Origin of the sequence: Curtobacterium sp. MCLR17_043, from assembly GCF_003224215.1 — a bacterium.
Taxonomy (GTDB): domain Bacteria; phylum Actinomycetota; class Actinomycetes; order Actinomycetales; family Microbacteriaceae; genus Curtobacterium; species Curtobacterium flaccumfaciens.
Map to the genome: position 1 here is coordinate 115,344 of NZ_QKLH01000009.1, position 57,671 is coordinate 173,014.

The 57,671-nt window shown below is 71.6% G+C and carries 54 protein-coding genes (2 of these 54 cut by a window edge); 7 read left to right on the forward strand and 47 right to left on the reverse strand.

The window, feature by feature from the left end:
* The 4 genes from DEJ03_RS10540 to fmt form a co-directional block, all read right to left on the reverse strand.
* A protein-coding gene (locus DEJ03_RS10540; protein ID WP_027465728.1) for a phosphoribosyl-ATP diphosphatase crosses the window boundary here: on the reverse strand, positions 1–75 show its 5' end (the start). The gene continues 189 nt to the left of window position 1, outside the view; only the first 75 of its 264 coding nucleotides appear in the window; the start codon lies at positions 73–75; its stop codon lies off the left edge, out of view.
* A 101-nt stretch (positions 76–176) separates the two neighbouring features.
* Positions 177–836 (reverse strand): ribulose-phosphate 3-epimerase, encoded by a 660-nt coding sequence (rpe, locus tag DEJ03_RS10545; protein ID WP_110864565.1) that lies wholly within the window; start codon positions 834–836, stop codon positions 177–179.
* A 35-nt stretch (positions 837–871) separates the two neighbouring features.
* On the reverse strand, positions 872–2,440 hold the full coding sequence (locus DEJ03_RS10550) for an RsmB/NOP family class I SAM-dependent RNA methyltransferase (RefSeq protein WP_258370742.1): 1,569 nt from the start codon (positions 2,438–2,440) through the stop codon (positions 872–874).
* A complete protein-coding gene (gene fmt / locus DEJ03_RS10555; protein WP_110864566.1) occupies positions 2,437–3,372 on the reverse strand; it encodes a methionyl-tRNA formyltransferase in 936 nt (311 codons plus the stop codon). The genes DEJ03_RS10550 and fmt overlap by 4 nt, the downstream gene beginning before the upstream one ends.
* 134 nt (positions 3,373–3,506) lie before the next feature.
* On the opposite strand from fmt, the gene DEJ03_RS10560 reads away from it, so the two are divergent.
* Together DEJ03_RS10560 and DEJ03_RS10565 are read left to right on the forward strand one after the other, a co-directional pair.
* Entirely contained in the window at positions 3,507–3,836 is a 330-nt protein-coding gene (locus DEJ03_RS10560; RefSeq protein WP_110864567.1) for a hypothetical protein, read from the forward strand.
* Positions 3,837–3,850: 14 nt separating this feature from the next.
* Positions 3,851–4,306 (forward strand): DUF4383 domain-containing protein, encoded by a 456-nt coding sequence (locus DEJ03_RS10565; RefSeq protein ID WP_110864568.1) that lies wholly within the window; start codon positions 3,851–3,853, stop codon positions 4,304–4,306.
* Between the two features lie 123 nt (positions 4,307–4,429).
* On the opposite strand, the gene DEJ03_RS10570 is transcribed toward DEJ03_RS10565, so the two are convergent.
* From DEJ03_RS10570 to DEJ03_RS10635, 14 genes are all read right to left on the reverse strand, one after another.
* Positions 4,430–6,412: a primosomal protein N' gene (locus DEJ03_RS10570; protein WP_110864569.1), complete on the reverse strand. Its 1,983-nt coding sequence runs from the start codon at positions 6,410–6,412 to the stop codon at positions 4,430–4,432.
* Between the two features lie 8 nt (positions 6,413–6,420).
* Positions 6,421–7,632, reverse strand: a complete 1,212-nt coding sequence (metK, locus tag DEJ03_RS10575) for a methionine adenosyltransferase (protein ID WP_110864570.1) — start codon at positions 7,630–7,632, stop codon at positions 6,421–6,423.
* A 5-nt stretch (positions 7,633–7,637) separates the two neighbouring features.
* Positions 7,638–7,901, reverse strand: coding sequence for a DNA-directed RNA polymerase subunit omega (rpoZ, locus tag DEJ03_RS10580; RefSeq protein WP_017887186.1), 264 nt, complete (start codon positions 7,899–7,901; stop codon positions 7,638–7,640).
* A 27-nt stretch (positions 7,902–7,928) separates the two neighbouring features.
* Entirely contained in the window at positions 7,929–8,852 is a 924-nt protein-coding gene (gene gmk, locus DEJ03_RS10585; RefSeq protein WP_239001435.1) for a guanylate kinase, read from the reverse strand.
* Positions 8,849–9,733, reverse strand: a complete 885-nt coding sequence (gene pyrF, locus DEJ03_RS10590; protein ID WP_110864571.1) for an orotidine-5'-phosphate decarboxylase — start codon at positions 9,731–9,733, stop codon at positions 8,849–8,851. The genes gmk and pyrF overlap by 4 nt, the downstream gene beginning before the upstream one ends.
* A gap of 11 nt (positions 9,734–9,744) precedes the next feature.
* Positions 9,745–13,038 carry a carbamoyl-phosphate synthase large subunit gene (carB, locus tag DEJ03_RS10595; protein ID WP_110864572.1) on the reverse strand — a complete coding sequence of 1,098 codons (3,294 nt, stop codon included), beginning with the start codon at positions 13,036–13,038 and terminating at the stop codon, positions 9,745–9,747.
* The gene (gene carA, locus DEJ03_RS10600) at positions 13,038–14,237 is read right to left on the reverse strand and encodes a glutamine-hydrolyzing carbamoyl-phosphate synthase small subunit (RefSeq protein WP_071403717.1); all 1,200 of its coding nucleotides are present in this window, start codon (positions 14,235–14,237) and stop codon (positions 13,038–13,040) included. The genes carB and carA overlap by 1 nt, the downstream gene beginning before the upstream one ends.
* Positions 14,234–14,797, reverse strand: coding sequence for a hypothetical protein (locus tag DEJ03_RS10605; protein ID WP_051596738.1), 564 nt, complete (start codon positions 14,795–14,797; stop codon positions 14,234–14,236). Before DEJ03_RS10605 ends, carA begins: the two co-directional genes overlap by 4 nt.
* The gene (locus DEJ03_RS10610) at positions 14,794–16,152 is read right to left on the reverse strand and encodes a dihydroorotase (protein WP_110864573.1); all 1,359 of its coding nucleotides are present in this window, start codon (positions 16,150–16,152) and stop codon (positions 14,794–14,796) included. The genes DEJ03_RS10605 and DEJ03_RS10610 overlap by 4 nt, the downstream gene beginning before the upstream one ends.
* Complete coding sequence (locus DEJ03_RS10615; protein ID WP_110864574.1) at positions 16,149–17,123, reverse strand: aspartate carbamoyltransferase catalytic subunit; 975 nt, start codon at positions 17,121–17,123, stop codon at positions 16,149–16,151. The genes DEJ03_RS10610 and DEJ03_RS10615 overlap by 4 nt, the downstream gene beginning before the upstream one ends.
* A complete protein-coding gene (gene pyrR, locus DEJ03_RS10620) occupies positions 17,123–17,722 on the reverse strand; it encodes a bifunctional pyr operon transcriptional regulator/uracil phosphoribosyltransferase PyrR (RefSeq protein ID WP_017887177.1) in 600 nt (199 codons plus the stop codon). Before pyrR ends, DEJ03_RS10615 begins: the two co-directional genes overlap by 1 nt.
* Before the next feature lie 24 nt (positions 17,723–17,746).
* Positions 17,747–18,199, reverse strand: a complete 453-nt coding sequence (nusB, locus tag DEJ03_RS10625) for a transcription antitermination factor NusB (RefSeq protein WP_027465744.1) — start codon at positions 18,197–18,199, stop codon at positions 17,747–17,749.
* 11 nt (positions 18,200–18,210) lie between these two features.
* On the reverse strand, positions 18,211–18,774 hold the full coding sequence (efp, locus tag DEJ03_RS10630; RefSeq protein WP_017887175.1) for an elongation factor P: 564 nt from the start codon (positions 18,772–18,774) through the stop codon (positions 18,211–18,213).
* A 147-nt stretch (positions 18,775–18,921) separates the two neighbouring features.
* Complete coding sequence (locus DEJ03_RS10635) at positions 18,922–20,613, reverse strand: AarF/ABC1/UbiB kinase family protein (RefSeq protein WP_110864575.1); 1,692 nt, start codon at positions 20,611–20,613, stop codon at positions 18,922–18,924.
* A 464-nt stretch (positions 20,614–21,077) separates the two neighbouring features.
* Between DEJ03_RS10635 and DEJ03_RS10645 the strand changes: the two genes are divergently transcribed.
* Complete coding sequence (locus tag DEJ03_RS10645) at positions 21,078–21,257, forward strand: hypothetical protein (RefSeq protein WP_110864577.1); 180 nt, start codon at positions 21,078–21,080, stop codon at positions 21,255–21,257.
* Between the two features lie 9 nt (positions 21,258–21,266).
* On the opposite strand, the gene aroB is transcribed toward DEJ03_RS10645, so the two are convergent.
* The 9 genes from aroB to DEJ03_RS10690 form a co-directional block, all read right to left on the reverse strand.
* The gene (gene aroB / locus DEJ03_RS10650) at positions 21,267–22,364 is read right to left on the reverse strand and encodes a 3-dehydroquinate synthase (protein WP_110864578.1); all 1,098 of its coding nucleotides are present in this window, start codon (positions 22,362–22,364) and stop codon (positions 21,267–21,269) included.
* Positions 22,361–22,942, reverse strand: a complete 582-nt coding sequence (locus DEJ03_RS10655; protein ID WP_110864579.1) for a shikimate kinase — start codon at positions 22,940–22,942, stop codon at positions 22,361–22,363. The genes aroB and DEJ03_RS10655 overlap by 4 nt, the downstream gene beginning before the upstream one ends.
* A complete protein-coding gene (gene aroC / locus DEJ03_RS10660; protein WP_110858979.1) occupies positions 22,939–24,159 on the reverse strand; it encodes a chorismate synthase in 1,221 nt (406 codons plus the stop codon). The genes DEJ03_RS10655 and aroC overlap by 4 nt, the downstream gene beginning before the upstream one ends.
* 42 nt (positions 24,160–24,201) lie before the next feature.
* Positions 24,202–25,764: an endolytic transglycosylase MltG gene (gene mltG / locus DEJ03_RS10665; RefSeq protein WP_146237702.1), complete on the reverse strand. Its 1,563-nt coding sequence runs from the start codon at positions 25,762–25,764 to the stop codon at positions 24,202–24,204.
* A gap of 93 nt (positions 25,765–25,857) precedes the next feature.
* A complete protein-coding gene (ruvX, locus tag DEJ03_RS10670; RefSeq protein WP_171907752.1) occupies positions 25,858–26,301 on the reverse strand; it encodes a Holliday junction resolvase RuvX in 444 nt (147 codons plus the stop codon).
* Between the two features lie 8 nt (positions 26,302–26,309).
* Positions 26,310–28,967, reverse strand: a complete 2,658-nt coding sequence (gene alaS / locus DEJ03_RS10675; protein ID WP_110864581.1) for an alanine--tRNA ligase — start codon at positions 28,965–28,967, stop codon at positions 26,310–26,312.
* A gap of 59 nt (positions 28,968–29,026) precedes the next feature.
* The gene (locus DEJ03_RS10680) at positions 29,027–29,209 is read right to left on the reverse strand and encodes a hypothetical protein (protein ID WP_027465751.1); all 183 of its coding nucleotides are present in this window, start codon (positions 29,207–29,209) and stop codon (positions 29,027–29,029) included.
* Positions 29,210–29,457: 248 nt separating this feature from the next.
* Positions 29,458–30,087, reverse strand: coding sequence for a 30S ribosomal protein S4 (gene rpsD, locus DEJ03_RS10685; protein WP_017887166.1), 630 nt, complete (start codon positions 30,085–30,087; stop codon positions 29,458–29,460).
* A gap of 234 nt (positions 30,088–30,321) precedes the next feature.
* Positions 30,322–31,674 (reverse strand): replication-associated recombination protein A, encoded by a 1,353-nt coding sequence (locus tag DEJ03_RS10690; protein WP_110864582.1) that lies wholly within the window; start codon positions 31,672–31,674, stop codon positions 30,322–30,324.
* Between the two features lie 132 nt (positions 31,675–31,806).
* Here DEJ03_RS10690 and DEJ03_RS10695 point away from each other — a divergent pair, with 132 nt between their 5' ends.
* Together DEJ03_RS10695 and DEJ03_RS10700 are read left to right on the forward strand one after the other, a co-directional pair.
* Positions 31,807–32,619, forward strand: a complete 813-nt coding sequence (locus DEJ03_RS10695; protein WP_110864583.1) for a peptidylprolyl isomerase — start codon at positions 31,807–31,809, stop codon at positions 32,617–32,619.
* Between the two features lie 113 nt (positions 32,620–32,732).
* The gene (locus DEJ03_RS10700) at positions 32,733–33,965 is read left to right on the forward strand and encodes a DUF349 domain-containing protein (RefSeq protein WP_110864584.1); all 1,233 of its coding nucleotides are present in this window, start codon (positions 32,733–32,735) and stop codon (positions 33,963–33,965) included.
* Positions 33,966–34,048: 83 nt separating this feature from the next.
* On the opposite strand, the gene DEJ03_RS10705 is transcribed toward DEJ03_RS10700, so the two are convergent.
* Genes DEJ03_RS10705 through DEJ03_RS10725 form a run of 5 tightly spaced genes read right to left on the reverse strand, consistent with a single transcriptional unit; the run spans position 34,049 to position 37,314 of the window.
* A complete protein-coding gene (locus DEJ03_RS10705) occupies positions 34,049–35,011 on the reverse strand; it encodes a bifunctional riboflavin kinase/FAD synthetase (RefSeq protein WP_110864585.1) in 963 nt (320 codons plus the stop codon).
* Between the two features lie 8 nt (positions 35,012–35,019).
* Entirely contained in the window at positions 35,020–35,475 is a 456-nt protein-coding gene (locus DEJ03_RS10710; protein WP_110864586.1) for a hypothetical protein, read from the reverse strand.
* A gap of 45 nt (positions 35,476–35,520) precedes the next feature.
* The gene (locus tag DEJ03_RS10715; RefSeq protein WP_071244774.1) at positions 35,521–35,886 is read right to left on the reverse strand and encodes a hypothetical protein; all 366 of its coding nucleotides are present in this window, start codon (positions 35,884–35,886) and stop codon (positions 35,521–35,523) included.
* The gene (gene truB, locus DEJ03_RS10720; RefSeq protein WP_110864587.1) at positions 35,883–36,845 is read right to left on the reverse strand and encodes a tRNA pseudouridine(55) synthase TruB; all 963 of its coding nucleotides are present in this window, start codon (positions 36,843–36,845) and stop codon (positions 35,883–35,885) included. The genes DEJ03_RS10715 and truB overlap by 4 nt, the downstream gene beginning before the upstream one ends.
* 22 nt (positions 36,846–36,867) lie before the next feature.
* Positions 36,868–37,314: a hypothetical protein gene (locus DEJ03_RS10725; RefSeq protein WP_110864588.1), complete on the reverse strand. Its 447-nt coding sequence runs from the start codon at positions 37,312–37,314 to the stop codon at positions 36,868–36,870.
* A gap of 52 nt (positions 37,315–37,366) precedes the next feature.
* On the opposite strand from DEJ03_RS10725, the gene DEJ03_RS10730 reads away from it, so the two are divergent.
* Positions 37,367–38,293: an A/G-specific adenine glycosylase gene (locus tag DEJ03_RS10730; protein ID WP_375342293.1), complete on the forward strand. Its 927-nt coding sequence runs from the start codon at positions 37,367–37,369 to the stop codon at positions 38,291–38,293.
* Here DEJ03_RS10730 and rbfA read toward each other — a convergent pair.
* The 12 genes from rbfA to DEJ03_RS10790 all read right to left on the reverse strand — a co-directional run bounded on the left by rbfA (position 38,290) and on the right by DEJ03_RS10790 (position 53,193).
* A complete protein-coding gene (rbfA, locus tag DEJ03_RS10735; protein WP_110864589.1) occupies positions 38,290–38,766 on the reverse strand; it encodes a 30S ribosome-binding factor RbfA in 477 nt (158 codons plus the stop codon). The genes DEJ03_RS10730 and rbfA overlap by 4 nt on opposite strands.
* 113 nt (positions 38,767–38,879) lie before the next feature.
* Positions 38,880–41,732: a translation initiation factor IF-2 gene (infB, locus tag DEJ03_RS10740; protein ID WP_110864590.1), complete on the reverse strand. Its 2,853-nt coding sequence runs from the start codon at positions 41,730–41,732 to the stop codon at positions 38,880–38,882.
* A 74-nt stretch (positions 41,733–41,806) separates the two neighbouring features.
* A complete protein-coding gene (locus DEJ03_RS10745) occupies positions 41,807–42,118 on the reverse strand; it encodes a YlxR family protein (RefSeq protein ID WP_031259737.1) in 312 nt (103 codons plus the stop codon).
* Positions 42,119–42,186: 68 nt separating this feature from the next.
* On the reverse strand, positions 42,187–43,182 hold the full coding sequence (nusA, locus tag DEJ03_RS10750; RefSeq protein WP_110864591.1) for a transcription termination factor NusA: 996 nt from the start codon (positions 43,180–43,182) through the stop codon (positions 42,187–42,189).
* Positions 43,183–43,385: 203 nt separating this feature from the next.
* Positions 43,386–45,137, reverse strand: a complete 1,752-nt coding sequence (locus tag DEJ03_RS10755) for a proline--tRNA ligase (RefSeq protein ID WP_027465763.1) — start codon at positions 45,135–45,137, stop codon at positions 43,386–43,388.
* A 707-nt stretch (positions 45,138–45,844) separates the two neighbouring features.
* On the reverse strand, positions 45,845–46,999 hold the full coding sequence (gene ispG, locus DEJ03_RS10760; protein WP_171907786.1) for a flavodoxin-dependent (E)-4-hydroxy-3-methylbut-2-enyl-diphosphate synthase: 1,155 nt from the start codon (positions 46,997–46,999) through the stop codon (positions 45,845–45,847).
* 56 nt (positions 47,000–47,055) lie between these two features.
* Positions 47,056–47,616, reverse strand: coding sequence for a cysteine hydrolase family protein (locus DEJ03_RS10765; protein WP_110864592.1), 561 nt, complete (start codon positions 47,614–47,616; stop codon positions 47,056–47,058).
* Positions 47,613–49,103 carry a cytosine permease gene (locus tag DEJ03_RS10770; protein WP_110864593.1) on the reverse strand — a complete coding sequence of 497 codons (1,491 nt, stop codon included), beginning with the start codon at positions 49,101–49,103 and terminating at the stop codon, positions 47,613–47,615. The genes DEJ03_RS10765 and DEJ03_RS10770 overlap by 4 nt, the downstream gene beginning before the upstream one ends.
* Positions 49,104–49,127: 24 nt before the next feature.
* Positions 49,128–50,462, reverse strand: coding sequence for an RIP metalloprotease (locus DEJ03_RS10775; RefSeq protein ID WP_181422682.1), 1,335 nt, complete (start codon positions 50,460–50,462; stop codon positions 49,128–49,130).
* 128 nt (positions 50,463–50,590) lie between these two features.
* Entirely contained in the window at positions 50,591–51,703 is a 1,113-nt protein-coding gene (dxr, locus tag DEJ03_RS10780; protein ID WP_110864595.1) for a 1-deoxy-D-xylulose-5-phosphate reductoisomerase, read from the reverse strand.
* A 2-nt stretch (positions 51,704–51,705) separates the two neighbouring features.
* On the reverse strand, positions 51,706–52,677 hold the full coding sequence (locus tag DEJ03_RS10785) for an FKBP-type peptidyl-prolyl cis-trans isomerase (protein WP_071404621.1): 972 nt from the start codon (positions 52,675–52,677) through the stop codon (positions 51,706–51,708).
* A 6-nt stretch (positions 52,678–52,683) separates the two neighbouring features.
* The gene (locus DEJ03_RS10790; RefSeq protein WP_071404620.1) at positions 52,684–53,193 is read right to left on the reverse strand and encodes an OsmC family protein; all 510 of its coding nucleotides are present in this window, start codon (positions 53,191–53,193) and stop codon (positions 52,684–52,686) included.
* 34 nt (positions 53,194–53,227) lie between these two features.
* Here DEJ03_RS10790 and DEJ03_RS10795 point away from each other — a divergent pair, with 34 nt between their 5' ends.
* Positions 53,228–54,220: an asparaginase gene (locus tag DEJ03_RS10795; RefSeq protein ID WP_110864596.1), complete on the forward strand. Its 993-nt coding sequence runs from the start codon at positions 53,228–53,230 to the stop codon at positions 54,218–54,220.
* Positions 54,221–54,305: 85 nt separating this feature from the next.
* Here the strand turns inward: DEJ03_RS10795 and DEJ03_RS10800 are convergent, their stop codons facing one another.
* From DEJ03_RS10800 to DEJ03_RS10810, 3 genes are all read right to left on the reverse strand, one after another.
* Positions 54,306–55,076, reverse strand: coding sequence for a hypothetical protein (locus DEJ03_RS10800; protein ID WP_110864597.1), 771 nt, complete (start codon positions 55,074–55,076; stop codon positions 54,306–54,308).
* Positions 55,077–55,141: 65 nt separating this feature from the next.
* Positions 55,142–57,112 (reverse strand): FHA domain-containing protein, encoded by a 1,971-nt coding sequence (locus DEJ03_RS10805; protein ID WP_110864598.1) that lies wholly within the window; start codon positions 57,110–57,112, stop codon positions 55,142–55,144.
* A gap of 23 nt (positions 57,113–57,135) precedes the next feature.
* Positions 57,136–57,671, reverse strand: the 3' end of a protein-coding gene (locus DEJ03_RS10810) for a DUF3488 domain-containing protein (RefSeq protein WP_110864599.1). It continues 1,942 nt past the right edge of the window; only the last 536 of its 2,478 coding nucleotides appear in the window; the start codon falls outside the window, past its right edge; it ends in the stop codon at positions 57,136–57,138.

The following is a 57,671-nucleotide window of genomic DNA, read 5'->3' on the forward strand; positions in this document are numbered from 1 at the left end:
GACGGTGCCGGAGCCCTCGGGGCGCGTGCGCGCCTTCTCGGTGAGCTCCTGGAACAGGTCGTCGAACGTCTTCACGGGGTCCAGGCTACCGGTCTCCGCTGACGCTGCCGACGCACCGTCCGGACGGGAGGCAGTGGTCGCCTCGGTGAAGCCGGTTCGCTCCGGCGCTCCCCCGGTCACGAGCGAGCCCGAGCGGCGGCCTCGCGCAGGTCGGCGATGCGCGCAGCGGGTTCGCCGCCGTACACCGCGGAGCCCGCGACCAGCGTGTCAGCGCCGCTCCGCACGGCCTCGGGCACGGTGTCCACGGCGATCCCGCCGTCCACCTCGAGCCACACGTCGAGCCCGGAGGCGTCGACGGCGGCGCGGGCGTCGGCGAGCTTCGGCATCACGGACGGCATGAAGGACTGGCCGCCGAACCCGGGCTCGACGGTCATGAGCAGGATCATGTCGTAGGCGTCGAGGTGGTGCAGCACCTGCGTGATCGGGGTACCGGGCTTCACGGCGACGGCGGCCCGGGCACCGTTCGACCGGATCGCGGCGGCGGTCGCCACCGGGTCGTCGGCTGCCTCGAAGTGGAACGTGACGCTCGACGCACCCGTCTCGGCGTACTTCGGCGCGTTGCGGTCGGCGTCGGTGATCATCAGGTGCACGTCGAGCGGCACCGGCGACACCTGCTGCAGGCGCTGCACGATCGGCAGCCCGAGCGTCAGGTTCGGGACGAAGTGGTTGTCCATCACGTCGACGTGCACCAGGTCAGCGGTCTCGATGCGCTGGAGTTCGCGCTCGAGGTTCGCGAAGTCGGCGGACAGGATGCTCGGCGAGATGCGGATCGTCACCGGGCAAGCCTACCGGCGTGCCGTGGGCCGGGGCCTCAGTCGACGCGACGGAACAGCGCGATGAACATCGCGTCCGTCCCGATGCGGTGCGGCCACAGCTGCGCCGTGGCGCCGTCCGCGATCTCGGGGTCGCGTGCGGCGACACCCCGGACGATCGCGGCGGTGTCGAGCTGCTCGAGCCGGTCGCCGTGCCGCCCCATCAGCGCGTCAACCTGCCCGCGGGTCTCGGCCAGGTGCGGCGAGCAGGTCACGTACGCCAGGGTCCCGCCCGGTGCGAGCACCCGGACGGCGGCGTCGAGCAGTTCGGTCTGCAGGGCAGCGAGCTCCTCGACGTCCTCGGGGAGCTTCCGCCAGCGGGCCTCCGGTCGGCGACGCAGCGCGCCGAGCCCGGTGCACGGGGCGTCGAGCAGGATGCGGTCGAAGGTCATCCCGGTGCCGTCGCGTCCGTACCGACGGGCGTCACCCTCGACGACCCGCACGTGGTCGCCGAACACACCGAGCGCGTTCCGCACGAGGCCGGCGCGGGCGGGCACGAGTTCGTTGGCGACGAGGGTCGCCCCGCCCTGCTGCGCCTCGGCGGCGAGCAGTGCGGCCTTGCCGCCGGGCCCGGCACACATGTCGAGCCACCGCTCCCCCGCACGCACGTCCGACGAGCGGCTCAGCGCCAGCGCGGCGAGCTGCGAACCCTCGTCCTGCACGCGCAGGCGTCCGGCGGCGACGCCCGGCACGCGCGCCGGGTCGCCGCTGATGCCGCGGATGCCGACGGGCGACACCGGCGCGGCGTCCGCCTGCACGACGGGCTCGTCGGCCCGGACGGGAGGCACGGTGCCGGTCGCGCCGTCGGCCTCCGGTTCGTCGTCGGCGGGCACCAGGGCCGCGGGCACGTCGTCCGCACCGGTCGCGTCGGCGAACGCGGCATCGGTGTCGTCGTCCGGAGCGGTGCGGGCGGTCGCGGTGGCGATGTCCTCGTCGGTGGCGAGGCCGGGCAGGGCCGCGAGCTGCACCCGGGGTGCGGCGTTGTCGGCGGCGAGCAGGGCGGCGAGCTCGTCGCGGGAGCGTTCGGCGGCCAGGGCGTCGCGGAGCGCCGAGACGACCCAGACCGGGTGCGACCAACGGGTGGCGAGCAGGGCGTCCCCGGCGCGGCCCTCCGTGATCAGGGCGTCCCACTCCTGGTCGGTGCGGGCGGCGATCTTGCGCATCACGGCGTTCACGAACCCGGTCGCGCGGCGGGCACCGACCTCGCGGGCGAGCTCGACCGTGGCGTCGACGGCGGCGTGCGTCGGCGTGCGCATGGCGAGCAGCTGGTGCGCACCGAGACGCATCACGTCGAGGACGTCCGCCTCGATGTTCTCGGCCCGACGACCGGATGCCAGCGCGATGATCACGTCGTAGCGGCCGAGCATCCGGATCGACCCGTAGGTGAGCTCGGTCGCGAACCCGGCGTCGCGGGCGGTGAGCCCGGCGCGGCGGATGCGCGTCGGCAGCAGCAGGTTCGCGTAGGCGTCGTCGACCTGCACGGCGCGGAGCACGTCGAACGCCACGCGGCGGGCACTCGCCGGACGCGGGCCGCGGCGGGCACCCTGGGGCTTCGTCTGGGGGCTCATGCGAGGACCTTCCCGTCCAGTTCGCCGAGGCCACGGGCCCAGGCGGCGGCGTCCATCGCCTTCTTGCCCGCCGGCTGCACCTCGAGCAGCACGAGCGGGGTGTCGGCGGTCCCGACCAGCAGCCGGCCGCCGTGGAGTGCGAGCGCACCGGGCGCGAGCGACGGGGCGGGGTCCTGCGTGCCTCCAGGCTCGATCGTGCTGCGGAGCAGCTTCACGCGGGTCTCGCCCAGGTGGGCGTACGCGCCGGGCTCGGGCGTGACCCCGCGCAGCCGCGCGTGCACGGCGGCGGCGGGCGCGGCGAAGTCGGTGCGGCCGTCGTCGATCGTGAGCTTCGGGGCGAGCGTGGGCTCGCCGGACTGCTCGGTCGCGACGGCGGTGCCGGCGGCGATGGCGTCCACGACGTCCGCCACCACGTCCGCGCCGACCTCGGCCATCGCCGCGAGGACCTCACCCGAGGTGGCCTCGGGGTCGATCTCGAAGGGCCGCGCGGCGTAGACCGGGCCGGCGTCGAGCGCCTCGACCAGCTGGAAGACCGTCGCGGCGGTCCGGGTGTCGCCGACCATCACCGCCCGCTGCACGGGAGCCGCGCCGCGGTACGCCGGCAGGTCGGAGAAGTGCAGGTTGATCCAGCCGCGCCTCGGGGCGTCGAGCGCCGGGCGGCGGAGCAGTGCGCCGTAGGCGACGATCACGCCGAGGTCGACGTCGAGGTCCGCGATCCGGGCGGTGACGGCGTCGTCGACGCGCGAGGCCTCGATGACCGGCAGTCCGAGCTCCGCGGCGACGACGGCCACCGGGGTCGGGGTGAGGACACGCTTCCGGCCCTGCGGGGTGGCCGGCCGCGTGAGCACCGCGACGATCTCGTGGTCGGACGCCGCCAGACGGCGGAGGGTGGGGACGGCCGCAGCGGGGCTGCCGGCGACGACGAGACGCATGGGTTCGATCCTCCCACGCCGACGGGCCCACCCGACCCCGACCGCCTGTCCGGAGCACGCGGTGCTCGGCACTGCCTGTGCACCAGCAGAGCGTGGGCTGCGTAGGTTCTGGCTGCATCGACGGAAGGAGCACCATGACCGACCGAGACCTGCCCATCCCGGACTTCGACCACGTCCCGCTCGGCAACCTGACGGAGCACCTGACGGCCCTCGACCGCGAACAGCTCCAGGTGCTGCTCGACCACGAGCACGCCCACGGCGCGCGGTTGCCGGTGCTGGAGCGGATCCGTCACCGGATCGAGGCCCTGGACGGCGGTGCGGAGCCGACCGGTTCCGTTCCGGAGCACCTCGCCGAGACGTCTGCGGGGGCCTCGGCACCAGCGGACGTCACGCCGGCCACCGCCGGTCCGACGATCAACCCGCCGTCCCACGGCGTGCCCACCAACCCCGCGCAACCGCGCTGAGATCAGGAGACACCATGAGCGACGTCACCACCGCCACCAACCGCTACGCCGGTTCGTCCGTCCAGAAGGCCACCCTCGTGGTCGGCATCGTGTTCCTGCTCGTCGGGATCGCCGGGTTCGTCCCCGGCATCACGACCGGTGACCTGGCCGGGGCCGGACACGAGTCGATGGGCATGCTGCTCGGCATCTTCCAGGTGTCCGTGCTGCACAACATCGTGCACCTGCTGTTCGGCGTCGTCGGACTGCTCGCCGCCAACCGCGCCTCCGGCTCGCGGATGTACCTGGTGATCGGCGGGATCGTCTACTTCGTGCTGTGGATCTACGGCCTGTTCACCGCCGGCCACAGCTCGGGTGCGAACTTCGTCCCGCTGAACAACGCCGACAACTGGCTGCACCTCGTGCTCGCCATCGGCATGGTCGCCCTCGGCGTCGTGCTGCCGCGCGAGCGTCGTCGGCCCGCCAACGCCTGACCCGCCAGCACCAGCCGGTCGCCGCACGGCGGCAGACCCCGAACGACACCGCCGACGTCCCACGACGTCGGCGGTGTCGTTCTGCGTCGTGCAGCGCCCGGGCCCACACGGACCCGGGCGCGGTCAGACCTCGGAGAACGGTTCCGCGTCGTCCAAGCGCACCCGCAGCGTCGGAGCGGCCCGTCGTCGGTTGCCGCCCTTGAGCACCCGCCGGGTCGACGAGCGCCGGATGACCTCGGCCTTGAGCGTCGCGGCGACCTCGGCCCCGTGCGCGTACGGGAACCGCACGATGGCCCGGACCGTGCCCGGCAACGTGTCGTCCTCGACCGGGACCGGGCCGAGCACCGGACCGACGACGGCGTCGCCGAGGGCCTCGACCGCAGCGGTGACGGCCTCGTCGGTGCCGGTCATCGTCGCCACCCGCACCGCCGGCGGGAAGTGGAGTTCGCGGCGGTCGGTGAGCTCGTCGTGCGCGGGACCGTCGAGCCGCCACAGGGCCATCGCGGAGGCCAGGCGCCCGCCGATCCCGACCAGGTACACCTCGGCCCCGGGGGCCGACTTCGCGGCGGCGTTCGTCCAGAAGCGCAGCACGTCCTCCTGCACCCGCAGCCCTTCGCGGGCGAGCATCTTCTCGCCGTCGAGCAGCAGCACGCAGGCGTAGCCGCCCGGCACCGACGGCTCGGCCCCACGGGTGGCGACGACGACCGATGGCTTGGCGGGAACCTCGTCGAGCGGGCGGGAGCCGTCCGCGACGATGATCCGGGTGCCGGGGAACGCCCGCCCGAGCTCCTCCGCGGTGCGCTGTGCCCCCTGGCCGACCGGCTTCACGGTGCCGTTGCCGCACGTCGGGCAGCGGAACCCGACGGCCAGGGCGCCGCAGAACCGGCACTGGGGCGTGGCGCCGCGGTGCGGGCTGCCGAGCGGCCCGCCGCAGACCCGGCAGTGCGCGCGTTCGCCGCACTCGGCGCAGACCAGCCCCGTGCCGAAGCCCGGGCTCGCGACCTGCACCAGGACGGCGCCGTGCTGGCTGGCCTCGCGCGCGGCACGCCAGGCGGAACTCGGAATGCGCGCCTGCGCGGCGAACCCCTCGGCCCCGGTCTGCTGCACGGTGGGGATGACCTTCGGCGTCTTCACGCGGTAGGGCACGACCTCCTGCAGCCAGTGCAGCTCCACCAGCCGTTGCACGTCGGTGCTGCGCGCGTGCGAGACGAACAGCAGCGCGGCACCCGACTGGGCGGCCCGCACCAGGGCGACGTCACGCGTGTGCACGTAGGGCGCCCGCTGCTCGATGAACGAGGCGTCGCCGTCGTCCCACATCGCGATCAGCCCGAGTTCGGTCGCCGGCGCGTACATCGCCGTACGGTTGCCGATCGCGACCACCGGGTGCGTGCGGGCCTGCAGCAGTGCCTTCGCGCGCTGCCCGTTCGTCTGCTTGGCGTCGAACCGCACCACCCGTTCCGGCGGCAGCACGGCGAGCAGTGCCCGCTCGAGGTCGATGACGTCGCGGAAGTCCGGCACGGCGACCACCGCGGACTGCTCGGCCGCCAGGGTGTGCGCCGCAGCCTGGGCGAGCGTCGCGGCCCATCCCGGCACCCAGACCGGTGCGTCCGCGTCACCCACCGCCACGGGCTGGGGCACGGCGGCGACCGCGGCGCGCCCGTGCTCCGTCACCACGGCCTCCAGGACGCCGTCGGCGTAGCCGGTAACGGGCGGGGCGGTCACCGGCGGCGGCGACCACGCGGTGTCCCGGGCGAGCCAGGCCTTCTCGGCGCGCACCTGCCGCGGTGGCACGGCCAGGCGCAGGACGTCCGAGGCGACACCCGCGGCGCGGTCGGCGACGGCACGCGCGAGGGTCCAGATCTCCGGCGCCAGCACGGGCACCGGGGACAGCACTGCCTCGATCTGGCTGAGCTCCCCCGGGTACTCACCCTCGGTGACGATCTCGACCACGTAGCCGTCGGACATCCGGGCACCGGTGCGCAGCGGCACCTTGACGCGGACCCCCGCGACGCAGTCGTCCTCGAGCTCGGCCGGCACCCGGTAGTCGAACAGACGGTCCAACTGCGGGAGCGGCGAGTCGAGGACGACGCGCGCGACGGTGGTCACGCGGTGCTTCAGACGGTCGCGGCGACGAGTCCTGCGGCGGCGCGGAGTTCCTCGACACGGTCGAGCTGCTCCCACGTGAACCCGGGGAGCTCGCGGCCGAAGTGGCCGTAGGTCGCGGTCTGCGCGTAGATCGGTCGGAGCAGGTCGAGGTCGCGGATGATCGCGGCCGGACGCAGGTCGAATACCTGGCGGATGGCGGCCTCGATCGTGGCGTCGTCGACGTGTCCGGTGCCGAAGGTCTCGACGTACAGCCCGACGGGCTTCGCACGGCCGATCGCGTAGGCGACCTGCACCTCGAGCCGGTCGGCGAGCCCCGCGGCAACCGCGTTCTTGGCGACCCAGCGCAGCGCGTACGCCGCCGAACGGTCGACCTTCGACGGGTCCTTGCCGCTGAACGCGCCGCCACCGTGACGGGAGGCCCCGCCGTAGGTGTCGACGATCACCTTGCGGCCGGTGAGCCCGGCGTCACCCTGGGGGCCACCGATCTCGAAACGACCGGTCGGGTTCACGATGACGTCGACGTGCGACGAGTCGAGGTCGACCAGGCCGAGAACCGGACGGATCACGTGCTCGGTGATCGCCGCGGTGAGCTCGTCGAGCGTGACGCTCGGCGAGTGCTGCGTGGAGAGCACGACGGTCTCGACGGTCTTCGGCACGACGCCGTCGTACCCGATGGTGACCTGGGTCTTGCCGTCCGGACGCAGGAACGACAGCTCGCCCGACTTGCGGACCGCGGCCAGGCGCTCGGCCAGACGGTGCGCCAGCCAGATCGCGACCGGCATGTACTCGGGGGTCTCGTTCGTCGCGAAGCCGAACATGATGCCCTGGTCGCCGGCGCCCTGACGGTCGAGCGGGTCGACCGCACCGGTGCGGGAGTCGAGCGACTCGTCCACACCCTGCGCGATGTCGGGCGACTGCGCGCCGATCGACACCTCGACACCGCAGGTGGCACCGTCGAACGAGACGTCCGACGAGTTGTAGCCGATGCCGGTGATGACGTCACGGACGAGCTTGGGGATCTCGACGTAGCCGGAGGTCGTGACCTCGCCGGCGACGTGCACGAGCCCGGTGGTCACCATCGTCTCGACGGCGACGCGCGCGTTCGGGTCGACCGTCAGCAGTGCGTCGAGGATGCTGTCCGAGATCTGGTCGCAGATCTTGTCGGGGTGCCCCTCGGTCACCGACTCGGACGTGAAGAGGCGGAGAGCAGCTGCAGTCACCGGGATCAGTCGGTGGGCTGCTGCTGCTTGGTGACGGTGAGCTTGTCCTCGTTGATCTCGTGGAGCGCGACGGACAGCGGCTTGTCGTCGATCGTCGAGTCGACGAGTGGTCCGACGTTGTCGAAGAGCGAGCCCTCGTGCAGGTCGGCGTAGTAGTCGTTGATCTGGCGGGCGCGCTTCGACGCGAAGATGACGAGCGCGTACTTCGACTCGACCTTGCTGAGCAGGTCGTCGATGGGCGGGTCGATGATGCCCTGGGGGTTGGCCATGGTGTCTCCTCGAAGTCAGTGCACCCGTCAGGGCGCAGAGAACAAGTCTACGACCTCACGTGCCGCGGTGCCGACATCGGAGTTCACGATCCGCACGTCGAACTCGTCCTGCGCGGCCAGCTCGACCTTCGCGGTCTCGAGGCGACGGGCCTGTTCCTCCGCGGATTCGGTCCCGCGGCCGATGAGCCGGCGCACCAGTTCCTCCCACGTCGGGGGCAGCAGGAACACGAGCACCGCCTCGGGCATGGCGTCGCGGACCTGCCGGGCCCCCTGCAGGTCGATCTCGAGCATGACCTTCTCGCCGGCGTCGAGCGCGCGGTCGATCGGCGGGCGCGGGGTGCCGTACCGGTACGAGTTGTGGACGGTCGCCCACTCGAGCAGCTCGCGGTCGCGGATCATGCGGTCGAACTCGTCGTCGTCCACGAAGTAGTAGTGCACGCCGTCGACCTCGCCGGGGCGCGGCTTCCGGGTGGTGGCGGAGACGCTGAGGTTGACGTCCGGGTAGTGCTGTCGGATGTGCGCGCTGACCGTGCCCTTTCCGACCGCGGTGGGTCCGGCGAGCACGACGAGCTTCGAGGCGCCACGCTTGCGACCGCGGGCGGCGAGCCAGTCCGCCAGGGCGGTCCGCTGCCGGGTCCCCAGGCCACCGAGGCGCTTCGAGGGGGCGATCCGCAGGGTCCCCATGATCGCCTCGGCTCGTGCGGGGCCGATCCCCGGCAGGCTGACGAGCAGGTCACGGACCCGGAGCGAGCGTTCCGCCGAGGTCGTCTCGACCAGCGAGTCGTCCCACGCGGCACGGGCGACGTCGAGTGCCGAGCGCTCCCCCGACGCGATCGCGGCCTTCACCGCGGCCCGGGCGCGTCGCGCGGCGACGGCGGCCTTCGCCGCGGCGACGCGGTCGACCTCTGGCGGGGTGCGGTGGGCGGGCAGGCCCTCGTGCTCGTCGGTCACGCTGCCGCCGCCAGTGCCGTGCGGATGCGGTCGGCGCGGTCGGTGACGAGCGCCGCGACGCCGTCCGGACCGTCGGTCAGCAGGCCGCGCGACTCGCTCACGAGCACCTGCTCGGCACGCGCGCCGTACAGCGCGCGGAGGTCCTCGATGCGGGCGCCCTGGGCACCGAAGCCCGGGGCGAGGACCGGCGCGGTGCCGATCGCGTCCGCGTCGATGCCGAAGTCGTCGAGGTGAAGGGTCGCGCCGAGCACGAGCCCGACGTCGCCGAGGGCCTGATCGCCCACGGACCGGTTGTCGTCTGCCACGTCCAAGACGATACCGGCCGCGACCGTCCGGCCGGTACGCGGTCCTTCCGCGACCACCGCGGTCTGCAGCACACGGGCCTCGGGGTTGCTCGTCGCCGCGAGCACGAAGACGCCGGTACCGTTCCGGCGCGCGACGTCGATCGTGCCCCGGAGCGAGCCGTACCCGAGGTACGGCGACACCGTCATCGCGTCGGCCGCGAACGGCCCGTCGCGGTCCAGCCACGCCAGCGCGTAGTCGTCACCGGTGGTCCCGATGTCGCCCCGCTTCACGTCGGCGACGACCAGGAGGCCCGCATCGCGTGCCCGGCGGATCGTCGCGTCGAGCGCACGGTAGCCCGCGACCCCCGCCGCCTCGAAGAAGGCGACCTGCGGCTTCACGATCGCCGCGCGGCCGGCGGCCGCGTCGACCAGGGTGGCGCCGAACGCCGTCAGGCCCTGCTCGTCGCGGGCGAGCCCCCACGCCGCCAGGGTGGCGGCGTGGGGGTCGATCCCGACGCAGAGCGGTGAACGCTCCCCCATGGCGGACGCGAGGCGGTCGCCGAAGGAGGCCGGGCCTCCCGACCGGGTCGTTGCCATGCTGGCAGCCGTCACCAGGTCGCGCGCTCGAGCGCGTAGTCCTGCAGGCTGCGGACGTTCAGCGGCGAACCGATCGTCTCGATCGCCGCGACGGCCGCCCCGATCTGCGCGATCGTCGTGAACAGCGGCTTGTCCGCCGCGACCGTGGCCGCACGGATCTCGTACCCGTCCGCACGACCGGCGGCACCCGACGGCGTGTTGATCACGATGTCGACCTCGCCCCTGGCGAGCAGGTCGACGACGCTCTCGCCGCCCTGGCTGTACTTGCCGACGATCCCGACCTCGATGCCGTTGCGGCGGAGGATCTCCGCCGTGCCCTCGGTCGCGATGATCGTGAAGCCGAGCTGCTGCAGGCGGTGCACCGGCAGCACGATCGCGCGCTTGTCGGTGTCGGCGACGCTCACGAAGACCGTGCCGCTGGTCGGCAGGCCGCCGTACGCGGCGTCCTGCGACTTGAGGAACGCCCGCGGGAAGTCACGGTCGATGCCCATGACCTCGCCGGTGGAGCGCATCTCGGGGCTGAGCACCGAGTCGACGACCTGGCCTTCGCGGGTGCGGAAGCGACGGAAGGGCAGCACGGCTTCCTTCACGGCGACCGGCGACTGTGCGGGGACGAACGCCCCGTCACGCTCGGGCAGCATGCCCTCGGCGACGAGCTCGGCGACCGTGGTGCCGGTCATGATGCGGGACGCGGCCTTGGCCAGCGGGATGCCGAGCGCCTTCGAGACGAAGGGCACGGTGCGGCTGGCGCGCGGGTTCGCCTCGAGGACGTAGAGCACGCCGGCGCCGATGGCGAACTGGACGTTGAGCAGGCCCTGCACGCCGATGCCGCGGGCGATCTTCTCGGTCGCGTCGACGACGCCCTGGATCTCCGCGCGGCCGAGGCCGACCGGGGGCAGGGTGCAGGCCGAGTCGCCGGAGTGGATGCCGGCCTCTTCGAGGTGCTCCATGATGCCGCCGATGTAGAGCCGCTCGCCGTCGAAGAGCGCGTCGACGTCGATCTCCACGGCGTCGTCCAGGAACCGGTCGACCAGCAGCGGGAGCTCCGGGCCGATGATCGCCTGGTCGGCCATCCGGTCGAAGTAGTCCGCGAGCGACGGGGAGTCGTAGAGGATCTCCATGCCGCGGCCGCCGAGCACGAACGACGGGCGGACGAGGACGGGGTACCCGATCTCCTCCGCCACCGTGGTCGCGCTGGCCAGGTCGTGGGCGGTGCCGTTCCGCGGTGCGAGCAGGCCGGCGGCGTCGAGGATGGCGGAGAACTGCCCGCGCTCCTCGGCCGAGTCGATCGCGGTGGGGCTGGTGCCGAGGATCGGGATGCCCGCGGCCTCGAGCGGCTTCGCCAGGCCGAGGGCGGTCTGGCCACCGAGCTGCACGACGACGCCGACGAGTTCGCCGGACGCGGCCTCGGCCTCGATGACCTCGAGGACGTCCTCGGCGGTCAGCGGTTCGAAGTACAGGCGGTCGGAGGTGTCGTAGTCGGTCGACACGGTCTCGGGGTTGCAGTTGATCATGATCGTCTCGAACCCGGCGGCGCTCAGCGCGAAGGACGCGTGCACGCACGAGTAGTCGAACTCGACGCCCTGTCCGATGCGGTTCGGGCCGGAGCCGAGGATGACGACCTTCTTGCGGTCGCTCGGCGTGATCTCGGTCTCGGTGTCGTACGACGAGTAGTGGTACGGCGTCAGGGCGGGGAACTCGCCGGCGCAGGTGTCCACGGTCTTGAAGACCGGTCGGATGCCCTGGGCGTGCCGCTCGTCACGGACCCGCTGCTCGGAGACCGGTGCCGCGTCCGTGCTGCGCAGGCTCGCGATCTGGGTGTCGCTAAAGCCGTGCTCCTTCGCCCAGCGCATCGTGTCCGCGTCGAGGGTCTCGGCGGCCCGGACCTCGTCCGCGACCTCGTTGATGAGCACGATCTGGTCGATGAACCAGGGGTCGATCTTGGTGGCCTCGAAGACCTCGTCCGCGGTGGCACCCGCGACCAGGGCCTGCTGGACCGTGACGATGCGGCCGTCGGTCGGGATCGACGACTTCGTCAGCAGGGCGTCCTTGTCGAGCTCGGCCGCCGGGGTGTCCCAGTGGAAGCTCGACCCGCGCTTCTCGAGCGAGCGCAGCGACTTCTGCAGTGCCGTCGCGTAGTTCCGGCCGATGGCCATCGCCTCGCCGACGCTCTTCATCGTCGTGGTCAGGGTGGCGTCGGCGGCCGGGAACTTCTCGAACGCGAACCGCGGGGTCTTCACGACCACGTAGTCGAGCGTCGGCTCGAAGCTCGCCGGGGTGACCTTCGTGATGTCGTTCTCGATCTCGTCGAGCCGGTATCCGATGGCGAGCTTCGCGGCGATCTTGGCGATCGGGAAGCCCGTGGCCTTCGACGCGAGGGCCGACGAGCGGGACACGCGGGGGTTCATCTCGATGACGATGACGCGGCCGTTGGACGGGTCGACGGCGAACTGGATGTTGCAGCCACCGGTGTCGACGCCGACGCGACGGATGATGTCGATGCCGATGTTCCGCATGTTCTGGTACTCGCGGTCGGTCAGGGTCAGCGCGGGGGCGACCGTGATCGAGTCACCGGTGTGGACGCCGACCGGGTCGACGTTCTCGATGGAGCAGATGACGACGGTGTTGTCGTAGTTGTCGCGCATCAGCTCGAGCTCGTACTCCTTCCAGCCGAGGATGGACTCCTCGAGCAGGACCTCGGTCGTCGGGCTGGACTGCAGCCCGTCGCCGACGAAGCGGACGAGTTCGGCCTCGTTGTAGGCGAAGCCCGAGCCGAGGCCGCCCATGGTGAACGACGGGCGGACGACCAGCGGGTACCCGAGGTCCTTCGCGAACTCCTTCGCTTCCTCCAACGTGTGCGCGATGTGGCTGCGGGCGACGTCAGCACCGGACTCGAGGACGAGCTCCTTGAAGAGCTGGCGGTCCTCGCCGCGCTGGATCGCCTCGACCTTGGCGCCGATGAGCTCGACGCCGTGCTTGTCGAGGATGCCGGCCTCGTCGAGCGCGATGGCCGCGTTCAGGGCCGTCTGGCCGCCGAGGGTCGGCAGGACGGCGTCCGGCTTCTCGATGCGGATGATCTCCTCGAGCGACGCGTTCGTGATCGGCTCGATGTAGGTCGCGTCGGCGAAGTCGGGGTCGGTCATGATCGTCGCCGGGTTCGGGTTGACCAGGATGACCCGGACGCCCTCGGCCCGGAGGACACGGCACGCCTGGGTGCCGGAGTAGTCGAACTCCGCGGCCTGACCGATGACGATCGGGCCGGAGCCGATGACGAGGACGGAGTTGATGTCTGCGCGCTTGGGCATCAGTTCGCTTCCTTGGTGATGTCTGCTGCGGGGGTCGTGGCGTCGGCGGTGGCCGCGTCGAGCGGCTCCCCGTCGCGACGCTCGCGCACCATGTCCGCGAACCGGTCGAAGAGGTACATGCTGTCGTGCGGTCCGGCGGCGGCCTCGGGGTGGTACTGCACGCTGAACGCCGGCACGTCGAGCGCGCGGAGGCCCTCGACCACGTTGTCGTTCAGCGAGTAGTGCGAGACCTCGACCCGACCGAACCCGGCCGGGGACTCGAGGACCTCGCCGAGGGGCGCGTCGACCGCGAAGCCGTGGTTCTGGCTCGTGATCTCGACCTTGCCCGTGGTCGTGTCGAGCACCGGCTGGTTGATCCCGCGGTGGCCGAAGGGCAGCTTGTAGGTGCCGAAGCCGAGCGCGCGGCCGAGCAGCTGGTTGCCGAAGCAGATGCCGAAGAACGGGCGGCCGGTGCGCAGGCTGTCCTGCAGCAGCTCCACCTGTGCGTCCGACGCGGCGGGGTCGCCGGGCCCGTTCGAGTAGAACAGGGCGTCCGGTGCGAGGGCTTCCAGCTCCGCAGCGGAGATGTCCTGCGGCACCACGTGCACCTCGAAGCCGCGGGCCGCGAGGTACCGGGTGGTCGAGGCCTTCACGCCGAGGTCGAGCACGGCCAGGGTGCCGATCTGCTCGCCCACGGCGGGGACGACGTAGGTCTCCGGGGTGGACACGACCGCCGAGAAGCTCGCGCCGGCCATCGTCGCCTGCGACACGACCGCGTCCAGCTGCGACTCGGCCGACAGTGCAGCGTCCGCACCGCTGAAGACGCCGCCCTTCATGGCGCCGGCGTCACGGATGCGGCGGGTGAGTGCGCGGGTGTCGATGCCGGAGATGCCGACGATGCCGTCGCGCACCAGGTGGTCGTCGAGCGTCGCGTTCGCGCGGTGGTTCGACACCACGCGGCTGGGGTCGCGCACCACGTACCCGGCGACCCAGATGCGACGGGACTCGGGGTCCTCGTCGTTCACCCCGGTGTTGCCGATGTGCGGCGCGGTCTGCACCACGATCTGTCCGGCGTAGGAGGGGTCGGTCAGCGTCTCCTGGTAGCCGGTCATGCCGGTCGCGAAGACCACCTCGCCGAGCGTGCGCCCACGGGCGCCGTAGGCCCAGCCGTCGTACCGGGTGCCGTCTTCGAGGACCAGGACGGCCCGTTCGCGTGTCATGCTTTCTTCCCTTCGCCCGCGGTTCGCGGAGCATCGGCCGCAGTCGCCTGCGGCCCGGTCTCGGTCAGTCCCTGCAGGGCGTGCAGCGCGGCTGCGTCGCCCTCCGGGAACCGGAAGTAGGTGTCCAGGTCCGTCGCACCTGCGGCGCCGGTCGCCGTCCATCGCAGACGGACCAGTCCCCCGGGTTCGACCACTCGGTCGATCGCCCACGTGGAGCGGTCGGCGCCGCGGACCGCGTCGCGCGCGATCCAGCGGTCGTCGGTACCGGCGAGGCGCATCACCACGCCGGTCGCGTGGACCGTCACCCCGCCGCGGCCGCGGAACCCGAGGCCGCCTGCGGTGATGCGTTCCAACGGCTGGTCGGCGCGGGTCGTCGCGACGGTGAACCCGTCCCACGACCCGACCGCCGGTGCCAGGTCGGCCGGCACGCGGACTGGAGGCACGGCTTCCGCCTGCTTCCTGGTCCGCGTCCGCCAGGTGCGCGCCATCGCGACGAACAGGGCGGCGACCGCGAGCAGGATCACCGCGCCGAGGAGCCAGCGCTGCGCGTCGCCGCTCATGCGCGCGCCCCTGTCCGGAGCGCCGCGGCGTGCGCCGCGATCGTGTCCGCGTCGACGACGCGGCCGTCGAGCACCGTCGCGTACCCCTGGTGGAAGGTCGCGACGACCCGGCCGGGCAGCGTCATGCCGAGGTACGGCGAGTTCTGCGACTGCCCGGCGAGGTCGGTGACCGCGAACTCGCGGCTGGCCGACGGGTCGTAGAGCGTGATCTCGGCGGGTGCTCCCTCGGCGATACGCTGCCCGTGCCCCTCGACCTGGCCGATCCGCGCCGGCGCCTCGGACAGCACCCGGGCGACGTCGGCCCAGTCGAGCCGGCCGTCGTCGACCACGGCGGACTGCACCACGCTCAGCGCCGATTCGAGGCCGACCATGCCGTTGGCGGCGGCGGGCCACTCGCAGCACTTCGCCTCGGCGGTGTGCGGTGCGTGGTCGGTCGCGACGATGTCGATGGTGCCGTCGGCCAGGGCCGCGCGGAGCGCCTCGACGTCCTCGCGGGCGCGGAGCGGCGGGTTCACCTTGTAACGGGCGTCGTAGCCCGGCGCACCGTCGTGGCCGGCGATGAGGTCCTCGGTGAGCACGAGGTGGTGCGGGGTGACCTCGGCCGTGACGTCGATGCCGCGGGACTTCGCCCACCGGATCACCTCGACGCTGCCGGCCGTCGAGACGTGGCAGACGTGCAGACGTGCTCCGACGTGGTCGGCGAGCAGGACGTCGCGGGCGATGATCGCCTCTTCCGCGACGGCGGGCCACCCGGCGAGGCCGAGCTCCGAGGACAGCCGGCCCTCGTTCATCTGCGCACCGATGGTCAGCCGGGGCTCCTGGGCGTGCTGCGCGAGCACCCCGCCGAAGCCCTTGATGTACTCGAGTGCGCGGCGCATGAGCAGCGGGTCGGCCACGCAGGAGCCGTCGTCCGAGAACACCCGGACCTTCGCCCGCGAGGTCGCCATCGCGCCGATCTCGGACAGGTGCGTGCCCTGCAGCCCCTGCGACACGGCGCCGATCGGGCGGACCGTCACGTAGCCCGCGTCGTCGCCGAGTGCCTGGACCTGCTCGACGACCCCGGCGGTGTCGGCGACGGGGCTCGAGTTCGCCATGGCGTTCACGGCGGTGAAGCCACCGGCGGCCGCGGCACGCGAGCCGGTGAGGACGGTCTCGGACTCCTCGTGACCGGGCTCGCGCAGGTGCGTGTGGAGGTCCACGAGGCCGGGCAGGGCGATGAGGCCGTCCGCGTCCACGGTGGTGGCGCCAGCCGTGTCGAGACCGGACCCGACCGCGGTGATGCGCCCGGCCTCCAGGCGGATGTCGGCACGCGAGCCGTCGACCAGCTGCGCGCCACGGATCAGGTGAGCGGTCATGCGGCGGACTCCTTCGCGTCGGTGCCGGTTCCGGCACTGCCCGTCAGGGCGAGGTAGAGGACGGCCATCCGGACCGAGACGCCGTTCTCGACCTGCTCGACGACGGTCGAACGGGGGTCGTCGGCGGCGACGCCGGCGATCTCGAGCCCGCGGTTCATCGGGCCGGGGTGCATGATCAGCGTGCGCTCGGACAGCCGCCCGAAGCGCGCCGCCGTCAGGCCCCAGTGCCGCGTGTACTCGCGCGGGTTCGGGAAGAAGGCGTCGTTCATCCGCTCCTGCTGGATGCGGAGCGTCATGACGACGTCCGGGTCCTCGGCCAGGGCGGTGTCGAGGTCGTGGTGCACCGCGGCGCCGAACGGGGTCGGGGTGGCGGGCAGCAGCGTCGGCGGCGCGGCGAAGGTCACGCTCGCGCCGAGGGTGCGGAGCAGCCAGGCGTTCGACCGCGCGACCCGGCTGTGCAGCACGTCGCCGATGATCAGGACGCGCACGCCGTCGAGGCCCTGGCCGCGCGAGCCGGCGCCGTGCAGGCGGCGACGCATGGTGAAGGCGTCGAGCAGCGCCTGCGTCGGGTGTTCGTGGGTGCCGTCACCGGCGTTGACCACCGGCACGTCGATCCAGTCGGCGTCGGCGAGCACCCGCGGGGCGCCCGATGCACCGTGGCGCATGACGATGCCGTCGATGCCCATCGCACCGAGGGTCTGCACGGTGTCCTTCAGGGATTCGCCCTTCGAGACGCTCGAGCCCTTCGCGGCGAAGTTCAGGACGTCGGCGGACAGGCGCTTCGCGGCGGCCTCGAACGAGATGCGCGTGCGCGTGGAGTCCTCGAAGAACAGGTTCACCACGGTCTTGCCGCGCAGGGCCGGGAGCTTCCGGACCTCGCGCGTGTTGACCTCGGCCATCTCCTCGGCGACGTCGAGGATGTGGACGGCCTGGTCGCGGGACAGGTCGGCGGTGGAGAGCAGGTGCCGCATCACGCCACCCCCTGCTCGATGAACACGGTGTCGTCGCCGTCGGTCTCGGCCAGGTGCAGCGTGACCCGCTCGTCGGACGCGGTCGGCAGGTTCTTGCCCACGTGGTCCGCGCGGATCGGCAGCTCGCGGTGGCCGCGGTCGACGAGCACGGCGAGCCGGACGGCACGCGGCCGGCCGATGCCCTGCAGCGCGTCGAGCGCGGCGCGGACGGTGCGACCGGAGTACAGCACGTCGTCGACGAGCACGACGACCTTGCCGTCGATGCCGCCGGCGGGGATGACCGTCCGGTGCGGCGCGCGGCCGATGCCGTGGCCGAGGTCATCGCGGTGCATGGTGACGTCGAGCGTGCCGACACGCTCCGTCCCGATGCCACCGGCGGCCGAGGACCACTCCGGCTCGATGCCGGCCAGGATCCGGCCGAGGCGTTCCGCCAGGACGGCGCCGCGGGTCGGGATGCCGAGGAGCACGAGGTCCGAGCCCCCGTGGTTGGCTTCGAGGATCTCGTGCGCGATGCGTGTCAGGGCACGCGTGATGTCGGGCTGTTGCAGGACCGTTCTGGTTCCCACGTCGACCCCCTTCCCCGCCTCACTGGACGGCATTAAAGGATGCTGACGTGGTCAACCCTACCGGGACTCCTGGTCTCCTGCGACCGTCCGACCGGACGGTGCACGACCGCCGGCGACGGCCCCGAGCACGCCGTTGACGAAGCCGGCGGAGTCCTCGGTGGACAGCGACTGCGCGAGCTCCACCGCCTCGGCGATGGCGACGGCGTCGGGCACCTCCGGGTTGAACCGGAGCTCCCAGACGGCCATCCGCAGGATGCAGCGGTCGAGGACCGGCATCCGGGCGATCGACCAGCCCTGGGCGTGGTCGACGATGACGGAGTCGATCTCGTGACGGGCGTCGTCGACACCGGTGACGATCTGGCGGGCGTAGTCCCAGCTGGAGGCACGCTCCGGCTGGTCCAGGTGCCGGACCGTCTCGGTGGCGAGCACGTCCGCGATCGGCAGCTCGCGCACCTCGGCGACGTACAGCATGTCGAGGGCGCGCTTGCGGGCCTTCGAACGAGCACTCATACGGTCAGCGCCTAGGAGTTGACGCGGCCGAGGAAGCTGCCGTCGCGCGTGTCGATCTTCACCAGGGTGCCGCTCTCCAGGTACAGCGGGACCTGGATGCGGTGGCCGGTCGCGATGATGGTCGCGTCCTTGGTGCCGCCGGAGGAACGGTCACCCTGCAGGCCCGGCTCGGTCTCGACCTCGGTGACGATCGACGTCGGGAGCTCGACGTACAGCGGGTTGCCCTCGTTCATCGCGATGGTGACCATCGCGGACTCGAGCAGGTAGTTCTTGGCGTCGCCGACCACGGTCGCGGAGACCGGGATCTGGTCGTACGTGTCGGTGTCCATGAACACGTAGGAGTCGCCGTCCTCGTAGAGGAACTGGTAGTCACGACGGTCGACGACGGCGGTGTCGATCTTCGCGCCGGCGTTGAACGTGCGGTCGACGACCTTGCCGGAGACGACGTTCTTGAGCTTCGTGCGGACGAACGCGCCGCCCTTGCCCGGCTTGACGTGCTGGAACTCGACGACCGACCACAGCTGGCCGTCGATGATGAGAACGGCGCCGTTCTTGATGTCTGTGGTACTGGCCATGAGTCGTCGGTGTCCCGTTCGGTCGTGTTGTGAAGTGTCCTCGGGCCGCGGACGGCCCCGGACGAGTGTAGCGGACGCCCGCCCGGCGGCCGGAGCGGTGCGCGTGCGTGCCGGACGCGCCGGTCCGGGCGGGCACCGGCCCTGGGCTCAGCGCCGCCGTCGGGCGAGCCAGGCGTCGATCGCCGCCCAGCCGAGCAGCACCACCGCCGCTCCCCCGAGCAACCCGCCCGCGACCCCGGTGGACAGGGCCGCCGTCGGTCGTGCCGGCAAGGACAGGTAGACGATCGCCAGGATCCCCGCCCCCGCACCGAGCAGCACGAGCAGGATGCGCCGGATCATCCCGGACACGAGCTGCCGGTCGCGGCTGTCCGCGAAGAGCCGGATGTTCACCGTGAACCGGCCGGTCTCGATCGCCTCGCCGATGCGGTCCACCCGGCGGGGCAGGCGACGAGCGGCCGACACGACGCCGAGCAGTTCCTTCGCCGCCAGGTCGCGGAGCTTGCCCGGCCGGAGCTGGTCGGTGATCTGCTCCCGGGCGAGTCCGCGGGACTCCTCGAGCAGGTCGAACGACGGTGCGAGCGTGCGGAGCGTGCCCTCGAAGATGGCCAGCGCGCGGGCCGCGGCGACGAAGTCCGGCGGTGGCTTCAGCCGGTACCGCCCGAAGACCTCGACCGCGTCGTCCACGGTGTCGACGCCGATGCGCGCACCCGGGCCGAGCTCGTCCGCGACGAAGCGGGCGATGTCCCGACGGAAGTCGGGCTCGTCGTGCGCATCGCGCACGGGTGCCATCCGCAGGACCGCATCGGCGATCCGCGACGTGTCGTCCTGCAGGTACGCGGCCAACAGGTCCTGGACCGTGTCCCGGAGACCCGGGTCGAGCCTCCCGACCGATCCGAAGTCGATCAACGCGGGCCGCCCGTCGGGCAGCACCAGGACGTTCCCCGGGTGCAGGTCCGCGTGGTACAGGCCGTCGAAGACGACCTGGCGCAGGAAGGCGCGGAGGATCGCGCGCATCGGCGCGTCGAGGTCGCGCTCGGAACGCTCGGCGCGGATCGCGCTGAGCGTGTCGCCCTCCAGGAACTCCATCACGAGCACACGCCGGCCGGACAGGTCCGGGTAGGGGTCCGGGAACCGGACCTCGTCCGGACGCGCACTGCGGGCCTGGGCCGCACGCAGCGCGGTGAGGTTCCGGAGCTCAGAGACGAAGTCGACCTGCCGGATCAGGTCGTCCGCGTACTGGCCGGCGATGTCCTGCACGCCGACCTGCCGCGCCTCGGTCGACCACCGGGCCATGAACCGGACGACCCGCAGTGCGATGTCCACGTCACGGCGCACCGCTGCGTCGATCCCCGGCCGCTGCACCTTCACGGCGACCGCGGTGCCGTCGGGCAGCCGGGCGCGGTGCACCTGCGCGATGGACGCCGCTGCGACGGGCACCGGGTCGAAGGTCGCGAACACCTGGTCGACCGGGGCACCGAGCTCCTGCTCGAGGAGCGCACGGACCTCGTCCGCCGGCGCCGCCGTGACGTTCCGCTGCAGGTGGGCGAGTCCCTCGGTCCACTCCTCGGGTAGCAGGTCGTCGCGGGTGGAGAGCAGCTGGCCCATCTTCACGAACCCGCCACCGGCTTCCTCGAGCGCCCGGCGCAGGTGCTCGGCCTGGTCGCGACGCAGGTTCGACGTTGCCGGGTCGTGCGAGAAGTCGAGACGTCGGAACGGCACCAGGTGGTGGCGGCGGGCGATCGAGAGGAGTTCGGTGAAGCGTCGACCACGGGAGCGCAGGGTGCCGGTGTCGGCATCGCGCGGTCCGGAGAGGTCGCTCAGTCGGGGTGGGGTGGGCACGCCCGCCAGTCTGCTCCCCGGTGCTGGGTCCGCAGCGTGCGGGTGGCCCGGTCCGTCGCGTTACCCCATCCTCCTCCACAGCCTGGAGGCCCGGCGCGGCTTCCACAGGTCGGCGCGGGCCCGGCGCGGGGCGCGGTCCTGGAGCGGACACTCGTTCCGTGGAGACAGCACTGATCGCGGCGTGCATCGCCGCCGGAGCGGCGATCGTCGCGGCCGTCGTCAGCTGGTTCGGGGCGTTCCAGAGTCGACGGACGTCCGATCGTGACCACGTGGCATCGGTTCACCTGGGCCGTCACGCAGCGGCCGGACATGAACACATACGACATTTCGACAACGGTCCTCCGAGACCTGGAGACCGTACCGTGGTGGTCGAAGGCCGATCGCCGACTCGCGAGCCGAGCGCTCCGCAGGCGAGCCATCGCCGACCAGGCACTTGACGACGACGAACGAAGGGACCCCGACTGATGTCGATCCTGCGACCGCTCCCCGACGCGCCCGACCTCGACGAGGACGACGACGTCCTCTTCGCCTGGGACCACGGCGCCACCGTCGACGAATGGCGGGAATCCCAGCGCACCGGTGTGGTCACCGTCTCGACGCGTGTCACCTGGTGGTGGCGCAGGATGCGACGGGTCCTGCGCTGACCGGCGTGGCTAGACGCCGACCTCCTGGTAGGCGGTGAAGAGCAGGTGGTCCTCGGGGCCCTCGAGCACGACGGGCTTGCCGACGCCGTCCAGGATGATGAACCGCAGCATGCCGGCACGGGCCTTCTTGTCACGACGCATGGTGGCGAGCAGCCCCTGCCAGCGCCCGACGCCGTACGAGGTCGGCAGGTCGAGCGACTCGAGGATCGCCCGGTGCCGATCGACCGTGGCGTCGTCCAGGTGGCCGGTCAGTCGGGCGAGCTCGGCGGCGAACACCATGCCGACCGACACCGCTGCCCCGTGGCGCCACTGGTACCGCTCGGCGTGCTCGATCGCGTGCCCGAGGGTGTGCCCGTAGTTCAGGATCTCGCGTCGGCCCTGCTCCGTGAAGTCGTCCGAGACGACCTCGGCCTTGAGCGCGATGGCGAGCTCGACGACCCGGCGGAACTCCGGGGTCGTCGGGTCGGTGACCCGGTCGACGTCGGCCTCGACGATGTCCAGGATCTCGGGAACGGCGATGAACCCGGCCTTCACGATCTCGGCGAACCCGGTCAGGATCTCGTTGCGCGGCAGCGTGCGGGCGAGGTCGAGGTCCACGACGACGGCACGGGGCGCGGAGAAGGCGCCCACCAGGTTCTTGCCCTCGTTCGTGTTGATGCCCGTCTTGCCGCCGACGCTGGCGTCCACCATGCCGAGCACGCTGGTCGGGACGGCCACGTACGGCACACCGCGCAGCCAGGTCGCGGCGACGAAGCCGGCCAGGTCGGTGACGGCGCCGCCACCGAGGCCGATCACCGCGTCGGTGCGGGTGAAGTCGGCCTGCCCCATGATCTGCCAGCAGAACGCGGCGACCTCGACGCGCTTGGCGCCCTCGGCGTCGGGGACCTCGGCGATCAGGGCTTCGAGCCCGGCCTCGACCAGGAGCGCGCGGAGCTCGTTCGCCCGGGCACCGAGCGTCGGCGAGTGCACGATGAGGACCTTGGCGACACGCGGGCCCAGGATCGCGGGCAGGGCACCGAGCAGGTCCGTGCCGACGGCCACCGTGTAGCCGTCGTCACCGCCGACCCGGATCTCGGTGGTCCCGGCGGGCAGGGTCGACTCGGTCACGGTGCTCCTTCGGTGCTGGTGGTGCTGGTGGTCGTACTGCCGGGCGCGGCGGTGGTGCCGGCGTCGCTGCGCAGCCACGTGACGACCTCGTCGACCACGCGGGACATCGGGCGGCGGGACGTGTCGACCACGACGTGCGCGAGTTCGGCGTAGGTGGCCGCCCGCTCGTCCATGATCGTCTGCCAGGCGTCGATCCCGCCGTTGGCGAGCAGCGGCCGGTCGGACCCGGCGATCCGGTCGGCGACGGCCTCGGGCGACACGGTGAGCAGGACGATGCGCGCGCCGCTCAGGGCCTGCCGGGTGTCCGCGTGGGTGACGGCTCCCCCGCCCACGGCGATCACGCCGCCCGTGGCCAGCGCCGCACGGACCGCCTGGGCCTCGAGGGCGCGGAACGCCGGCTCGCCGCGGTCGGCGAAGATCCCGGGGATCGGCCCGTGCTCGCGCACGATGACCCGGTCGGTGTCCGTGAACGGGACGCCGAGGGCCTTCGCCACCCGCTTGCCGACGCTCGTCTTGCCGGCGCCCATCGGGCCGATCACGACCACGGGCGCGTCGGCGCGTCGGACGTCGGTGCTCACAGGTCGGTCGACGTCGCCGACGGCTCGGTCCGGCGCGTGCGCAGGGTCTCCGGGATCGCCGCGAGGTAGGCGTCGAGGTTGCGCTTCGTCTCGACGACGTTGTCGCCGCCGAACTTCTCGAGCACCGCGTCGGCGAGCACCAGGGCCACCATCGCCTCGGCGACGACACCGGCAGCGGGCACGGCGCAGACGTCCGAGCGCTGGTGGTGCGCCGAGGCATCCTCACCGGAGACGACGTCAACCGTGTGCAGGGCGTGCGGGATGGTCGCGATCGGCTTCATCCCGGCGCGGACGCGCAGCACGGTGCCCGTGGACATCCCGCCCTCGGTCCCACCGGCGCGGTCGCTCGTGCGGTAGATCTCGCCGTCCTCGCGGTACAGCTCGTCGTGCGCGGCGGAGCCCCGGCGGCCGGCGGTCGCGAAGCCGTCACCGACCTCGACCCCCTTGATGGCCTGGATCCCCATGATCGCCGCGGCGAGGCGGGCATCGAGCCGGCGGTCCCAGTGCACGTGCGAGCCGAGGCCCGGCGGGACGCCGTAGAACAGCACCTCGACGACGCCGCCCAGGGTGTCGCCGTCCTTCTTCGCCGCCTCGACCTCGGTGACCATGCGTGCGGAGGTCTCGGCGTCGAAGCAGCGCAGCTGGTCCTCGTCGAGGCGGTCCACGTCGTCGGGCAGCGGCAGGTCCGTGCCGTCGGGGACCCGGACGGTCCCGACCTGCAGGGTGTGTGCCACCGAGCGGATGCCGAGTTCGGCCAGGAACGACTTGGCGACGGCACCGAGCGCCACGCGTGCGGCGGTCTCGCGGGCGCTCGCCCGCTCCAGGATCGGGCGCGCTTCGTCGAAGCCGTACTTCTGCATGCCGACCAGGTCAGCGTGGCCCGGTCGCGGTCGGGTGAGCGGCGCGCTCCGCCCGCGGGACATCTCGGTGGACTCGATCGGCTCGGGGTTCATGACCTCGACCCACTTCGGCCACTCGGTGTTGCCGATGCGGATCGCGATGGGGCTGCCGAGCGAGTAGCCGTGCCGGACGCCGCCGGACACGTGCAGCTCGTCCTGCTCGAACTTCATCCGCGAGCCACGGCCGTAGCCGAGCTTGCGGCGCGCGAGATCGGCACGGATGGACTCGAACGACACCGGGACACCCGCGGGCAGGCCCTCGAGCATGGCGATCAGTTCGGGTCCGTGGGACTCACCAGCAGTCAACCAACGAAGCATGCCGCAATCCTCCCACAGCGATCGTCCGTGCGACGTCGTCGCCTACTGGTAGTCGGGGTGCGCCCGCAGCCACGCCTGGAACTGCTCGACCGCCACCAGGTGCTGGTCGTAGGTGTCCGAGAAGACGGTCTTGCCCGACTCCAGGTCGACCGTCACGAAGTACAGCCACTTGCCCGGGGCCTCGTTCGTCACGGCTTTGATCGCGATGTCACCCGGGTTGGAGATCGGTGCGGGCGGGAGCCCCTCGTGCACGTAGGTGTTGTACTCGTTCGAGGCGTCCGCACGCTCGGCGTCCGTGGTCGTCACGGTGTGCGTGTTGCCCGTGCCGTACGCGACCGTGGCGTCGGACTGCAGCTTCATCCCCTGGTCGAGGCGGTTCTGGAACACCCGGGCGACCTTGGGGTAGTCGGCCGCGAGGCCGGCTTCCTTCTGCACCAGCGACGCGAAGACGATGGTGCGCTCCTGGTCGGCCTCCTTGACGCCGGCGGCGGACAGGTGCTCCTTCATGGTGTCGACCATCGACTTGAAGTACTGCTCGGCGGTCCAGCCCGGGTTGATCGGGTAGGTCGCGGGGAAGAGCCAGCCCTCGAGCGTCGTGACGCCGGACGGCAGGTCGTAGGCCGACAGGTCCTTCGCGGCCGCGTCGACCTGCTTCTCGGTCAGGCCGGCCTTCGAGACCATCCCGGCCTTGATGTCGGCGAGTGCCGTGCCCTCCGGGATGATGATCGACGCCTGGACGCGGTTGTCCTTGTCCTGCAGGGCCGCCAGCGCCGACTTCGAGCTCATCTGCTTCTTCAGCGCGTACGAACCGGGCTGGAACTGCACGTCCGGCGATGCCAGCAGGAGCTTGTAGAACACCTTCGAGTCCTTGACGACGCCGCTGCGCTGCAGCGTCGCGGCGACGTTCTCGCCGATGTCGCCCTGCTTGATCGTGATGGTCACCTTCGAGGTGCCGTTGCCCGTGTAGTCGTCGGGCTCCTGCGCGCCGCTGATCGCCGCGATGAGTTGCTGGATCTTGGGTGCGGCGAACGTGTACGCCCCGACGCCGGCCGCGAGCACGACCGCGACGATGACGAGCCCCGCGACGAGCGGTCCGCGCCGGCGCTTCGGCCGTGGCTCGCGGGGCGGCCTGGAGGCGCGTCCTCCGCCGCCTCGTCCCCCGCGTCCGCCGCCTCCCGCGGCACCACCGCCGCCGGTCGCGTCACCGTCGTCCGTCCCGTCGGCGCCGGACCCGCCGGCCGCGGCGGTCGCCGCGGGCTCGGTCGACAGCTCGCCGGTCAGCAGTGCGGCGACCTCGGGGTGCAGGTCTTCGGGGCGGGTGGCGACCGGTGCGTCGGCGGGGGACGCAGGGCGTTCGTCGCGTGCGGCTGGCGGGGCCTCGGCGGTCCGTTCGGCGGCCGGCGGCTCCTCAGTCGCTGCGACGCGGGCTCGTTCGGCCTCGAGGGCGCGGGCTTCGCGTCGGGACATCGGAGGCGCCGGCGGTGGGGTCACCTGACCAGCGTCGTCGCGGTCATCGGTGCCTGTCGTGCGGTCGGAAGTCGCCTTCCGCCGCTCGGCGTCGTTGCCGGGCGCGATGATCGCGTTCCAGTCCAGATCGTCTGCCAACGTCCTCGGTCTCTCGGTCGGGAACTCCACCTGGGCACCGTCGTCCTCGCAGCTGACGACGAGAGCAACCATGTGCGGTACCGGGCAGCCCTGTCAGGGAAGCGTGGTGCCCGGAGGGGCACCGGCACTGCGCTCGTGGTCGAGCGCGTGTTGCAGAATGATAACAGCGGCTGCTTGGTCGATCACGGCCCGGGACTTCTTCGTGTTCTTGCCGGCCTGGTGCAGCCCTCGCTGGGCGGTCACCGTCGACAGTCGTTCGTCGACCAGGCGCACCGGCCGACGCGCCGCGATCCGGGCCGCGAAAACGCGGGCGTCCTCGGTCGAGGCCGTGTCCCCACCCGACATCGACAGCGGCAGTCCGACGACGACCTCGAGCACGTCGTACTCGTCCGCGAGCTCGAGGATGCGCCGGAGGTCCTTCGAGTCGTCGCGACGGACGGTCTCGACCGGCGTCGCCAGCAGGCCGTCGCGGTCGCACACGGCGACCCCGATCCGGGCGCGTCCGACGTCCACGCCGAGCCGCCGCCCGGACCGGATGCCCACGGTCAGCCTGCGAGCCGTGCGGTCACGGCACGCAACGCCGCAGGGAGCGCTGCAGCGTCGGTCCCGCCGCCCTGCGCCAGGTCCGGCTTGCCGCCGCCACCGCCACCGAGCACGCCGGCGGCCTCCTTCGCGAGGGGGCCCGCCTGCACGCCCGCAGCACGGGCGGCGTCGTTGGTCGCGACGATCACGATCGGCTTGCCGCCCACGACGGCACCGAGCACGACGACGGCCGCGCCGTCACCGAGCTGGCCCCGGACGCCGGTGGCGAGCGAGCGCAGGTCGTCGCCCGACTGCAGCCCGTCGACCGTCTCGGCGACCACGGTGGTGGCACCGACGGTGGTGGCGTTCCGGGCGATGGCGGGCACGCGCTGCTGCAGGTTCGCCGACTCGTACTCGGCGAGCTTCTTCTGGGCGGACCGGAGGTCCTCCATCAGGTTCTGCACGCGGGCCGGCAGGTCGGCACGGGGAGCCTTGAGCGCGCTGGAGAGCTGCGACACGATCGTGCGCTCGACGGCGAGGTCGCGGAACCCCTCGAGCCCGACCAACGCCTCGACGCGGCGGTTCGTCGAACCGACGCTCGACTCCCCCACCAGGTTGACGAGCCCGATCTGCGCGCTCGAGGCGACGTGCGTGCCACCGCAGAGCTCGCGGGACCACGGGCCGCCGATGTCGACCATGCGGACCTCGGCGCCGTACTTCTCACCGAACAGGGCCTGCGCCCCGAGGGCCTTCGCCTCGTCGATGGGCAGGATGCGCGTGGAGACCTCGAGGTCGGTGCGGATCGCGGTGTTCACGACCTCCTCGATCTCGGAGCGCGTCTCGAGCGAGACCGGCTGCGACCACGAGAAGTCGAGGCGCATGTAGCCGGACTTGTTGTACGAACCGGCCTGCAGCGCGTCAGGCCCGAGGATGTCGCGGAGCGCCGCGTTCACCAGGTGCGTCGCGGAGTGCGCCTGGGTCGCGCCGCGGCGGTACTCCGCATCGACGACGGTGCTCGCGGCGTCGCCGACACCGACCTCGCCGGAGCGGACCTGCACGGTGTGGCTCCACAGCCCGGAGACCGGTCGCTGGACGTCGAGGACCTCGAGGTCGAACCCGTTGCCGACGATCGAGCCCTGGTCGGCGTCCTGGCCGCCCGACTCGGCGTACAGCGAGGTCTCGCCGAGGATGACCTCGGCGATGTCACCGGCGACCGCACGGTCGACGCTCACACCGCCGACGATGATGCCGAGCACGCGCGTCTCGGCCTCGAGCGCGTCGTAGCCGAGGAACGTCGTCTCGCCCTTGGCCCGGAACGCGCTGTACACGCTCAGGTCGGCGATCGCGGTCTTCTTGCTCTTCGCGTCGGCCTTCGCCCGGGCACGCTGCTCGGACATCAGGGTCTCGAACGCCGTGCGGTCGACGTGGACCCCGGCTTCCTCGGCCATCTCCATCGTCAGGTCGATGGGGAACCCGAAGGTGTCGTGCAGCAGGAACGCCGTGTCGCCGCCGATCGACGGGGCGCCGTCCTGCTTCGCACGCTCGACGGCAACGTCGAGGATGGTCGTGCCCTGCGCCAGGGTGCGGAGGAAGGTCTCTTCTTCCGCGTAGGCGATACGGGAGATCCGGTCGTAGTCGGACGCCACCTCGGGGTAGGCGTCGCGCATGGCGTCGCGGGACGCCGGGAAGAGCTCGGGGAACGTGGGCGCCTCGACACCGAGCAGGCGCATCGCGCGGACGGTGCGACGGAGCAGCCGACGGAGGATGTACCCGCGGCCCTCGTTCGACGGGCTCACGCCGTCGGCGATGAGCATCAGCGAGGAACGGACGTGGTCGGCGATGACGCGCATCCGCACGTCGTCCTCGTGCACGGCGCCGTAGCGTCGGCCGGAGATCTCGGCTGCGCGGTCGAGCACCGGGCGCACCTGGTCGATCTCGTACATGTTGTCGACGCCCTGCTTGATGAAGGCGACGCGCTCCAGCCCCATGCCGGTGTCGATGTTCTTGTTCGGCAGCTCACCGGTGATCTCGAAGTCGTACTTCGACCGCACGTCGGCGATCTGGTACTGCATGAAGACGAGGTTCCAGATCTCCACGTAGCGGTCGTCGTCCGTCGCCGGGCCGCCGTCGATGCCGTACTCGGGGCCACGGTCGAAGAAGATCTCCGAGCAGGGACCCGCGGGTCCGGGCTGTCCGGTCGACCAGTAGTTGGTGTCCTTGCCGAGGCGCTGGATCCGCTCGTCGGGCAGCGACGAGTGCTGCTTCCAGAAGCCGATCGCCTCGTCGTCCTCTTCGTAGACGGTGACCCAGAGGTCGTCCGGCGAGAAGCCGAGTCCGCCGTCGGTCTCCGGGTTGGTCAGGAACTCCCAGGCGAACTGGATCGCCTGCTCCTTGAAGTAGTCGCCGAACGAGAAGTTCCCGTTCATCTGGAAGAACGTGCCGTGGCGAGGGGTCTTGCCGACCTCTTCGATGTCGTTCGTGCGGATGCACTTCTGCACGCTCGTCGCCCGCGGGAACGGCGCCGGGATGAGACCGGTCAGGTACGGGATGAACGGCACCATGCCGGCGACCGTGAAGAGGAGCGACGGGTCGTCGGAGACGAGGGACGCGGACGGGACGACGGTGTGGCCGCGGTCACCGAAGTACTGGAGCCAACGGCGGCGGATCTCTGCGGTCTGCATGGTGCTTCCTGGGTTCAGGTCGTGGGTGGAGGAGGGTCGTGGCCGCTCGGTCGGAGCGCTCAGACGTCGGTACGGAGCTCGGCCTCGCGCGACCGGTAGCCGTCCGCGACGGCTCCCGTGAAGGCCTTCGTCTTGGCGTTCACCTCGGCGAAGAGCCGGGCGCCACCGGAGGTCTGGGCGACCCGGTGTGCGACGGCGAACCCGATGACGATGCCGACGGCGACGAAGAACAGCTGCTTCACGGTGCCTCTCCCTCTGTGCACCCGGGCGGTGCATGCCCGGACAAGCTTAGTCGCCGGGCACTTCCGCGCGTCCCCGTCCGCAAGACGCCGTCGTGTCGGCAGGACGCCGCCGAAACCGGAGGCATCTCGCGCACCCGGCGGCGCGTCGCCGAGACGACGGCGTGTTGCGAAGCGGAGGGCGGTGCCGGAACGCCGAACGGCGGGTCGCCCTCGAGAGGACGACCCGCCGTTCGGGTGTGATCAGTGGATCAGCGAGCTGCGTAGTACTCGACGACGAGCTGCACTTCACAGGTCACGGGGACCTCGGCGCGCTTCGGGCGACGCACGAGGCGGGCCTGGAGCTTCTCGATCTCGACCTCGAGGTAGCCCGGGACCTTCGGGAGGACTTCCTGGTGGCCACCGGCAGCGGCGACCTGGAAGGGCTCCATCGACTCGGACTTCGCCTTGACGTGGATCAGCTGGCCCTCCTTGACGCGGAAGGAGGGGCGGTCGACGAGCTTGCCGTCGACCAGGATGTGGCGGTGCACGATCAGCTGACGGGCCTGCGCGGTGGTGCGGGCGAAGCCGGCACGGACCACGAGGGCGTCGAGGCGCTGCTCGAGGAGCTCGACCAGGTTCTCACCGGTCAGGCCCTTCGTCTTGCGGGCCTCTTCGAAGACGATGCGGAGCTGCTTCTCGCGGATGCCGTACTGGGCGCGCAGACGCTGCTTCTCACGGAGGCGGACGGCGTAGTCGCTGTCCGCACGACGGCGCGTACGGCCGTGCTCACCGGGCCCGTAGGGGCGCTTCTCGAGGTAACGGGCGGCCTTCGGCGTCAGCGGGATGCCGAGTGCGCGCGACAGGCGGGTCTTGCTGCGGGTACGTGACTTGGTAGACACAGGGTCCTTTTCTCTGTTCGAACTGAATACTCACCGGAGGCCGGGCACGCGAGTGCCGGTGGCCCCGACGACGGGATCCAGAGGGATGAGCCTGTGGGATCGGACGGCTACAGTCCGAACCTCTGCCCCCGTACCACCGGAGTGGCACTCTGTCCTCAACGCAGCCGTGCTCGAGGACCAGGACGTAGGCCCGGCAATGCTAGCAGCATCGGGGCGAGCGCAGAAGCACCGACGCTAGTGGCCGCGTGTGATCTTCCGGAGTCGCTCGAGCCGCGGCCCGACCTCGCGCTCGTAGCCGTTGGCCGTCGGCGTGTAGTACTCGGTGCCCTCGAGGGCGTCCGGCAGGTACTGCTGCGCGGCGACCCCGTGCTCGGCGTCGTGGGAGTAGACGTACCCCTTGCCGTGCCCGAGGCGCTTCGCCCCGGCGTAGTGCGCGTCGCGCAGGTGCATCGGGACCGTGCCCATGCGCCCCGCCTTGACGTCGGCCATCGCCTGGTTGATGCCGTTGTAGGCGGCGTTCGACTTCGGCGCCGTCGCCAGGTAGACGACCGCCTCGGCCAGCGGGATCCGCCCCTCGGGCATCCCGATGAGCTGGACGGCCTGGGCCGCCGCGACCGCGATGGGCAGCGCCTGGGGGTCGGCCATGCCGATGTCCTCGGACGCGGAGATGATGATCCGCCGCGCGATGAACCGGGAGTCCTCGCCGGCCTCGATCATCCGGGCGAGGTAGTGCAGGGCGGCGTCGACGTCGCTCCCCCGCACCGACTTGATGAACGCGCTGATGACGTCGTAGTGCTCGTCGCCCTGTCGGTCGTAGCGCAGCAGGGCCCGGTCGACCGCGGCCGCGACGGTGTCGGCGTCGACGACGGGCACGGTGTCGTCGTCCTCGTCCTGCGCGGCGGTGGCCGACGCCGCGGCGGCCTCGAGCGCGGTCAGGGCACGTCGGGCGTCGCCGGACGCGAGGCGGATGATCGCGCTGCGGGCTTCGTCACCGAGGACGACGGCACCGCCGAGCCCGCGGGGGTCCTCCACCGCGCGGTCGACGAGCATGCCGAGGTCGGGATCGGTGAGCGGTTTGAGCGTCAGGAGCAGCGAGCGGGACAGCAGCGGCGAGATGACCGAGAACGACGGGTTCTCGGTGGTGGCCGCGATCAGGATCACCCACCCGTTCTCGACCCCGGGCAGCAGGGCGTCCTGCTGGGCCTTGCTGAACCGGTGGATCTCGTCGAGGAACAGCACCGTGGTCGACCCGTACAGGTCACGGTGGGTCAGTGCCTTCTCCATGACCTCGCGCACGTCCTTCACGCCGGCGGTCACGGCGGAGAGCTCGACGAACTCGCGACCGGACTGCCGAGCGATGGCCTGCGCCAGCGTGGTCTTGCCGGTCCCGGGTGGGCCCCACAGGATGACGGAGACCCCGCCGGGGTTCTCACGCGTGCCGGTGGCGAGCTGCACCAGGGGCGAACCCCGGCCGAGCAGGTGCTGCTGACCGGCGACCTCGTCGAGGCTGGTGGGGCGCATCCGGACGGCGAGCGGGACGGAACCCTGCGCGAGACCGGCGCGACCACCCGTGGTGGGCGCGTGCATTCCCGAACGATCCGCTGCCATCCTGCAATCGTAGGCCGGTCCACCGACGCAGGCCGCGCCTCCCGCCAGGTGGTGGTGGAGACCGTTCGGCTACGCTCGTTGCACACTGCGACGAGAGGGCAGACCAGCACCGTGGCACCGAAGAACCCAGCGCGTGACAACCGAGAGGCGCGCGAGCGCCTCCGCCTCTACCAGGCCCGCCAGGGCCTCCACGAGCGGCAGCGACGCCGCCGCGTGCGGGACAACCTGATCGGTGCCGGTGCCCTCGTCCTCGTCGCGGCCCTCGCCACCGGGTCACAGCTCGCCTTCGCCGGCTCGAGGGGGTCGGACGCCCCGGCCCCGAGCGCCTCCGCGTCGTCGACGGCCACGCCGTCGGCCAGCGCCACGGCCGCCAACACCGGCGACGTGCCGAGCAAGTCGATCGCGAAGGGCGCGACCTGGACCGGCACGCTCACGCTCAACAAGAGCATCGACCTCGGCATCGAGCTGGACGGTGCCAAGGCGCCGCAGGCCACGAGTGCCGAGATCTCGCTGATCCGGGAGCAGTTCTACAACGGCACCACCTGCCACCGGCTCGCCGACAGCGACGGACTGAAGTTCCTGCAGTGCGGCTCCGCGAACGGCGACGGCACCGGCGACGCCGGCTTCGAGTACGGCCCGCTCGAGAACGTGCCGGAGGACGGCGTCTACGAGAAGGGCACCATCGCGATCGCGCGGTCGGACTCCCCGTACTCGCAGTCGACGCAGTTCTTCATCGTCTACGGGGACACCACGCTCGACGGCTCCACGGGCGGCTACACGGTCGTCGGCAAGGTCACGAGCGGTCTGTCCCAGCTCGAGTCGAAGATCGCCGCGAAGGGCATCGCGTCCCCCGGCAGCGACGGCACCGGTGAGCCGAAGGTGGCGACGAAGATCACCGACGCGACCATCGCGGAGCAGAAGTAGTCCACAACCCGTCGCACCGGTCGGGCGGCGGAGCCCGTCCGTGCAATAGGCTGACGACCTGACCGTGCCGACGGTGACGTCGGCGATGCACGACCACGATCGAGGCGAGACCTGTGGGATCTGACGAAGCAACGACCTGGGGGCGGGTCGACGAGAACGGGACCGTGTACGTCCGGTACGAAGAGACCGAACGTGCTGTCGGTGAGTACCCGGACGCCACCCCCGAAGAAGCCCTCGCCTACTTCGCGCGGAAGTACGCCGACCTCGAGGGGCAGGTGAAGATCGCCGAGCAGCGCGTCCAGCGCGGTGCGTCGGCGAACGACGTCGCCCGGACGGTCGAGCACCTGACGGCCCTGGTCGCCGACGCGCGGGTGGTGGGCGACATCAAGTCGCTCGAGACCCGCGTCGGCGTTCTCGCCGAGCAGCTCGGCTCGCTCACCAAGGAGCAGGCGGAGCAGGCGCAGCAGGCCCTGCAGGACGCCCTGGCGCACCGCACCGCCCTGGTCGAGGAAGCCGAGGCACTCGCCGCGGTGGACCCCGCACGCGCGCAGTGGAAGCAGATCACGGCGCAGCTCGACGACGTGTTCGCGCGCTGGCAGCAGCACCAGCACGACGGGCCGCGGATCCCCAAGAACGAGGCGAACGACCTGTGGAAGCGGTTCCGCGCAGCGCGGTCCACCGTCGACCAGCACCGTCGTGCCTTCTACTCCGAGCTGGACGCACAGCACCGTGACGCCCGGACCCGCAAGCAGGAGCTCGTGGCGCAGGCCGAGGCCCTCGCGCCCCGCGGTTCCGACGCGATCCCGGACTACCGCCAGCTCCTCGACGACTGGAAGAACGCCGGGCGCGCCGGCAAGCGGCACGACGACGCACTCTGGGCGCGCTTCAAGGCCGCCGGAGACGTGCTGTTCGAGCAGCGCCACGCCGAGAGCGCAGCCGAGAACGAAGAGTTCTCCGCCAACCTCGAGGCGAAGCAGGCCCTGCTGACCGAGGCCGAGCCGCTCCTGCAGGCGACCGACCGGGTCGCCGCGCGCAAGACCCTCACCGGCATCCAGCGCCGCTGGGACGAGATCGGCAAGGTCCCCCGCGGTGACGTCCGTCGGGTCGAGGACCGCCTGCGTGCCATCGAGGACCACGTCCGTGGGCTCGAGGACGCGCACTGGAAGGAATCGAACCCGGAGCGCAAGGCCCGTCAGAACGGCCTCGCGAGCCAGCTGGAAGACGCGATCGGCAAGCTCCAGTCCGAGCTCGCCGCGGCGCAGGCCACCGGTGACGCCCGGAAGATCAAGGACGCGCAGGAAGCCCTCGATGCCCGCAAGATCTGGCTCGACGCCCTGGGCGGCTGAGCTTCCGAACCACGAACGACGCCCCCGTGACCGATCGGTCACGGGGGCGTCGTCGTGCGGGGGGAACCAGTGTGCTCGGCAGGTCAGACCGGCGCGGGCAGTCCGAGCAGCAGCCGGATGTCCAGGTCGTCCTGCCGCATCTGCGCGGCGAGCTCGTCCATCGACGAGAACTTCACCATGCCGCGCACGTACGACACGAAGAGCACCGAGATCCGATCGCCGTACAGGTCGATGTCGACGTCGAGCAGGTGCGCCTCGATCTGCTTCGCCGGCACACCCTCGAACGTCGGGTTGTTGCCGACCGACACCGCTGCCGGGTAGACGGTGCCCTCGTGCAACACCCGGGCGGCGTAGACGCCGTCGGCGGGGACGAAGCCCTCGCACGCCGGGTCGAGGTTCGCGGTGGGGTACCCCATCGCACGGCCGCGCTGGTTGCCGTGCACCACGACGCTCCGCACGGCGTGTTCCCGCCCGAGGAGTCGTGCGGCTTCGGCCACGCGGCCCTGGCCCAGGAGCTCCCGGATCCAGGTGGAGGACACCCGGCGCTCACCGTCGGGTCGGACGTCGTCGATGAGGTCCACGTCGTCGATGAGCTCGACGGTGAAGCCGTGCTGCTCCCCCAGGGTCCGCAGCAACGCGACGTCACCGGCGCCCTTCGCACCGAAGCGGAAGTCGCTGCCGACGAAGACGAGCCGGGCGTGCAGGGTGTCGACGAGGATCTCGGACACGAACGCCTCGGGCGACTTCGACTGCAGTTCCTGGTCGAACCGGAGCAGCAGGGTGGCGTCGACCCCGGCGTCCTCGAGCAGTTCGCGGCGCTGCGCGGTGCTCGTCAGGGCCGGCGGGACGTGCGGCGGGTCGATGACGTTGAGCGGGTGGCGGTCGAACGTGACCACGGTGGCCACGAGGTCGTGCTCGCGGGCGGCACGCTCGAGGTGTGCGATGACGGCTCGGTGCCCGACGTGCACGCCGTCGAACTTGCCGATGGTGACGGCGCTCGGGCCGAACCCGTCCGCCACGTCGGCGGTGTCCTCGTAGAACTGCACGGTGGCTCCTACTCGCTCGCCGGGGCGGTGGACGAGGACGCAGCCGGTGCCGACGGCTCGGCGACCGCGGTGCGGTGGTGCTTGCGGAGCCACCAGAGCCCGGCGATCGGCAGCACGAGCGGCGCGAAGGCGTAGCCCAAGCCGTAGTACGACCAGATGGTGTCGTCGGGGAACAGCTGGCGGTCGAACAGCGACAGGGTGCCGATGACGAGCACGCCGGTCATCTCGAACACGATCGTGACGCAGGCGACCCGGTACCAGAACCGGCCGGGCACGATGAGGGCGATCATCGCGACGATGTAGACGACCGCAGCGACGGCACTGAGTGTGTACGCGAACGGTGCGAACGAGAACTTCTCGATGATCTGCACGACGCTGCGTCCAGTCGCCGCCAGCGCGAGGATGCCGTACACGGCGATGAGGACGCGGCCGATGCCGGTCGCGAGTGAGGATCTGGTCGCCATTGCACCGATTCTACCGACGCGCGGCTCCGCGCATGACCTCCGGCGTCAGTTCAGCGCGAACCAGATCTGGTACATCCGGTAGACCATCACCGCGACGGTGAAGGCACCGGCACCGAGCACCACGGTGCTCCACTTCGTGCGGTCGATCAGGGCCCACACGACCGCGGCCGGTGGGACGAGCAGCACCGACACGGCGTACACCCCGAACTCGAGCGCGTTGCCGTCGGGCGGACTGCCCGTCGCCGGCAGCACGATCGAGATGACTCCCTGCACCAGGAGCAGCAGTTCGATGAGCACGAGGGCGCCGACGGTGTAGTCGTTCGGCTTCCAGCCGATGAACCCCACGACGACCGCGAAGAGCCCCACCACCACGGCGAGCACCAGCTGCACCCACATGTACCACTCGATCACGCGCGGGCTCCGGTCTGCGAGGAGGACGACGCACCGGGCGTCGGGAAGTTCGTGATGACCCGGAGCAGTCCACGGCGGACGGAGACGAGGCCGACCAACCGGTCGTCGGACGCGGTGACCGCTGCCACCGGACCGTCCGAGTCGGGGTGCTCGGCCGCGACGCGCTTGCCGTCGGTGAGGTCCTTCGCCGAGGCCGCGTCGAGCGTCACCGACGAGAAGAGTCGCCGGGCGATGTCCGCCGGACGTGCGAGCGCGGCGCGGACGTCGACGGCGTCGTCCTCGAGGTCGATGGCGTCCTGCACGTCGAACGGTCCGACGCGGGTCCGACGGAGGGCGACGAGGTGCGCCCCGGTGCCGAGGGCAGCGCCGACGTCACGGGCGAGCGCGCGGACGTAGGTGCCCGACGAGCAGGTCACGACGACGTCGAGGTCGGCCACGGCGACGTCGGTGCCGTCGACGGCGACGGTCCGCTCGTTCCGCGTCGTGACGTCGAACTGCGAGACGGTCACCGTGCGGGACTTGAGCTCCACCGCCTCGCCCTTGCGCGCCAGGTCGTAGGCGCGGCGCCCGTCGACTTTGATCGCGCTGACCGTGGAAGGGACCTGGTCGATCACGCCCCGCTGTGCTGCGACGGCGGTCTCGACGGCGTCGTCCGAGACGTCGGCAGTTCCCACACCGACCGCAGCGGTCGGCGTGCCGTCGGCGTCGTCGGAGTCCGTGGAGACACCGAGCCGGATGGTCGCCGTGTAGGTCTTGTCGAGGCCCACCAGGTGCGTCAGCAACCGGGTGGACGGCCCGATGCCGACCAGCAGCAGCCCCGTCGCCATGGGGTCGAGGGTGCCGGCGTGGCCGACCTTCTTCAGGCCGAGGCGCCGACGGGCGATGGAGACCACCCGGTGGCTGGAGATCCCCTGCGGTTTGTCGACGAGGAGGATGCCGTCCGGCGCGGTTTCGAGCACCAGGCGAGATTACCAGCGCCGGTCAGCAGGCGTCGTTCCACTCGCGGCGGGGGCGCTCGGGATCGGTGACGTCGAGCACGGCGGAGGCCGCGATCTTCACGTCGGCGCGGCGCTCGAGTCGGCCGGACTCCTGCTCGACCCACAGCGACCAGCGCCACAGGGTACGGACCCCGGGGGCCAGGATGCCCCGCCCGTGCACGATCAGGACACCGTCACCGGCTCCGGTCGTGCGGAAGGGCGTCACCAGGTCGGACCGCAGCGTGTCCTGGTCGGCGGACGGCGCGGCGGCCGCCATCGCGGAGACCCCGTGCTGCTCGAAACCGGTGACGAGCGCGGCCGCGACCCGTTCGAGGTCGGTGCCGTCCTGCCCGTCGACGCCGATGACCGTGCGGTTCGTGCCGACCTGCGCGATCGCCTCTGCGGCGATCGCAGCCATCGTGTCGGTCTCTTCGGGTGCCCAGCGTGCCATGCGTCCACCGTAGGCTGTCGAGGTGAACGCGAGTCGGGCCTCCAGACCGGATGTGGACAAACCGACCGCGCGACGCGGTGTGCAGGAGCCGGCCACGCCGGAACGGCCCGACATCGCGACCCCGCTGATCGCGTGGTTCCGGCAGCAGGCGCGGGACCTGCCGTGGCGCCGCCCCGGCTTCCCCGCCTGGGGGACGCTCGTCAGCGAGATCATGCTGCAGCAGACGCAGGTCGCGCGCGTGATCCCCCGTCTGGAGGCGTGGCTCACCCGGTGGCCGACGCCTCGCGACCTCGCGGACTCGCCCCCGTCCGAGGCTTTGCGTGCCTGGGACCGGCTCGGCTACCCGAGACGCGCGCTCGCGCTGCACGCGGCGGCGACCGCGATCGCGACCCACCACGGCAACGTCGTGCCGCGCGACGTCGACGCGCTGCTCGCTCTGCCGGGCATCGGCGACTACACCGCGCGGGCCGTCGCGGTCTTCGCGTACGGCGACCGCCACCCGGTCGTGGACGTCAACGTGCGCCGCGTGCTCGCACGTGCGGTCCTCGGCCAGGGCGAACCCGGGCCGGCGAAGGCGAAGCAGGACCTCCCGCTGATGGAGTCCGTGCTGCCGGCGGACCGCGACGACGCAGCTGCCACGAACGCCGCCGTGATGGAGCTCGGCGCGCTCGTGTGCGTGTCCCGCTCCCCCGCGTGCGATGCGTGCCCGATCGCGGACCGCTGCGCGTGGCGTGCGGCCGGGTACCCGGAGCACGACGGGCCGAGGGCTCCGCGGCAGGCGAAGTTCGCCGGCAGTGACCGCCAGGTGCGCGGCCTGATCATGGCCGAGCTGCGCGCCAGCGACGTGCCGGTCACCCGGTCCGAGATCGAACCGGTGTGGCCGGACGCCGGCCAACGGGACCGGGCGCTCGCGTCGCTCCTGCGTGACCGACTGGCCGTCGGGGACGACGCGAGCGGCTACCAGCTGCCCGGGGTCTAGGAACGCGGCTCGGCGGAGCCGTCGGTCTCGGCCGCGTCGTCGTCGGCGTCGTCGTCCTCGTCGCGCTTGTACGGGTCGGCGTCCCCGGCGTACGTCGCACCGACCGAGGCTGCGCGGACCTGCTCGTCGCGCACCTGGGCCTGCACGAGCAGGTCCTCCATGTGCGCCGAGGTCTCGGGCAGGGCGTCGGCGATGAACTCGAGCGACGGCGTGAGCCGGGCGGTGATGTTCTTGCCGACCTCGGACCGGAGCATGCCGGTCGCGGCCTTGAGCGCCGCGGCGGAGTCCGCACGCTCCTCGTCGGTGCCGTAGACGGTGTAGAAGATCGACGCGTGCTGCAGGTCACCGGTCACACGGACGTCGGTGATCGTGACGAACCCGAGTCGCGGGTCCCGCAGACCCTTGTCGAGTCGACGTGCGACGACTTCCTTGATGCGGTCCGCCATCTTGCGTGCGCGCTGCGGATCGGCCATTGGGTGCCTCCTGAGGCAGTGGCGGGACGCTTCCCGCCGGTGGTCCTGCGTGGGAAAGGGGTCGGGCCCCGGCCTCCCGCGTGGGGAGGCCGGGGCCCAGAGGAGTCACGCGATCAGTCGCGCGGCTTCTCGACGAGTTCGGTCGTCTCGACCTCGTCGCCGATCTGGATGTCGTTGAACTTGCCCAGACCGATACCGGCTTCGAAGTCCGTGCGGACCTCGGTCACGTCGTCCTTGAAGCGACGCAGTGACTCGATGGCCAGGCCATCGGCGACCACCACACCCTCGCGGATGACGCGCGCCTTGGCGTTGCGCGTGATCGTGCCGGAGCGGACGATGACACCCGCGATGTTGCCGAACTTCGAGGAACGGAACACCTCGCGGATCTCGGCGACGCCCGACTGGACCTCTTCGTACTCGGGCTTGAGCATGCCCTTGAGGGACTGCTCGATGTCGTCGAGTGCGTTGTAGATGACCGAGTAGAAGCGCACGTCGATGCCTTCGCGCGCCGCACGCTCACGGGCCTTGACGTCCGGACGGACGTTGAAGCCGATGACGATGGCGTTGTCGATCGTGGCGAGGTCGATGTCCGACTCCGTGATCGCACCGACACCGCGGTGCAGGATGCGGAGCTGGACGCTGTCGTCGACCTCGATGTCCAGGAGCGACTGCTCGAGTGCCTCGACGGCACCGGAGACGTCACCCTTGATGATGAGGTTGAGCGACTCGACCTTGCCCTCTTCGAGCGCACGGGTGAAGTCCTCGAGCGAGATGCGCTTGCGCGACTTCGCCAGCAGGGCGTTGCGCTCGGCGGCTTCACGCTTCTCAGCGATCTGACGCGCCGTGCGGTCCTCTTCCGTGACGAGGAAGGTGTCACCGGCGCGGGGCACCGAGGACAGACCCTGCACCTGGACCGGGCGGCTCGGCGTCGCGGCCTTGACCGCGACCCCGTTCTCGTCCGTCATCGCACGGACTCGACCGTAGGCCGTGCCCGCCACGATGGCGTCACCGACGTGGAGCGTGCCGGACTGGATGAGGACCGTGGCGACTGCACCGCGACCCTTGTCGAGCCGGGCCTCGATCGCGACACCACGGGCGTCCTTGTCGGGGTTCGCACGCAGGTCGAGACCGGCGTCCGCGGTGAGCAGCACGGCGTCCAGGAGCTCCTGGATACCGATGTTCTGCCGCGCCGACACGTCGACGAACATGACGTCGCCGCCGTACTCCTCGGCCACCAGGTTGTACTCGGTGAGCTGCTGGCGGACCTTGGCGGGGTTCGCGCCTTCCTTGTCGATCTTGTTGACCGCGACGACGATCGGCACACCGGCCGACTGCGCGTGGTTCAACGCCTCGATGGTCTGGGGCATGATGCCGTCGTCCGCCGCGACCACGAGGATCGCGATGTCCGTCACCTGGGCACCACGGGCACGCATGGCCGTGAAGGCCTCGTGACCCGGGGTGTCGATGAAGGTGATCGGGCGGTCGATGCCCTCGTGCTGCGCGACGATCTGGTAGGCACCGATGTGCTGGGTGATGCCACCGGCCTCGCCCTCGACGACCTTCGAGTTGCGGATCGCGTCGAGGAGGCGGGTCTTGCCGTGGTCGACGTGACCCATGACGGTGACCACCGGCGGCCGCTGCTGCAGCACGTCGTCGTCTTCGTCCTCGAGTTCTGCGTCGAGGTCGATGTCGAAGCCCTCGAGGAGTTCCTTGTCCTCGTCCTCGGGCGAGACGATCTGGATCTTGTAGCCCAGCTCGTCACCGAGGACCTCGAACGTGGCCTCGTCGAGGGACTCGGTCGCGGTCGCCATCTCACCGAGGTGGAACAGCACCGTCACGAGGTTGCCGGGCATGGCGTCGATCTTGTCCGCGAAGTCCGAGATGCTCGCACCACGACGGAGTCGGACGACCGTGTTGCCGTCGCCGCGAGGGACCTGCACACCGCCGAGCGACGGGGCCTGACGCATCTCGTACTCGGCGCGCTTCGTCCGCTTCGACTTGCGGGCACGGCTCTTGCCGCCACCGCGACCGAACGCACCGGCGGTACCACCACCGGGGCCACGACCACGGCCACCGCCACCGGCGGGACGCGGGCCGCTGAAGGCCGGACGCGGGAAGCCGCCACCGGCACCGCCGCCGGCACCCGGACGGGCACCGGGGCCGCCACGGCCACCACCCTGGCCCGGGCGCTGCCCGAAGCCGTTGGGACGGTTGCCCTGACCGGGACCACCCGGACGCGGAGCACCCGGACGGGGCGTGCCCGGACGCGGGGGCTGCGGACGCGGGATGCCACCGCCACCGGCTGCGCCGGCGGCCGGGCGCTGGCCCATGCCCTGGTTGGACGAGTACGGGTTGTTGCCGGGGCGCGGCGGGCGCGAGCCCATGCCCTGGTTCGACGAGTACGGGTTGTTGCCCGGACGTGCACCGGGCTTGGGGCCACCCGGCTTCGGACCGGCTGCCGCGGGAGCCTTCGGGCTGGTGCCCGGCTTCACGGCGTCGGACTTCGGAGCAGCGTCGGTCGACCCGCCTGCCTGCTCGGCGGCCTGCTTCTCAGCGGCCTGCTTCTCGGCACGGGCCTTCTGCGCGGCCTCGGCCTCGGCCTGTCGCTGGGCGACGGACTTCGGTGCGGCCGGTGCGGGGACGTCGGCAGCGGGTGCTGCCGGGGCCTCGGGCTCGGGAGCCGGTGCCGGACGAGCCGGACCCGGACGGGGACCGCCGGGCTTGGGTGCACTCGACTTCGGCGCGCTGGCCTTGGCGGGTGCGCTCGGCGCGGAGGCCGAGGCGGCGGGCTTCGCCGCGGGGGCGCCGTCTGCCTGGAGGGCGGCACGGAGCTTCCGTGCCACGGGGGGCTCGATGCTCGAGCTGGCACCCCGGACGAACTCGCCGAGCTCCTTGAGCTTCTCGAGTGCGGTCTTGCTGTCGACGCCGAGTTCGCTTGCGATCTCGTGTACGCGTGGTTTAGCCACTGTTCTCCTTCACGGGTCCCACCCCGTGAAGGGGCAGGACTCAATGGATGACGGGTCTCATTTCGAGCCGCTCATCAGTTGTCCATAAGCCGTTCAGCCTGTTCTGTCATGTCCGGGCGCTCGGCCGGTTCCTGTGGGAGACCGACGATGTGGTCGAGCACCGCGGACGTGTCGGGATCGCGATCCAACCGGAGCGCACGGCGGAAAGCCCTGCGCTTGACGGCCAGATCGTAGGCATCGACGGTCGGTGTGAGCCACGCTCCCCGGCCCGGCATGACTGCCTTCGGATCCGCCACGACACGGCCATCGCTCAGGGCGACGACTCGGAGGAGGGAGGATCGGGAAGCGCGACGACGACTGCCGATGCACGTTCTGACGGGAACCACTCTACTCCTTGCCTCGGACGTGCGCGATCCGGCGCGCCCTCGCAGGGCGCGCCGGGAGCGAAATCGTCCTAGTCCTCGCCGTCCAGGATGGAGTCCGGCTGGATGTCGATGCGGGCACCGGTGAGCTTCGCGGCGAGGCGGGCGTTCTGCCCTTCCTTGCCGATCGCGAGCGACAGCTGGTAGTCCGGCACGAGCGCGCGGACGGCCTTCGTCGAGGCATCGAGCACGAATGCGCTCGTCACCTTGGCCGGCGACAGGGCGCTCGCGACGAACGATGCAAGGTCGGACGAGTAGTCGACGATGTCGATCTTCTCGGCACCGAGCTCGTTCGTGACCGCACGGACACGTGCGCCGAGCTCGCCGATGCAGGCACCCTTCGCGTTCACGCCGGGCTCGTTCGCCTTGACGGCGATCTTCGTGCGGTGGCCGGCCTCGCGGGCGAGCGAGGTGATCTCGACGACACCGGACGCGATCTCCGGGACCTCGAGTGCGAAGAGCTTCCGGACGAGGCCCGGGTGGGTGCGCGACACGATGATCTGCGGGCCCTTGTTGCCACGGGCGACGCTCGTCACGTAGACGCGGATGCGGGAGCCGTGCTTGTACGACTCCCCCGGCACCTGCTCTTCGGGTGGCAGGATCGCCTCGATCGTGCCGAGGTCGACGTGCACCATCTTCGGGTTCGGGCCCTGCTGAACCACGCCCGCGACGATGTCGCCTTCCTTGCCGCGGAACTCGCCGAGGATCTTGTCGTCGCCGATGTCGCGCAGGCGCTGGTTGATGACCTGCTTCGCCGCGAAGGCCGCGATGCGTCCGAAGTCGCTCGGCTGGTCGACGGCTTCACCGATGACGGTGCCCTCGTCGTCGAGCTCGGGGACGTAGACGCTGACCTCGCCGGACTTGCGGTCGAGCTCCACACGCGACTGCGGGTGGGCCGGCTCGCCGTTCTCGTCGGCGTGCTTCTGGTAGGCGGTCAGGATGGCAGATTCGATGATCTGGACGAGCTCGTCGAACGGGATCTCCCGCTCGCGCTCCATGAGTCGCAGGACTGCGAGATCGATCTTCACCGAGGTGCCTCCGTATTCAGATGAGTCGCTCCTGCGGGGTGGAACTGCGCAGAAGTCGGCCACAAGCGTACCCCAGAACCAGGAGACGGACAGGAGGCCCGTGGCGACGTCGCACCCCTCCCTCGCAGGCTCGGTCGGCGCGCCCCGCGTGACGCTGGCGCGTCACCGCTGAGCGGGGCGCGCCCGTCCGTCAGGGGTCGCGTCTAGATCGCGCGGACGGCGTCGAGCAGGTCGGCCACCGGCACGTCGCGGCGGTCGCCGGTCGCGCGGTCCCACAGCTCGACGACGCCCTCGGCGGCGCCGCGACCGGCGACGACGACGATCGGCATGCCGAGCAGTTCGGCGTCACGGAGCTTCACGCCGGGCGAGACCTTGGGGCGGTCGTCGTACAGCACGTCGAACCGCTCGCCCTCGAGCTCGGCGACGACGGAAGCCGCCAGCTCGTAGGCGACCTGGTCACGGCCGGTGGCGACGATGTGCACGTCGAACGGCGCGACGTTCTTCGGCCAGACCAGGCCCTTCTCGTCGTTGTGGGACTCGGCCAGGATCGCGAGGATGCGGGTCACGCCGATGCCGTACGAGCCCATCGTGACCGTCGCGAGCTTGCCGTTCTCGTCCTGCACCTTGAGACCGAGCGCCTCGGCGTACTTCCGGCCGAGCTGGAAGACGTGCCCGATCTCCATGCCGCGCGCGGTCTCGAGGGGGCCGGAGCCGTCCGGCGACGGGTCACCCGCGCGGACGTCGGAGACCTCGACGACACCGTCGGCCACGAAGTCACGGCCGGCGACGAGGCCGGAGACGTGCACGCCGCGCTCGTTGGCGCCGGTGATCCAGCTCGTGCCGTCGACCACACGGGGGTCGACGAAGTAGCGCAGGCCGGTGGCGCTGTCGGCGCCGAGGACCTGCGGGCCGATGTAGCCCTTCACCAGGCCCCGGTGCTTCTTGAAGTCGTCGTCGCCGGCGGCCTCGACCTCGGCCGGGGCGAACGACACCTCGGCGCGCTTCAGGTCGACGTCACGGTCACCGGGCAGGCCGACGACCACGACCTCGCGCGTGCCGTCGAGGTGGGTGAGCGCGAGGACGACGTTCTTCAGCGTGTCCGCCGCGGTCCACGGTGCACCCTCGCGCGGCGCGACCTGGTTCGCGTGGGCGACGAGCGTGTCGATCGTCGGGGTGTCCGACGCCGGCAGCAGCACGGGCTCCGGCTGGCCCTCGATCGGCAGCGACTCGGGGACGGGGGTGACGTACGCCTCGACGTTGGCCGCGTAGCCGCCGGCGCTGCGGACGAAGGTGTCCTCGCCGACGCCGATCGGGTGCAGGAACTCCTCGGACTTGGAGCCGCCCATCGCGCCGGCGTCGGCCTTGACGATGACGTAGTCGAGGCCGAGGCGGGCGAAGATCTTCTCGTACGCGTCGCGCATGACCTGGTAGCTGCGCTCGAGGCCCTCGTCGGTGAGGTCGAACGAGTACGCGTCCTTCATGGTGAACTCGCGGCCGCGCAGGAGCCCGGCACGGGGCCGGGCCTCGTCGCGGTACTTGTCCTGGATCTGGAACAGCGTGACCGGCAGGTCCTTGTAGGACGAGTACAGGTCCTTCACCAGGAGCGCGAACATCTCCTCGTGCGTGGGGGCGAGCAGGTAGTCGGACCCCTTGCGGTCCTGCAGGCGGAACATGCCGTCGCCGTACTCGGTCCAGCGGTTCGTGGCCTCGTACGGCTCACGGGGCAGGAGCGCGGGCAGCAGGACCTCCTGCGCACCGGCTGCGACCATCTCGTCACGGATGATCGCCTCGATCTTGGCGCGCACCCGGAGGCCGAGCGGCAGCCAGGCGAAGATCCCCGGGGACTGGCGACGGACGTACCCGGCGCGGACGAGCAGCTTGTGGCTCGTCACCTCGGCGTCGGAGGGGTCGTCGCGGAGCGTACGGAGGAACAGATGCGAAAGCCGTGTGACCACGGGGCAAGCCTAGTGGCGACGGGCCGACGGCGCGGGTTCCCTGCAGTGTCCCCGCCGCTGGGCGCTGGCGGCGCGGTTCGGCACGGTGCGCGGTTCGCCGGCTCGTGCGGCGCCAGCCGCTGCGTGCGCGCCTGCAGGCTCGCACCGGGCGATCAACCCGGCGGCCGCTCGCGAAGTCCGCACCGTGCGGAGGGGACGCGCGTCGAGCAGCCGCAACGGGCCTCCGCGGCGTTCCGCGGTGCGTCGCCCGCGTCGGCCGCGCCGCGGGCGACGCGGAGCGGAGCGGAGCCGCACGGTGCGAGGTTCGTCGGCCGGTGCGGCGGCAGCCGCTGCGTGCGCGCCTGCAGCCTCGCACGGGGCGATCAACCCGGCGGCCGCTCGCGAAGTCCGCACTGTGCGGAGGGGACGCGCGTCGAGCAGCCGCAGCGAGCCTCCGAGCCGGTCCGCGGTGCGTCGCCCGCGTCGGCCGCGCCGCGGGCGCCGTCGGCGACGCGGAGCAGAGCCGCACGGTGCGAGGTTCATCGGCCGGTGCGGCACCAGCCGCTGCGTGCGCGCCTGCAGCCTCGCACGGAGCGATCAACCCCGCACGGAAGCGCGAAGCACGCACCGTGCCGACCGGCGATGGCACCAGTGCCGGTACCGCACGACGACGGACCGGAGGCCCGGTGCCAGCTGGCACCGGGCCTCCGGTCGGAGGGTGGTCGCGCCTACGGCGCCATGATCACCTGGGGCGTGCCGGTGGCGGCGGCCGGACCCATCTCGTCCGCGATGCGGTTCGCCTCGTTGATGAGGGTCTGGACGATCTCGGCCTCGGGCACGGTCTTGACGACCTGGCCCTTGACGAAGATCTGCCCCTTGCCGTTGCCCGAAGCGACGCCGAGGTCGGCCTCGCGCGCCTCGCCCGGGCCGTTCACGACGCAGCCCATGACGGCGACGCGGAGTGGGACGGTCATGCCCTCGAGCCCCTTGGTGACGTCGTTCGCGAGCTGGTAGACGTCGACCTGCGCGCGACCGCAGCTCGGGCAGGAGACGATCTCGAGCTTGCGCTCGCGCAGGTTGAGCGACTGCAGGATCTGCAGGCCGACCTTGACCTCTTGCGCGGGCGGGGCGGAGAGCGACACGCGGATGGTGTCGCCGATGCCCTCGGCCAGCAGGATGCCGAACGCGGTGGCGCTCTTGATCGTGCCCTGGAACTCCGGGCCGGCCTCGGTCACGCCGAGGTGCAGCGGCCAGTCACCGGCGGCGGCGAGCTGCCGGTAGGCCTTGACCATCACGATCGGGTCGTTGTGCTTGACCGAGATCTTGAAGTCGTGGAAGTCGTGCTCCTCGAACAGGGAGGCTTCCCACACCGCGGACTCGACGAGCGCCTCGGGGGTGGCCTTGCCGTACTTCTGCAGCAGGCTCGGCTCGAGCGACCCCGCGTTCACGCCGATGCGGAGCGAGACGCCGGCGTCCTTGGCGGCCTTGGCGATCGCGCCGACCTGGTCGTCGAACTTGCGGATGTTGCCCGGGTTGACGCGGACGGCGGCACAGCCGGCGTCGATCGCCTGGAAGACGTACTTCGGCTGGAAGTGGATGTCGGCGATCACGGGGATCTGCGACTTCTTCGCGATGATCGCCAGCGCGTCGGCGTCGTCCTGCGTGGGCACGGCGACCCGGACGATGTCGCAGCCCGAGGCCGTGAGTTCAGCGATCTGCTGCAGCGTCGCGTTGATGTTGGTGGTCTGCGTCGTGGTCATCGACTGCACGGACACCGGGGCGTCGCCGCCCACGAGCACCTTGCCGACCCGGATCTGCCGCGACTTGCGACGCGGAGCGAGGGTTTCGGGGGACTTGGGCATACCGAGGTTGACTGCGGGCACGTGAGCACTCTACGCGCTCGGTCTGACCGTGCCGGGTCCGGTCCCCGTGCGTCTGTTCAGAGCTCCCGGACCGAGTCGACGACCGTGATCAGCGGGGCGTAGAGCCGCATCACCGCGAGCGCTCGGTCGTGGTCCTCGTCGCTGGCGCCGGCACAGGCGTCCGCCACGACGGTCACCGACGCACCGGCGTCGGCCGCGGCCAGCGCGGTCGACAGCACGCAACAGTCGGTCGACACTCCCGTGAGCACCAGGTGCGGGTGGTCGCCGACGACGGACTGGAGGCTCGTCCCCCACTTGCCGAAGGTCGGTTCCGTCACGACGGGGTCGTTCCGGTCCGCGGCGGCCGACGCGAAGGGCTCGGTGAGCGCGTACAGGGGGTCGGCCTCCGGCACCAGTGCGAAGGGCCAGTCGCGGTAGTACGGCACCCACGCACCCTCGGGCTCCGCCGGAGCCACGAAGCGGGTGAAGACCGTGCGGCCCGTGAACCGCGGGAGGAGCCGCTCGATGCCGGCGCCGGCGTGGTCGTACCGCGGGGCGGCCCACGGGTTCTCGCCGGTGAACACCTGCTGCATGTCGATCACGACGAGCCAGGCGTCGTCGGGGATCTCCGCGCTCATCGCAGGTCGTCCGGGGTGCTCGGTGCTCCCGGTGTGCTCAGGGCTTCCTGGCGGCGGACCGACCCGCGCGCGAACAGCAGCGTGCCGAGGAACCCGACGACCAGGGCGACGAGGACGCCGAGGTTCGCGTACGCCCAGGGACCCTCGCGTCCGCCGAGGCCGAACGGACCGAGCAGGTAGCCCTGCCAGGTCAACCACGTGGGTGACGCCAGCGTGACGAGGCCCCACCCGAGCGCAGTGCCGACGACGACCAGGGCGATCGCGCCCCACCGGACGTCACCGTAGCGGCCGCGGCGGTCGTCGAGCTCGGCCTCTGCGTAGGCGCGTCGGCGCAGGAGGACGTCGGCGACGAAGATGCCGGCCCACACCGCGATCGGGACGCCGAGGGTGATCAGGAACGCCTGGAACGGGATGACGAACGACTCGGCGAAGAACGCGATGTAGATCGCCCCAGCCACCATGAACACGCCGTCGACCCCGGCTGCGACCGGCCGCGGGATCTTCACGCCGACGCTCAGCAGCGCGAGGCCCGACGAGTAGATGTCGAGGACCGCTCCCCCGACGAGCCCGAGGATCGCCACGATCGCGAACGGGATGAGGAACCAGATCGGCAGGATGGTGGTGAGCGCGCCGATCGGGTCGTCCTGGATGGCGGCGTTCAGGTCCGGCGACGACCCGGCGAGCAGGACCCCGAAGACCACGAGGATCGCCGGGGCCAGCGCGCCGCCGAAGGTCGTCCACCCGACGACCCCACCGGTGGACGCGGCCCGCGGCAGGTACCGGGAGTAGTCGGCAGCAGCGTTCACCCAGCCGAGGCCGAAGCCGGTCATCACCAGGACCAGGGCCCCGATGACCTGCTGACCGCTGCCGGAGGGCATCGCGGCGATCGCGGCGAAGTCGATGGAGGGCACCGCGAGCACGATGTAGACGACGGTGAGCACCCCCGTGATGACCGTGATCCAGGTCTGCAGGCGCATGATCACGTCGAAGCCCGCGACGCCGGCCCCGACCACGAGCGCCGCGACGACGACCAGCGCGACGACCTTCGTCAGCACCCCGCCGTCCCAGCCGAGCTCGGTGAAGACCGTGGAGGTCGCCAGGACCGCCAGGGCGGCGAGCGAGGTCTCCCACCCGACGGTAAGGATCCAGCTGAGGAACGAGGGCACCCGGTTGCCCCGCACGCCGAAGGCCGCACGACTCAGCACCATCGTCGGCGCCGACCCCCGCTTGCCGGCGATCGCGACGACGCCGCACAGCAGGAACGAGAACACCACCCCGACGACCGAGACGGCGGTGGCCTGCCAGAAGGAGATGCCGAACCCGATGACGAACGCCCCGTAGGCGATGCCGAGGACGGAGATGTTCGCGGCGAACCACGGCCAGAACAGTCCCCGTGGGGTGCCCTTCCGATCGGACTCGGCAATGACGTCGAGGCCCTGGCGCTCGACGGTGCGAACCTCGGGAGGGTTCGGGGCGGCTGTGGTCATCCGCTGAGCGTAGCGCCGGAGCGACTACCCGAACAGGTTCACCGGCCGCACGATGTCGGCGTAGATGAGCAGCGCGCTCATGCCCGCCAACAGCACCACGACGACCATCGTCAGCGGCATCGTCTTCGCCAGGTCGATGGGCCCCGGGTCCGCCTTGCCGACGAGCTTGAACGACCGTCGCTTGATCGCTTCCCAGAGCGCCCCAGCGATGTGTCCGCCGTCGAGCGGCAGCAGCGGCACCATGTTCAGCACGAACAGGCCGATGTTGAGCGAGGCCAGCAGCCCGAGGATCGTGTACGCCTTGTCGACGACGGGGACGCCGCTCATCGACGAGACCTCGCCGATCGCGCGGCCCACGCCCACCACCGACACGGGGCTGTCCTGCGACCGCTCCTGGGCACCGAACGCGGCGTTCCACACGGCGACCAGGCGCTGCGGCAGGTCGATGATCAGGTGCGCCGACGCCGCGATCTGGGCGCCGGTCGCGGGCAGTACCTCGGCCGGGGACTGCCGCACCAGGGACTGCCCGATGCTGACGCCGACCACGCCGACGCGCTGGGTCTTCGTGGTGCCGCCGTCGTTCTTGACGACCTTGCCCTCGGCGTCGTAGACGTCGCGGGTGGCGGTCGTCGGGGTGATCTCGAGGGTCTTGCGGGCACCGTCGCGCTCGACGACCACGGTGACCTGCTCACCGGCGGACTCCTGGAAGACCTCGGAGACGCGGGTGATGGTGGGGTCCTGCTCACCGTTCACCGAGAGCACGACGTCGCCGGACTCGATGCCCGCCTGCTTCGCCGGGGACACCGCGTCGCCGGGCGAGCACTCGGTCGTCTGGCTGTTCGGCAGCACGCACCCGACGCTCGACGTGAAGGTCGTCGTCGGCGCCCCGAACCCGCACAGCAGCACACCGAACAGCACGATGCCGATCACCAGGTTCATGGCCGGGCCCGCGACCATCACGATGATCCGCTTCCACGGCGTCAGGCGGTAGAAGGCACGGGAGTCGTCACCGCCGGAGTCCGCGATCTGCTCGGCGCTGGCCTGGCGGGCGTCCTGCACGAACGCGCCGTACATGCCGGTGTTCGTGATGGCGTTCGCCCGGCCCGAGGCGCGCGGCTTGAGCATGCCGACCATCGAGATGTACCCACCGAGCAGGATCGGGCGGATCCCGTACTCGGTCTCACCCCGCTTGAACGACCACATCGCCTTGCCGAAGCCCAGCGAGTACTGCGTCACCTTGACGTTGAAGAGCTTCGCGAAGGACAGGTGCCCCAGCTCGTGGAGTCCGATCGAGACCAGCAGGCCGATGATGAAGACGACCACGCCGAGGACGAAGAGCAGGACGGATTCGACGGTCACCGGGAAAGAGTACGGGACTGATTCCATGACGGAGCCGAGCGCCGTCTGAGAGGTGATCCGGGCCTCCAGGCCTGTGCGTCACGTCCGCGGTCTGCCGCCTCCGCGTCGGACGGGAGGCGCGACTCGCGTCAGCGGGTCAGCGCGCGGTCCGCAGCGGTGCGGGCCCACTGCTCCGCGGCGAGCACGCCGTCGAGTGACGGCTCCCCCGCGGTGTGCTCCTCGACGACGCGCTCGACCGTGTCGACGATGTCCAGGAAACCGATCGCACCCGCGTGGAACGCGGCGACGGCCTGCTCGTTCGCGGCGTTGAACACGGCCGGGAACGTGCCGCCCAGCTCACCCACCCGCTTGGCGAGGGCGACGGCGCCGAAGGCGTCCTGGTCGAGCGGCTCGAACGTCCACGTGCTCGCGGTCGTCCAGTCGAGCGGCACGCCGACGCCGGGCACCCGGTCCGGCCAGGCCAGGCCGAGCGCGATCGGCAGACGCATGTCCGGCGGCGACGCCTGGGCGACGGTGGAGCCGTCGACGAACTCGACCATGGAGTGCACGATCGACTGCGCGTGCACGGTGACGTCGATGCGGTCGTACGGCACGTCGAAGAGCAGGTGGGCCTCGATGACCTCGAGCCCCTTGTTGACCAGGGTCGCGGAGTTCGTCGTGACGACGAGACCCATGTCCCAGGTCGGGTGCGCCAGTGCCTGGGCGGGGGTGACGTCACGGAGCTGTTCGCGGGTGCGCCCACGGAACGGACCGCCACTCGCCGTCAGGACGAGCCGCTGCACCTCGGCGTCGGCGCCGGAGCGCAGCGCCTGCGCGATCGCGGAGTGCTCGCTGTCCACGGGCACGATCTGCCCGGGCGCCGCGGCCTGCTGCACGAGGGAGCCGCCGACGATCAGGCTCTCCTTGTTCGCGAGGGCGAGCACGGCACCGCTCTCGAGCGCCGCGAGCGTCGGGCCGAGGCCGACCGAGCCGGTGATGCCGTTCAGGACGACGTCGGCCTCGACGCTCCGGACGAGCTGCTCCGAGTCGGCCGCGCCGAACGCCGTGTCGTGGACGCCGAACCGGGCGGCCTGTTCCGCGACGAGGTCGCGGTTGCTGCCGGCGGTGAGCCCGACGACCTCGAACCGGTCGGGGTTGCGGGCGACGACGTCGAGCGCCTGGGTGCCGATCGAGCCGGTGCTGCCGAGGACGACGATCCGCCGACGGTCCGGACCGGTGGTGCCGAGGCGGCCGTCCGTCACGGTCAGCCCTTGGCGAGGATGTCGACCACGAAGACGAGCGTGGCGTTCTTCGGGATGCCCGAGCCCTCCTGCGGGTTCGCGCCGTAGGCGTCCTCCGGCGTGGCGACGATCAGGACCTGCGAGCCGACCTTCTGCCCGACGAGCCCGGTGACGAAGCCCTTGATGAGCGCGCTCTCCGACACGGTGAAGGTGGTGGGGACACCCTTCGACCACGAGGAGTCGAACTCCTTGCCGGTGTCGTAGACGACGCCCTTGTACTGCACGAGGGCGGTGTCGCCGTCGGCGATCTCGGTGCCGTCGCCCTGCTTGAGCACCTCGACCGTGGTCTTCGTGGGCGCCTTGACGCCGTCGGGGACCGTGATCTCCGGCTCGCCCGAGGCCTTGTCCTTGACCGTGGGCAGGCCCGGGTCCTGGTCCTGCGGGGTACCGGTCGCCTTGGTCGGGGTCTGCGCGACGACGTCGGCGACCACGACGATCTCACCGCCGGTGTTGAAGCCGAGTGCCGAGGACTGTCCGACCGCGGCGACCCGGTCGCCCACCTTCGAGCAGGCGAGGAGCGCACCGAAGCCCGATCCGCCGACGGAGAGCACCTGCGGGTTGCCCTCGTCGAAGCCGACGGTGCCGAGCTTCTTGGCGTCCGATGCCTCGTACACGCTGTAGGAGACCTGCGCGTAGTCGCCCTCGTCGAGCGCCGCGCCCTTGCCCTTCACGAGGCGGGTGGCCTGCGGCGTCTTCGCGGACAGGCCGGACGAGAACTTCACGGTCGGTGCCTTCGGTCCGCCGAACGACCCGGTCGCCTTGATGGCATCGGACGACTTGCCCGGGTCGGGGCAGGAGGTGATCGCCGAGGCCGTGGCACTGGCCGACGGGGTCGGCGAAGCCGAGGACCCGTTCGAACCGGAGCCGGAGCAGGCGGCGAGTCCCAGCACGACGGCGGGGACGATGGCGATCGGGAGCAGGCGGAGACGCTTCACGAGGACCTAGTCTGCCCCACCTGTCGAAGAGTCCCCTGCCAATGACGCAGGTCGGACGACCAGCTGCGGCTCGTGGTGCACCGGGAACGCCACGGACCGCGCGATGAAGCAGAGCTCGTTGGCGGTGACGTGTGCGGCTTCGGCGTCCGCGACCCGGTCGGCTTCGAGGATCGTGACGACCGGGTGCAGGGTCGCCTCGGTCAGTTCGCCCGAACCGTCGCGGTTCAGGCGGAGCGACGCGGTCGCGGTGTCCTGGTAGTCGACGACGGTGAAGCCCTTCGTCACCGCGACGTGCAGGTAGCTGAGCATGTGGCACTGGGCCAGCGCCGCGACCACCATCTCCTCGGGGTTCCAGCGGTCACGGTCCCCGCGGAACGTCGGGTCGGCGGAGCCGGGGACGTCGGGCTTGCCGGTCGCGGAGACCACGTGTTCGCGGCCGTAGTCGCGGTACCCGGAGGTGCCGGTCCCGCGGTCGCCGGTCCAGCTGACGGAGACCTCGTAGGAGTGGTCGTGCACGGGTGCGCCCCTTCGCCTTGGCTAGCATGGCGGCATGACGGTGAGCCCCGAAGTCCGCAGTGATCGCCATCCTCTCACCGCCGACGGTTCCGTCGAGCTGGCGGTGCTCGAACGCTCAGGGTTCGACGAGAGCCGGCACGTCGGCGCCGGAGTCGTCGTCGACGCGAGCGGCACCGTGATCGACTCCGTCGGCGACGTGACCGCGAGCATCTACCCGCGTTCCACCATGAAGCCGTTCCAGGCCCTGGCCGTCCGACGTGCCGGTGCGCTGTTCTCCGACGAGGAACTCGTCCTCACCACCGCGAGTCACGCCGGCACCGCGGCGCACCAGGCGCTCGCCCTGCACATGCTCGAGTCCTTCGACCACGTCGAATCCGACCTCGGCTGCCCGCCCGACATGCCCTTCGACCGCGGGACCGCCCGGACGATGGACGGCCCCCGCCGCCTGGCGATGAACTGCTCCGGCAAGCACGCCGGCATGCTCGCGGCCTGCCGGGTGAACGGGTGGGACGAAGCCACGTACCTCGACATCGAGCACCCGCTGCAGCAGCGGGTGCGTTCCGTGGTCGAGGAGTACACGCACGAGACCGTCGACCTGGTCGGTACGGACGGCTGCGGCGCCCCCGTGTTCCCGCTCACCCTGACGGGGTTGGCACGCGGGTTCGCCGGTGTGGTGGCACGGGCCGACGACGACTCCGCCGCGCTGACCGACGCGGTCCTGGCGCACCCGTGGGCGATCGACGGCGTCGGACGCGCGAACACGGTCACCATCGAGCGATTGCAGGTGCTGGCGAAGCTCGGTGCCGAGGGCGTGATGGTCATGGGGTTGCCCGGAGGCGCGGCCGTGGCCGTGAAGGTGCTCGACGGCTCGCAGCGGGCCGGCACCCTGGCGGCCCTGGCGCTGCTCGAGCGGAACGGGCTCGTGGCGTCGGACGGGGTGGCCGAGGTGCTCGAGGCGACGGGTGAGCGGGTGCTCGGTGGTGGCGTGCCCGTCGGTGCGGTGCGGGTCGGCGCCGGGTTGCGCTGATCGTTGGTCGGCGCTGGTCAAGGGTCAGCGCCGGTCAAGGGTCGGCGCTGGTCAAGGGGCAGCGCTGGTCAAGAGTCGGCGGTGGTCATCGATCGGCGCTCACGGGGTCGGGGACGAGGACCGGCAGCGCCGGGGACACCCGGACGACCGCGTGGTCGTCAGGTCGACGAACGGAGCAGCCGTACCGTGAGACCTCGACGGTGACGTCCCGCTGACGAGGCGCCGATCCGAGTCCGGCCACGAGCACCACGGACCCGTGCGGTCGGCCGTCGGCCCCCATCCGCACCACGACCGAGGTCCCCCATGGCAGGGCGTGCACTGACAGGCTGCTCGCTGACCGGGCGCTCGCTGACCGGGCGCTCGGGGCTGGATCGGCGCTGCTGGTCCCCACGGCGTCGAGGACCTCGGGAGCAGCGGCCCAGCGCAGGTCCTCGTCGGTGTGGACGGCAGCGGCTCGGAGCTGCTCGGCGAGCCCGCGGAACACCGCGACGGCGAGTGCTCCGGCACCGACGACCACGACGTGGGACACGGCGTCGACCCGGAGCACACGGCCGCCCGGACCGTGCCCGAGGACGAGTGCCGGCGTGCCGTCGCCGTCCCCGGGAACGGTGCCCGTCAGCGTTTCCGGCGCACCGAGCGGTCCGGGCTCGGCGGGCTGGTCGGGTCCGCGCGGAGCGACGACCGCGACCGGGTCTGGCGAGGCCGAACGGTGCAGCACCACGTCGACCAGCGCGCAGCACGCACCCGCGCCGAGCAGGACGCCCTGCCCCGCGCCGCTGATCGGCGCGAGGACCCCGGCCACGACGAGCGCGACCGCGGCCCCCACGATCACGCAACGTGCGGTGAACCGGGACATGACCCCATCGCACCAGGAACGAGCAGCTCAGCGCTGGCCCGGGACCCGATCTGTGGAGAAGTCGCCTACTGCACCAGGAAGAACTGCTCACCGATGTCGACGCGGGCACCACGCTCGACGCGGTACCGACGACCGGGCTCGCAGCGGCGGATCGATCCGTCGATGTGCCGGACGACCGTGCCGTTGCCGGAGAACCGGTCGGAGACCCACAGGTCGTCGCCGTCGCGGCCGAGCTCGAGGTGCGTCTTCGACACGGACTTGCCCGGGTCGTGCACGGTCAGCAGGTCGTCGTAGCGCTCCCCCGGCTGCGGTCGCGGCAGTCGGCCGAGCAGGCCCGTGCCGTGGACGCCGAGCCGCTCACCCGTGCTGAAGTGCAGCACGAACGGTGCGCGCGTCGGGGTCTTCGCGACGATGCGGGTCTCGTCCACGTCCTCGTCGAGGTCGTCGAGCGCACCGGCCGCTGCGGGCGACTCCGACCGGTCGACGGGCGGAAGCGGCAGCACCGGTCCGGTCGTTCCCGGGATCGGGGGCAGCGGTGCAGCGGAGGGCACGCCCGCGGTGTCGGCGGACGGTGCCGAGGAGGGGACGGTGGCGGAACCGGGCACCGGCGGGATCGGCGTGCGCGCCACGGCGGACGCCTCGGTCGGCGGCTCGGGCTCGGTCACCGGTGCAGCGTGCGCTCCGCGGGGACGTCGGCCGGCATCAGACTGCTCGACCTCGGCGCGGAGGAAATCGTCGTCCACCGGGATCTCGTCGTCCGGATCGTCGCCTGCAGCGCGCTCGTCGGACCCGTTCGGACCCGCGGGCACGGCCGGATCCGCGTCGGGCTCGTCCAGCACGTCCGGCTCGTCCGCAGCATTGCCCGCGTCGGCGGCCTGCGGCCCGTCGGACTCCTCGGCTGCCCAGTCGGGTCGGGTCATCGGCAGCGGCATGACCGGGCCGGTGAAGGCCGCGGTGACCGCCGGACGGACGGCTCCGCACTCGCCGCAGAAGATGTCGTCGGGTTCGAGCCGGTTGCCGCAGACGTGGCAGATGGTCGTCTCGTGCATGCCCGGGGTGACGAGCGGGGCCGGACGGGGCGGTCGACGGTCGATCAGTGGCTCGACCACGGCCGTGTCCCCGGGCTGCGGGGGCGACACGACGGCCGGCTGGTCGTCGGTGGCGCTGGTCTCCGACGCCGCCACGATCGCCTCGTCGGGCTCCGGCTCGGAGGCGTCCCGGGCACCCTGTGCGTCCCGGGGTTCCTGTGCATCCTGTGCGTTCTGGGCGTCCTGTGCCGCGTGTTCGTCGGGCGCGGGAGCCGCATCGTCCTGTTCGGAAGCAGGTCCGGCGGGTGCTCCCGGCATCGGCGGGACGACCGGATCGGCGGGCACCTCGGCAGCCGGGGTACCGCGACCGACCCACCAGGACGGACCGGCGGGTGCCGCCGGGGGTGCGGTGGCAGCGGGCGGCGCCCACACCGGAACGGAGGGCTCGGCAGCGGGCGGCGGCTCGACGGGCTGGGGCTCGACGGGCTGGGACTCGAGGGGCTGTCGCACCGCCCGGTCCGACACCGACGACGGAGCATCGCGGATCGGGTCCTCGGGCGTCTCGGGGCGACCGGGAGCCGGGGCGATCCGCGTGCGTTCGGGGTCGTCCGCATCGAGGGGTTCGGACGGGTATGCGTCGGGGTCGAGGGGAGGCTCGGACTCGCCCGGCGCACCCGACCAGTCCTCGAGCCCGGAGCCGGCACCGTGCACATGGGAGGGGGCCTGGCGCGGCGCGAAGTCGTCAGGACGCTGCACCGGCACGGGTGCCGGCGGTTCGGTCCCGCGACGGTCGGCACCGGTGAGCCAGGCACGGGTGGCGGGATCGAGCGTGGCTTCGGGCAACCAGGCGTCGGAAGCCGGGTCGGACCGTCGGCCGTGTGCGTCGGGCTGCTGCAACGGTGGCGGCGGCGCCTGTTCGACGGGGGTCGGCGCGACCGGGCGACGGCTCGCGGCGGCGGTGACCGCGCGACCGCACTCACCGCAGAAGATCGCTCCGACCGGGAGCATCGATCCGCAGTGTTCGCATCTGATCACGTGGTGCCTCTGTCCTCACTCGGCCGTCCACGACGCTCGTCCGGCCTCTGGACATCGTAGTCGCCGCGCCCCGACGCAGCCTGGCCGCCGGTCCGCCGACGGGACCGTGCCGTCGGACGGCGTCCCGTTCCCCGCAGGGACCGGAGCGAGACGGCGGTGCGGAACCGCTCCCGCCTGGTCCGCCCTGTCCGGAGCGAACCGATCGCGTCGTCGGTCGCCGCCCACATGCGGTCGGCGGTGGTCTGGTCGGCGTCACTCGGACCGAACACCGCACGGTCGGCCAGCGCGGCGAGTCCGGTGCCACCGTCGCCCGGTGCACCGACCACGGCTTCGCGTCGGGTTGCTGCCTGCCGCACGTCGTGCCCGCGGTCGAGCAGTGCGTCGCGGTACTCGTCCCAGGCGCCGACGATGCGGCCGCGCGGCGTGGTGGCGTTCCGTCGTCGGCGGCGCCGCAGTCGCTTCAGCAGCACGATGACGGCGAACGGCAGCAGGACGAGCGCGACCACGCCGAGGGTCCCGAGGGCCCAGGGCA

Coding starts and splice junctions, on each gene's coding strand:
- DEJ03_RS10550 (WP_258370742.1), bottom strand. CDS start 2,440: ATGAGCCCCCAGACGAAGCCCCAGGGTGCCCGCCGCGGCCCGCGTCCG.
- DEJ03_RS10725 (WP_110864588.1), bottom strand. CDS start 37,314: ATGGCACGCTGGGCACCCGAAGAGACCGACACGATGGCTGCGATCGCC.
- DEJ03_RS10690 (WP_110864582.1), bottom strand. CDS start 31,674: ATGCACGCGCCCACCACGGGTGGTCGCGCCGGTCTCGCGCAGGGTTCC.
- DEJ03_RS10605 (WP_051596738.1), bottom strand. CDS start 14,797: ATGAGCGGCGACGCGCAGCGCTGGCTCCTCGGCGCGGTGATCCTGCTC.
- nusB (WP_027465744.1), bottom strand. CDS start 18,199: ATGAGTGCTCGTTCGAAGGCCCGCAAGCGCGCCCTCGACATGCTGTAC.
- carA (WP_071403717.1), bottom strand. CDS start 14,237: ATGACACGCGAACGGGCCGTCCTGGTCCTCGAAGACGGCACCCGGTAC.
- rpoZ (WP_017887186.1), bottom strand. CDS start 7,901: ATGGCCAACCCCCAGGGCATCATCGACCCGCCCATCGACGACCTGCTC.
- DEJ03_RS10805 (WP_110864598.1), bottom strand. CDS start 57,112: ATGCTCCCGGTCGGAGCGATCTTCTGCGGTGAGTGCGGTCGCGCGGTC.
- pyrR (WP_017887177.1), bottom strand. CDS start 17,722: ATGCCGTCCAGTGAGGCGGGGAAGGGGGTCGACGTGGGAACCAGAACG.
- DEJ03_RS10615 (WP_110864574.1), bottom strand. CDS start 17,123: ATGCGGCACCTGCTCTCCACCGCCGACCTGTCCCGCGACCAGGCCGTC.
- fmt (WP_110864566.1), bottom strand. CDS start 3,372: ATGCGTCTCGTCGTCGCCGGCAGCCCCGCTGCGGCCGTCCCCACCCTC.
- efp (WP_017887175.1), bottom strand. CDS start 18,774: ATGGCCAGTACCACAGACATCAAGAACGGCGCCGTTCTCATCATCGAC.
- DEJ03_RS10800 (WP_110864597.1), bottom strand. CDS start 55,076: ATGTCCCGGTTCACCGCACGTTGCGTGATCGTGGGGGCCGCGGTCGCG.
- DEJ03_RS10770 (WP_110864593.1), bottom strand. CDS start 49,103: ATGACCACAGCCGCCCCGAACCCTCCCGAGGTTCGCACCGTCGAGCGC.
- DEJ03_RS10765 (WP_110864592.1), bottom strand. CDS start 47,616: ATGAGCGCGGAGATCCCCGACGACGCCTGGCTCGTCGTGATCGACATG.
- DEJ03_RS10795 (WP_110864596.1), top strand. CDS start 53,228: ATGACGGTGAGCCCCGAAGTCCGCAGTGATCGCCATCCTCTCACCGCC.
- DEJ03_RS10565 (WP_110864568.1), top strand. CDS start 3,851: ATGAGCGACGTCACCACCGCCACCAACCGCTACGCCGGTTCGTCCGTC.
- aroC (WP_110858979.1), bottom strand. CDS start 24,159: ATGCTTCGTTGGTTGACTGCTGGTGAGTCCCACGGACCCGAACTGATC.
- DEJ03_RS10560 (WP_110864567.1), top strand. CDS start 3,507: ATGACCGACCGAGACCTGCCCATCCCGGACTTCGACCACGTCCCGCTC.
- carB (WP_110864572.1), bottom strand. CDS start 13,038: ATGCCCAAGCGCGCAGACATCAACTCCGTCCTCGTCATCGGCTCCGGC.
- DEJ03_RS10710 (WP_110864586.1), bottom strand. CDS start 35,475: ATGGCGACCAGATCCTCACTCGCGACCGGCATCGGCCGCGTCCTCATC.
- DEJ03_RS10610 (WP_110864573.1), bottom strand. CDS start 16,152: ATGACCGCTCACCTGATCCGTGGCGCGCAGCTGGTCGACGGCTCGCGT.
- pyrF (WP_110864571.1), bottom strand. CDS start 9,733: ATGGCAACGACCCGGTCGGGAGGCCCGGCCTCCTTCGGCGACCGCCTC.
- alaS (WP_110864581.1), bottom strand. CDS start 28,967: ATGCAGACCGCAGAGATCCGCCGCCGTTGGCTCCAGTACTTCGGTGAC.
- rbfA (WP_110864589.1), bottom strand. CDS start 38,766: ATGGCCGATCCGCAGCGCGCACGCAAGATGGCGGACCGCATCAAGGAA.
- DEJ03_RS10645 (WP_110864577.1), top strand. CDS start 21,078: ATGTCGATCCTGCGACCGCTCCCCGACGCGCCCGACCTCGACGAGGAC.